Origin of the sequence: Poseidonocella sedimentorum (genome assembly GCF_900116005.1) — a bacterium.
Classification (GTDB): domain Bacteria; phylum Pseudomonadota; class Alphaproteobacteria; order Rhodobacterales; family Rhodobacteraceae; genus Poseidonocella; species Poseidonocella sedimentorum.
This window is the reverse complement of the sequence record NZ_FOYI01000009.1, coordinates 56861-112976: the sequence shown is the minus strand read 5'-3', so window position 1 is coordinate 112976 and position 56116 is coordinate 56861. Positions and strand designations below refer to the sequence as shown.

Below are 56116 nucleotides of genomic sequence, written 5' to 3'. Positions count from 1 at the left end.
CGAGCGCAACCTGCTGGTGTCGGCCAATGAAACCGACCTCGTCGAAGATGGCGGCGTGCGCGCGCATGTCATGATCTACGCGTATCAGGAGGCCCCGGCGGCCTACCCGACCCTCACCTCCGAAGGCGCAGATAGCCTCATCGGCTGGGGCGCGATTTCCGGCATGGTCGCGGGCGACGGCGAGACGATCTACGCGGTCAACGACAGCTTCTATGGCTACCAGCCGACGATCTTCACCATCGACGCAAGCGCCATGCCCGCGCGGATCACCACCGCGACGCCGATCACCCGCGCCGGCCGTCCGGCACAGAAGATCGACCTCGAAGGCATCACCACCGATGGCGAGGGCGGGTTCTGGCTGGCCTCCGAAGGGCGCACCGACCGGATGATCCCGCACGGGATCTATCACGTGGACGCCGCCGGCGAGATCGATGCCGAAATCCCTCTGCCGGCCGAGCTTCTCGCGGTGGAACGCCGCTTCGGCTTCGAGGGCATCACCAAGCTGGGCGATACGCTCTGGATGGCGGTGCAGCGCGAATGGGCGGACGATCCGGCCGATCACGTGAAGCTCGTGGCCTACAATCTCGAGACCGAGGAATGGGGCGCGGTGCTTTATCCCAAGGCCAAACCGGACGCGGGCTGGGTCGGGCTGTCGGAGATCGTGGCCCATGACGCGCATGTCTACGTCATCGAGCGCGACAACCAGATCGGCGCCAAGGCGGTGACCAAGAAGATCTATGCGATCCCGGCCGCCGACATGACCCCGGCCCCGCTGGGCGGCGAGCTTCCGGTGGTGCGCAAGGAGGAGGTCCGCGATCTGATCCCCGATCTGGCCTCCTTCGGCGGCTACATCGTCGACAAGATCGAAGGGCTCGCGATCCTCGAAAGCGGCGAGGCCTTTGCCTCCACCGACAATGACGGGGTCGATGACAGCTCGGGCGAGACGTTCTTCTGGTCGCTCGGCACGCTGCCGACACCGGCCTTTGCGACGATCGAAGCGGCCAACAGAGGGAACTGAGCGCTTTTCAGCTCCCGGGATCAGGCCCGATACAGAACAAGCCGCCCCCTCGCAGGGGCGGCTTTTTTGCGGCGGTCAGCCCGCGGGACGATGCCGGGCGGGCTGCCGCGGGCCTCAGTTGACGGTGTCGCTCTCGACCACATCCTGCGAGATCGCGCCCGCGTCGCCGCGAGCAATCTCAATGCGGCGCGGCTTCAGCGCTTCGGGCACTTCACGCACCAGATCGATGTGCAGCATGCCGTCGGCATGGGTCGCGCCGGTGACGCGCACATGGTCCGCCAGGGTAAAGCGGCGTTCGAAGGCACGGGTCGCGATGCCGCGGTGCAGGTAGGTGCCGCTGTCGGCATCCTCGGGTTTGCGGCCGCTGATCACGAGCGCGTTTTCCTTGGCCTCGATGCTGAGGTCCTCGGAAGAGAAGCCCGCCACGGCGAGAGAGATGCGATAGGCATCCTCGGCGGTTTTCTCGATGTTGTAAGGGGGATAGCTTTGCTGGCCGACGTCACTGGCCAAGGCCCGATCCATCAAGTCGGCGATCTGGTCGAAGCCGACGGTGGCACGGTAAAGCGGTGCAAGATCGAATGAACGCATGGGTCATCCTCCATTGAGCGATAACAGGGTATGGCCCTCCCTCCGGGACGGGCCGGTTCTTGACTTGCCAGGGCCCGCCATGCGGCGCCCGGACACCGCGGATGTGGGAAATCCCGGACGCGGTTTCAAGACCCGCGCGGAGATTCCGCGGCTGACAGGGGCCGGACGAGCGGCTATGCCGGGAGCATGACGCTTCTGGACCAGATCAGCCTCTTCGCCCCGCCGGATTTCGCCGCCTTCGCGCTGCTGCTCATCGCCGGGGTGCTGACCGGCTGGGTGATCGAGCATCCGCCGGCCTCGCGGCCCTCGGTCTCGCTCCTGATGGCCGACGTGCGTCGGGGCTGGATGCGGCAGATGGCGCTGCGCGACAACCGGATCTTCGATGCCCAGCTGATCGGCAACCTGCGGCAAGGGACGGCGTTTTTCGCCTCTGCCTCGCTCATCACCATCGGCGGTGTGCTGGCCACCTTGGGCAACACCGACCAACTCATCGGCGTGGCCGAGGACCTCACCGCGATCAGCGCGCCGGCCATCGTTTGGGAGCTCAAGCTGCTGGTAACGCTTATGTTTTTGGCGAATGCCTTCCTCAAATTCGTCTGGTCGCATCGGCTCTTCGGCTATTGCGCGGCGCTGATGGGGGCGGTCCCGAACGATGTCGGCACAAGCGATGCGCTGGCCCGCGCGGCGCAGGCGGCCGAGATCAACATCACCGCGACGCGAGGGTTCAACCGCGGATTGCGCGCGCTCTATTTCGCGCTGGCCTCCGTGGCCTGGCTGCTGAGCGCCTGGGCACTGGTCGTGGCGACGGTGCTGACAATGGCGATGATCTGGCGGCGGGAATTCGCGTCGGCCTCGCGGCTCGTGCTGCTTGAGGGCGCGGGCGAGGACACGGCGCTGTGACCTGACAATCCGCCCACGCGCCGCTAAGCTCGGGCACATGCGTTTTGCCCCCTGCCTTCTGGTCCTCGCCTCCGGCGCGCTGGCCGATCCCCCTGCGATCCTCGATGCGCGCGCCGCGCAGGGCGGCGATGGGCACTGGCGGTTTGACGTGACGCTGGCCCACCCCGACAGCGGCTGGGATCACTACGCGGATGGCTGGGAGGTGCTCGGGCCGGAGGGCGCGCGGCTTGGGTTTCGCGGGTTGCTGCATCCGCATGTCACCGAGCAGCCCTTCACCCGCAGTCTCGCCGGCGTCTCGATACCGGAGGGCCTGACCGAAGTGCGCCTGCGCGCGCGCTGTTCTGTCGATGGCTGGTCGGCGGAGACGGTCACGGTCCCATTGCCCTAGCGCCGCCCCTCCCGGAGCCAGGCGGCGATGATGAACCCCGAGGCCAGCAGGAGCATCGCCCAGGCCGGGAACAGCGGGTGTTGCGTGACGTCGGCGGTCACGTAGGCCTCGCGCGGGGTGAGCCCGATCCAGCCGCGCCCCGCCGCCGGTCGGCCCGGCCGCACGTCCCGCAGGGCCGGCACGCCGTCCTCGACCCGGCGCACCCCGCCCGAGGCGCTGTCGATCAGCGGTTGCAGGATCGCACCCGTGGCGATGGTCGCCTCGAACTCGCGCGGCGCGGCGGGGCCAAGGCCGATGACCGCCTCATGCGCGCCCTCCGTGATGCGGTAGAGCCCGATCTGCGGCCCGTCATAGAGCGCCTCGAACCGTCCCGGCCCGACCTCCTCCAGCGGGATCTCGATCTCCTCGCCCGACGGGCTCGTCACCGTGGCGACGCCAACGTCGTCGCCGAGACTGCGCCGGATGATGCGCATCTGCTGGCCGGTGGCTTCGGCCCAGAGCGCCTCTTCCTCAAGCTCGGGCTCCTTCATCATCCAGTGCGACAGGCGGCGCAGAAGCTCCAGTTGCGGCCCGCCCCCCTCGAATCCGCGGTTCCAGAGCCAGGCATGATCGGAGGCGAGCAGCGCCACGCGCCCCTCACCCACGCGGTTGAGGATCAGGAGCGGCCGGTCCTCGGCCCCGGTCATGACCACATCGCCCGCCTCGGACACGACCTCCACATGCCGGAACCAACGGCCCCACTGGGGCGGATCGGCACGGCTCAGCCCCTCGGTCACCGGGTGTCGCTGTCCGGTCTCGGAGATGCGCGGCAGGAAGGGCGCCTCGATCACCCGCGCGGTCGGCGCGCCGGGCAGAATGCGGGCCAGCGGCGAGCGGTAGAGGCTGTCGGCGGAGGCGAAATCCGGCCCCGCCGCGACAAGCACCGCGCCGCCGTTTTCGACATAGGCCGAGACGTTGTCGAGGTAGATCGCGGGCAGGATTCCGCGCCGCTGGTAGCGGTCGAAGATGATGAGGTCGAAGTCGTCGATCTTGTCGAGGAAGAGTTCGCGCGTCGGGAAGGCGATCAGCGACAGCTCATCGACCGGCACGCCGTCCTGTTTCTCGGGCGGGCGCAGGATGGTGAAATGCACGAGGTCGACGGAGCTGTCGGATTTCAGGAGGTTACGCCATGTGCGCTCGCCCGGATGCGGCTCGCCCGAGACCAGCAACACGCGCAGCCGGTCGCGCACACCGTTGATCTGGATCACCGCCTCGTTGTTGCGGTCCGTCAACTCGCCCTCCGCCGCCGGGACGCGGAAATGCAGCACGTTGCGCCCGCCGTGCTCAAGCACGATCGGGACCTCAAAGCGCCGCCCGATGGTGATCTCGTAGCGCAGGGGAGCCGCGCCATCGACGCTGATTTCCAGCGGCGCGGTGGCGGCGCCGGCGGGGCTCGCACCGCTGTCCTCGATCATGAGCGAGAGCGTGACGGGCTCGCCGAGTATCGCAAAGGCGGGAGCGTTTTCGACCATGAGCCGCCGGTCCCAATCACTGCTCTCGCCGGTCTCGATGAGGTGCAACGGGGCGGGCAGCGCAGGCGCGGCGGCGAGATCGTGGACATGCCCGTCGGAGACGAGGATCATCCCCGCCACACGGGCCAGCGGCTCCTGCGCCAGCGCCTCGGCAAGCGCGGTCATCGCCTGGGTTCCCGCATCGCCCGCGCCGTCGCCGATCTCGATCCGGCGCAGCTCGGTGTTGGGCCGCGCTTCGATCCGCGCGGCGAGGGCCTCGGCGGCCCCAGTGGTCTGGTCCTCTCGGGTGCCGAGTGTCTGGCTCGCGCTGCGGTCCACCGCCAGCAGGACGATATCGCTCAGCGCCTCACGGTCCTCGGTCTGAAGCGAGGGGTTGAGGAGCGCGGCCAGAAGCGCCGCCCCCGCCAGCCCGCGCAGCCACCAGCCCGCCAGCCCACGCCAGAGCGCGAGCGCGGTGATCACGACCGCGAGCGCCGCCACGGCCCAGATCAGCGGCCAGCCGAGAAGCGGATCGAGGAGGATCTGCCGCGTCATTGGCCGAGCCTGTCGAGCAGCGCGGGCACATGGACCTGGTCGGATTTGTAGTTGCCGGTGAGCACATGCATCACGAGGTTCACCCCGAAGCGCAGCGCGATCTCCCGCTGGCGCTCGCCGGCATAGCCGCGCCCGACCGGGTAGAGCGGCGTGCCGCGCTCGTCCATCGCCCAGGCCGCCGCCCAATCATTGCCGCCGATCACCACCGGGGTCACGTTGTCGTTGAGGTTGCGAAACGGCATGCCCTCGATCTGTTCGGCATCGGGCGGCGCGGCCTCGACCCAGACGGCGCGCCCGTTGTGGCGCCCCGGGAAATCCTGAAGCAGGTAGAAGGCGCGGGTCAGGACGTGATCCTCCGGCAGCGGTTCCAGCGGCGGCAGGTCGAGCGGAGCGGCGATCTGCTGCAGCCGCCGGGCCTCGGGGCTCGCCCCGCCGTAGCCGGCCACATCCGCATCGCGCGTGTCGAACAGGATCATGCCGCCGGTGCGCAAGTAGGCGTTGAGCCGGGCATAGGCAAGGTCTGAGGGCAGCGGCTGATCGGCGGTCACCGGCCAGTAGAGGAAGGGGAAAAAGGCCAACTCGTCGCGTTCCAGATCGACGCCCATCGGGGCGGCGGGTTCGATCGAGGTGCGGAAGAAGAGCGTCTGGGAGAGGCCGAAAAGCCCGGCCTCGGCGGTGCGGTCCACGGCCGCGTCGCCGGTCAGCACATGGGCGAGCACGACCTCGGACGTCGCGGCGATGGCGAAATCGTCGGAGGCGCTTGCCCCGGCCTCCTGCGCCCGGCCCTCGACGGGGAAGGAGAGCGCGGCGAAGACGGCGAGCCCGGCGCTCAGCCGCCGGCCCGGCAGGCGCCCCGAGAGCGCCAGAGAGGCCACCGCGTCCGCCCCGAGCAGGGCCATCGCGAGCGCGAGAAGCCAGCCCTTGAGCGGCTGCTCCTGCGCCACATCGAGCCCCTCGACCGGGACATCGGCGGGCCAGACGGCGGGGGCCAGCGCGGTGTCCTCGCGCATCACGTTGAGCGCGATCCGCCGCTCCGCGCCCTCGTAGAGGCCGGGCGGCAGCGCGGGGCCCAGCGGGTCTTCCACAAGCGCGGCGCCGTCGATCCCGGGCATTGTGCCCGCATCCAGCAATCGCCCGGCCCCGTCGAGCACCTGCACCGGTTTCCAGACCGTGCCCGCGAGGTCCTCCGCCGTCGGGCGGCTCGCGCGGGCCGAGACCGACAGCCGCTCCAACATCTCCACGAAGAGGCCAGAAAGCGGCAGGTTGGACCATTCGGCATTGGCCGTCACATGGAAGAGCACGACGCGCCCCTGCCCCAGCGGTTTCGCGGTCACCAGCGGGGTGCCGTCGGTGAGCTGGGCGATGACACGCTCGGCAAGGGTTGGATCCGGCTGGGCCATGACTTGCGAGCTGACGGTGACGTCCTCGGGAATGGTCAGGCCGAAAAACGGGCTCTCGTCCGGGAAGGGCGCCAGCGCCTTGGGCGCGCCCCAACTCATCGCGCCGCCGACCGTCCGCCCGCCCGCGCGCAGCCGCACCGGCATCAGCGGATCTTCCACCTCGCGGCTGAGCTCGCTCGCCGCAAGGCGCGGGCCGGCAAATCGCAGGAGCAGCCCCCCCGCTTCGACCCATTCCGCCACCGCATCAGCCTCGGCGGGCGCGAGCGTCGCCACATCGGCCAGAACGATTACGTCCGGGTTGGCGGGCAAGATGTCCAGCAAGGCCCCATCAAGAAGCTCCGCGCTCGGCTCCAGCGCCTGGCGCAGGTAGTGGAGCGGGGCGAGCAGTTCGAGCCCCTCGCGGTTTTCGCGCCCAGCGATGAGCGCCACCTCGCGGCGCTGCAGGCTGTCATCGGCCAGCGCGACACGCCCTGCCGAGCGCCCGCCCATCAGCTCGAACCGCGTCAGCCGGGCCCGCAGCTCGGCGGGCAGAGCGAGCGTCAGCTCCGCCTCTGTGGCGCCGTCCTCGAAGGTCAGGACGCCCTCGGCGAGCACCCGTTCGATCCCGGCCGGATCGCGCCCGAAGGCGGCAACCGGGGCCTCCTCGCCCCCCCGCGCCAGGCTGCGCCGCGCGCGCAGCACCAGCGCACCGTCCTCGAACCGCGCGGGCAGGAGGCCATGGACCGGTGCCCCGGTCTCGATCACACGCAGAGCGCCCGCGGATTGAAACGCCGCGCGAAGCGCGTCCTGCCCCGCATAGGCGCGCCCGTCGGAAAGCCAGATCGTCTCATGCGCGTCGAGCTCGTCCAGAGCCTCAAGCGCGGCATCAACCTGCGCCGACTCCACCGACCATGGCTCGGGGATCATCCCCGGCACGCGCGGCAGAACCGCATCGGCGGCCTGAAACTGTACCGGTTCCGGCGCGCTCAGCCGCAAAAGCGCCACGGGCCGCCCCGCGCGCCCGGCCTCCAGTACCAGATCGCGCACCCGCTCGCGCCGTTGCGCGGCCTGCGGCGCGCCGGCCCAGCTAGCATCGCTTGCGATCAGCAGCGGCCCGCTGCGCCCGCTTTGGGTTTCGGGATTGAGCACCGGCCCGGCCAGCCCGACGATCACCGCCGCCACCGCCAGCATCCGCAGCAACAGAAGCCACCACGGCGTTCGGTCCGTGACCGTGTCCTCATCCTCCAGCCCCAGAAGCAGCGCGACGCCGGGAAAGAGCCGCCGCATCGGCGCGGGCGGCACCGCACGCAGCAAGATCCACAGGACCGGCAAGGCGATCAGCGCCAGCAGCAGTCCGGGGGCGAGGAAGCCGAGAGGGCCGAGCGTCAGCATCAGCGCGCCCCGTCAAACGCATGCCAGAGCCAGAGCAGCGCCGCCTGCGCGCTCTCGCCTGTGTGATGCGCGCTGTAGCGCCAGCCGGTGAGCCGCGCGAGCGCCTCCAGCGCATCCTTGCGCTCGGCCAACCGCTCCAGGTAGCGCGCCTTGAGATCGCGGGCCTTGAGGGTCTCGTGGCTCAAACTGCCGCCGACGCTTTGGAACAGGGTCCGCCCGGTGAAGGGGAAGGCCTCCTCGGCCGGATCGAGGATCTGGAGCAGGATGCCGCGCACGCCCCGGTCGGCGGCCTTGTGAAGCGCCGCCTCTACGGCCGCGAAATCGCCCATGAAATCGGAGATGAAAAGCGCCCGCGCATGAGGCAGCATCGCCCGCGTTTCGGGCACGCCGTAATCCGCCTCCCCTTCCCGCAAGAAGGCCTCCGCCAGCCGCAGCACCTGCGCCTCGCCCCGCCGGGGGGGCAGCCCGGTCCCGGCCAGCCCGACCCGCTCGCCGCCCCGCACCAGCAGGATCGAGACCGCCAGCGCCAGAAGCTGCGCCCGGTCGGCCTTGGTCGTGAGCTTGTCGGAGGAGGCGAAGCGCATGCTGGCCGCGCCATCGAGCCAGACCGTCACCGATTGCGCGATCTGCCACTCGCGCTCGCGCAGGAAGGTCTCGTCCCCCCGTGCCGAGCGGCGCCAGTCGATGAGCCGCGTCTCATCCCCCGGCCGCACCGGGCGGTATTGCCAGAAGTCATCGCCAAGCCCCGCGCGCCGCCGCCCGTGTTCGCCCAGGAGTACCGTGCCGGCCAGATGCTCAGCCGCCGCCAGAAGCGCGGGCACCCCCGCCGCGGTGGCCTCTGCGCGGCTGCGAAGAGCGGCGGGCTGGCTCACGCGGCGGCCCCAAGGGGCAGAACCGCGCCGAGCACATCGCCGAGCACATCGCCAAGCGTCTCACCCCGCGCCCGCGCGGCGAAACTCAGCGCCATCCGGTGCGACAGGACCGGCAGCGCCATGTCCCGCACATCCTCGACAGAGGGCGCCAACCGCCCGTCAAGCAGCGCCTTGGCCCGCACCGTCAGCATGAGCGCCTGCGCCGCGCGCGGCCCCGGCCCCCAGGAGACGGCATTGCGCACCGCATCGCGCGCCTCGGGCTCATCCGGCCGGCAGGCCCGCACCAGATCAAGGATCGCATCAACCACGCTCTCGCCCACGGGCATCCGCCGCAACAGCCTCTGCGCGGCGAGCAGCTCTTCGGCCGTGAAGACCGCGCGCGCCGCGGCCTCCTCGACCCCGGTGGTCGCGAGCAGGATGTCGCGCTCCGTCGCGCGATCCGGATAGACCACATCGATCTGCACGAGAAACCGGTCAAGCTGCGCCTCGGGGAGCGGATAGGTACCCTCCTGCTCGATCGGGTTCTGCGTCGCCAGAACGTGAAACGGAACGCCAAGCGCCCGGTCCTGCCCGGCCACGGTCACGATCCGCTCCTGCATCGCCTGCAAAAGCGCCGACTGCGTGCGCGGGCTGGCGCGGTTGATCTCGTCGGCCATCAGCAGCTGACAGAAGACCGGCCCCTCGATGAAGCGAAACGCGCGGCTGCCATCCTCGCCCGTCTCAAGAATTTCCGAGCCGAGAATATCGGCGGGCATCAGATCCGGCGTGAACTGAATCCGGTTGCCATGCAGCCCCATGACCGTGCTGAGGGTATCGACCAGCCGCGTCTTGCCAAGGCCCGGCAACCCGATCAGCAGCCCATGCCCACCGCAAAGCAGCGCCGCGAGCGTGAGCTCCACCACGCGCTCCTGCCCGATGAACCGCCGATCGATCGAGGCGCGCGCCTCCGCGAGCTTTCCCCCCAGGGTTTCAATCTCTTCCACGAGGTCGGCAGATGCGGTCATGACAAATCTCTCCGAGCGGCTATGTTTGGGGAAATGTATCCTGCTTCCGCGCGAAGGCAAAACGCATGTGTGCACAAATCCCCGTGACCCCCTCCGCAGAGGGCATCGCCGCCGCCGCCCGCGCCGCCTCCAAGGCGCGTGGCCTGCCGCCTGTGCACCTGTGGAATCCCCCGTTTTGTGGGGATCTGGACATCCGCATCGCCCGAGACGGCACTTGGTTCTACCTCGGAACGCCCATCGGCCGGCCCGAACTTGTCCGCCTCTTTTCCACCATCCTGCGCCGCGATGACGATGACTATTTCCTCGTCACCCCGGTCGAGAAGGTGGGAATCACCGTCGAGGACGCCCCCTTCGTCGCCGTGGATTTCACCATCGGGGCCGCCCCGGACGGCGCGCAGACGCTCACCTTCCAAACCAACGTCGGGGACGAGACCACCGCCGGGCCGGACGCCCCCATCCGCGTGGCGCGCGATCCCCAGACCGGCGAGCCCTCTCCTTACGTGCACGTCCGCGCGGGCCTGGAGGCGCTGATCGACCGCAAGAGCTTCTACCGTCTGGTGGATATCGGCGAGACCGCGCCCCACGAAGGCGCGGATTGGTTCGGTCTGCACTCGGGCGGAGCGTTCTTCCCGATCTGCCCCGCCGCCGAACTGGCTGTCTGAACAAGATGCGGATCGGCGCCAATCTCACCCTGCTCTTCACCGAATACCCCGAGGCGGACCGCCCCGCCGCCGCCGCCCGCGCGGGCTTTGACGCGGTGGAAATCCTCTTCCCCTACAATCGCCCGCCCCGAACGGTGCTCAAGGACCTGACCCGCGCGGGCCTGCCGCTTCAGCTCATCAACACGCCCGAACCCGACTGGGACAGCGGCGGACGCGGCAACGGCGCAATCCCCGGCGCCGAAGACGACTTCCGCGCCGGCTTCCGCAAAGCCCTCACCTACGCCCGCGCCCTCGGCGCCCCGCTCATCCACGTGCTCGCCGGCCGCAGCGACGATCCCGCCGCCCTCGACACCTTTCTGGCCAACCTGCTCTGGGCCTCCGCAGAAGCCCCCGACAAATTCCTCACGCTCGAACCCCTCAACCCGCAGGATCACCCCGGCTACGCCCTCGACAGCTTCGACAAGGCCTGCGCCCTGCTCGACCGCGCCGCCCGGCCCAACCTCGCCCTGCAATTCGACATCTACCACGCCGCAAGGATGGGCCACGACCCGCTCGCCCTCCTGCGCGATCTCGCCGAACGAACCGCCCACATCCAGTTCTCGGGCCTCCCCGACCGCGGCGCCCCCAAGGACATCGCGGACCTCGCCCGTTTCCTGGACGAGACCGGCTACCCCGGCGTCGCCGCCGCCGAATACCAACCGCCAGGAAATACCGAAGACAGCCTCGCCTGGCTTTCCACCCTGAAATCCCCCTGACTTCTTCTCTTCGGGAAATACTCCGGGGGAGGCCGCCAAAGGCGGACGGGGGCAGCGCCCCCACCTTCACAACCGCGCCAAGAGCACTGGATTGCCCGCCGCAACATCCCATGTTTCATCCCGCACAGCGCATCTGCGAAAAGCCACATTGCCTTCCCGCCGCCTTCGGCGCAGGCTCCACCCAAGCCCGAATGCGGCAGATCGACCCAAGGAGACGACCATGAGTGACCAACCCGAATGGACCCCGCCCAAAGTCTGGACATGGGATGACAAGAACGGCGGCGAGTTCGCCAGCATCAACCGCCCCATCGCCGGTCCGACCCATGACAAGACGCTGCCAGTCGGCCGCCACCCGCTGCAGCTCTATTCCCTCGGCACACCCAACGGCGTGAAGGTCACCGTCATGCTCGAAGAGCTGCTCGCCGCGGGCCATGACGCCGAGTACGACGCCTGGCTCATCCGGATCGGCGACGGCGATCAGTTCGGCTCGGGCTTCGTCGAGATCAACCCCAACTCCAAGATCCCGGCCATGGCCGATCACAGCACCGACCCGATCACGCATATCTTCGAATCCGGCTCGATCCTGCTCTACCTCGCCAACAAGTTCGGCGCCTTCCTGCCCGAGGATCACCACGCCCGGACCGAGACCATGAACTGGCTCTTCTGGCAGATGGGCTCCGCCCCCTATCTCGGCGGCGGTTTCGGCCATTTCTACGCCTATGCGCCCACCAAGATGGAATACCCGATCAATCGTTTCGCCATGGAGGCCAAGCGCCAGATGGATGTGCTGGACCGCCACCTCGCCGAACGCGAGTTCATGGCCGGCGGCGCGCTCACCATCGCCGATATCGCGATCTGGCCGTGGTACGGGCGCATGGTCCTGGGCGAGGCCTATGACGCGGGCGAGTTCCTCGATGTGACCTCCTACAAGAACCTGCTGCGTTGGGCCGAAGCGCTCCGCACCCGCCCCGCCTTCCAGCGCGGCAGCATGGTCAACCGCACGTCCGGCGCGCCCGAAACCCAGCTTCATGAGCGCCACGACGCCTCCGATTTCGAGACCGCCACCGAAGACAAACGCAACGCTGCGGAATAAAACGCGCCTCGCCCGCCCCTCAAGCGCGAATCCCGGTTGACACGGGGGCCCGCGCCGTTAGAAGGCGGGCTTCAGGATTTTTCGTGGACGGGCCCCGGCCGGGCCCGCATCAGGAGACTAACAATGGCGAAGCCGACGACAATCAAGATCCGTCTGAATTCGACCGCGGGCACCGGCCATTTCTATGTGACCAAGAAGAACGCTCGCACGATGACGGAAAAAATGGTGGCCCGTAAGTACGACCCCGTTGCCCGCAAGCACGTGGAGTACAAGGAAGGCAAGATCAAGTAAGCCTCCCTGCGGAGCACAGCGATCTACCCCGAAGGGCCGCCTCATTCAGAGCGCGGCCCTTTTTGCGCGCGGCGCGCCGATCGCCTTGCGCGCTTCCCTGGCCGGAGATTGTCACGGCAAACCGCGCGTGCTATCGCGGGCCCATGCGTCTCCTTCGGTATGGCCTTGTCGTTCTGCTCGCGGTCCTGTTGCTGCCCTGGGGCGCCTATATGACCGAGGTCGCCGCGCCGCATGCGACCGAAAGCGCCACGGCGGCAACACCCGCCGCGCAAGCGACGCTCCAGACCGCCAAGCGCAAGTGCCGCACCGCCACGCTCCCCGGCGCCCCCTGTGGGCCAGATATCGCGGAGAGCGCGCGCCTGATCCCGCCGAGCCCGCCGGAGATGACCGCGCTCCGCGCAACCTGCGATCCATGGCCCGGCAGAAGCTTGCAACACGAGCCGCCCCCCGCACCGCCCCGGCTGGCCTGACCGAACCGCGCCCCGCGCTTTTCCGTCACCAGAACCGGACCTATCCAATGCTGACACGCCGAAAATTCGCCGCCCTCGGGGCGGTGGCGGGCCTTGCCGCCTGCACGACACCCGAGCTCGCCCCCGTCGCCCGCAGCGCGGCGGCCGCGCCCCCGCAACACCCGCCGCTCCCGGCCTTCTATGCCGCGATCACCGATGAGCCCTACCCGATCCCGGCCGTGCCCCCCGGCGCGCTCGATCCCGCGCTCTGGCGCCAGTGGGTCGCCAACCCTTGGGGCGATCACCCCCACGGCACGATCATCGTCGACCCCGACAGCGCCCTGCTGTTCTTCATCGACAGCCCCGACCGCGCCCTGCGCTACGGTGTCAGTGTCGGGGCCGCGGGGTTCGACTGGGAGGGCACGGCCCGGCTCCAGTTCCGCCGCGCCTGGCCGCGATGGACCGTGCCGGAGAGCATGATCGCGCGCAAACCCGAGCTGGAGCCCCATTCCGTCGCCCATGGCGGCATGGATCCCGGCCCCGGCAATCCGATGGGCGCGCGGGCGCTCTACCTGTTCCAGAACGGCATCGACACGCTCTACCGCATCCACGGCGACGCCTCTCCGCGGGAGCTCGGCCACGCGGTCTCGTCGGGCTGCATCCGGATGCTCAATCAGGACGTCATCGACCTGCATGACAGAGCGGTGCACGGCGCCTCGGTGATTGTCCTGCGCTCGGTGAAACCCAAGGGCGTCGCGGGCGTCTACTAGTGCACTCTCCCATTGCGCGGCGGTCCCTGCCCCAGGGCCGCCGCGCCACTCTGCCGCCAATCTCGCAGCCCTGCACGAATTCCTGCGCCCCTCGCGTGAAGGTGCATTCACACGGGCCACAAGCCGGGCTATAGCCCCGGGATCATGAGCCAGAACCCGCCCAACCTCCGCCCCGACCTCGCCCCGCGTGCGCGCCTCGGCGATGCCCCCCGTGCCGGCCAGCCGACCATCGGCATGGTCTCGCTCGGCTGCCCCAAGGCCTTGGTGGACAGCGAACGGATCCTGACGCGGCTGCGCGCCGAGGGCTACGGGATTTCGCCCGATTATTCCGGGGCCGATGCGGTGATCGTGAACACCTGCGGCTTCCTCGACAGCGCCAAGGCCGAGAGCCTCGACGCGATCGGCGAGGCGCTGACCGAGAACGGCAAGGTGATCGTGACGGGCTGTCTCGGCGCCGAGCCCGAGTACATCACCGGCGCGCATCCCAAGGTGCTCGCGGTGACCGGCCCGCACCAATACGAGCAAGTGCTCGATGCCGTCCACGGCGCGGTGCCGCCCGACCCCGATCCCTTCATCGACCTGCTGCCCTCAGCCGGCGTCAAGCTCACCCCGAGACACTTCAGTTATCTAAAGATTTCAGAAGGTTGCAACCACAAGTGCAAGTTCTGCATCATCCCAGACATGCGCGGCAAACTCGCCTCCCGACCCGCGCGCGCGGTGCTGCGCGAGGCGGAAAAACTGGTGGAAAACGGCGTGCGCGAGCTGCTGGTCATCAGTCAGGACACCTCCGCCTACGGCACCGATTGGAAGGACCGCGAGGCCAAGTTCCCGATCCTCGATCTGGCCCGAGATCTGGGCAGTCTGGGCGCCTGGGTCCGGATGCACTACGTCTACCCCTACCCCCATGTGCGCGAGTTGATCCCGCTCATGGCCGAAGGGCGCGTGCTGCCCTATCTCGACATTCCCTTCCAGCACGCCCACCCCGACACGCTTCGGCGCATGGCCCGCCCCGCCGCCGGATCAAGGACGCTGGACGAGATTGCCGCCTGGCGCGCTGCCTGCCCCGACATCACCCTGCGCTCGACCTTTATCGTCGGCTACCCGGGCGAGACCGAGGCCGAATTCCAGACCCTTCTCGATTGGCTCGACGAGGCCCAGCTCGACCGCGTTGGGTGTTTCAAATACGAAAACGTCGCCGGCGCCCGGAGCAACGCCCTGCCCGATCACGTGGCCGAAGAGGTCAAGCAGGACCGCTGGGAGCGCTTCATGGAAAAGGCGCAGGCGATCAGCGAGGCCAAACTCGCCGCCAAGGTGGGCCAGCGCATGGACGTGATCGTCGACGAAATCGACGCGGACGGCATCGCCACCTGCCGCACCAAGGCGGATGCCCCGGAAATCGACGGCAACCTCTTCATCGACGACGGCACGGATGCCCTCGCCGTGGGCGATATCGTCCGCGTCGAGGTGGACGAGGCGAGCGACTACGACCTCTGGGGGCAGTTGGCATGAAAGCGCGCCGGCTCCTGTTTCACATCGGGATGCCGAAAACCGGCACGACCACACTTTAGAAATTCTTTGCGGCCTCTCGTGCGCAGTTCGCCAAGGCCGGGATTCTCTATCCGGACCTCGGGATATTCCCCAGCCACAAGACGCTGGTGCCCATGTTGACGCCGGGAAAACCCGCCCCGTTCCGCACAATCTTCAAACTGGGCGATACAGAAGAAGAGCAACTCCGCACCTCGCTTGCCGCCTGGAACACCCTGCTCAACCAGATCGAAGCCACCTGGCCGCATACGATCATCCTCTCCGCCGAGCTGTTCCAACGTCCGTGGCGACCGGAAACCGCTGATCACATCGTCGAAACGCTGACGAGCATCGCAGATACCATCACCGTTGTGTCCTATCTGCGCGCGCCTGACGCGCGTTTCCGCGCAGCGCTCCAGCAACACGTCAGATTTCGCCCCGGTGTCAAAAAGGTTGATGGCCTCTCCTACAAACCATCGCTTTTGCCTTTCATGGGCCGAGATGGCGTCAAGGTTTGCGCGCATGTCTTCGAGCGCCAATCCCTAGTGGAGGGGTATATCGTCGCCGATTTCTGCCAAAGGCACCTTCCGGAGATTGGCCCAAGCGATCTCATCCGCCTGCCCGCCGACGCCAATGAGTCCATTTCACCCGAAGCGATGTCCCTGCTGCAGTCGCTCAACGAAGGCGATTTGAGGATCTTGAACGGGACCCCGAGCAAAATCATGCGTGTGATCCAAGAGGCCGACTACTCCACTCCGGGCTTCACCCGCCCTGCTCTTCGTCCCGGCATTGCCACGGCCGTTCATTCGGACTGTTCGGACCTCGACTGGCTCAAGGCAACATTCGGCATTACCTTCACGCCGCCGCGCGACGAAAACGCACCAAGGATCGATCTGGAAGATCTTGTTCGGGTCGAAGATTTTTGTAGCGTCGATCCGGTACGCCGACGCAAACTCTGGCGAACCGCCCGCTGGATCGCATTTCGCAAGTATAGCTGGCTTGGGAAAAGGTTGCCCGCGGCACCATCCCGTCGCACGCAGGGCGCGCGCCAGTCGCGATGAGGTCAGACCGGGGGGTGCGGCGCCCCCGGCAAACAGGCGCGCCTCGGCAACAGTACTATCCGATGAAATGCTGAATCCGGGGGCGCAATCGCGCGCCACCCGGGTCCTGCTGCCCCACGCGGAGACCGCGCGCTCAGAGTGCGATCCGGAAGAGCGCGAAGCCGCTGTCGCTCATGCCTGCCGCCGTGACCTCCATCCCCTCAAGCGTTTCCGCATATTGCGCCCCCGCGGGCCCGGTCTCGAACAGCACGCTCGTCCCGTCCATCGGCGCAAAGGACCAGTTGGCATCCGCCGCGGGCGAGATGGTCCCTTGCTCCACGATGTAGCGCACGATCACGTCGCGGTTGGTGTCCGGCGCCTCGAAGATCGTGGTCGAGCCGTCCGCCCCGGGGAAGCTCCCGCCACCGCTCGCACGGTAGTTGTTGGTCGCCAAGACAAATTCCTGCTCCGGATTGATCGGCGCACCCTCGAAGGTCAGATCCACGATCCGGGTCGCCCCGTCGTTCACCACGTTGCCCTCCCGGTCGAACTTCGACGGCTGGCTCAGGTCGATCCGGTAGCGCACCCCGTCGATCACATCGAAATTGTAGGACGGAAATTCCGGGTTCAGCAGCAGCGCATCCTGCGCCCCCGGTTCGACCTGATTGAACATGCCCGCCGACCGCTCCAGCCAGTCCTTCACCTGCGCGCCCGTGACCTTCACCGCGCGCACCGTGTTGGGATAGAGATAGAGATCGGCCACGTTCTTGATCGCAACATCGCCCACCGGCACATCCGTGTAATACTCCGGCCCGCCCCGGCCGCCCGCCTTGAACGGCGCCGCCGCCGAGAGGATCGGCAGGGCCTCGTACTCCGTGCCCGCCATCATCTGCTCAATGTACCACCGCTGCGCATTCGAGACGATCTGAACCGACGGATCATCCGCCACCAGCGCAAAATAGGAATGCAACGGCGCATCAGTCTTGCCCACCGCCCGGCGCACATAGGCCAGCGTCTCGTCATGCTCGGTCTGCGCCGCGGCCAGAACCGGCGTAAAATCCTCCACCAGCGGCGTGATCGAACGGTCCTCTTCGCGCCGCGAGATGGGCCGCGCCTCGGCCGTGTGGCTCACCACGCGCCAGCCGCTCCCGTCACGCTCCAGAAGCAGGTCCACCAGCCCCATATGGCTCCCCCAGAAGCCGCCCATGACCCCGGGCTTGCCACCAATCGTCCCCGCCGCCGGATTGACACCCTCCCATCCGTCATAGGTCGAGGAGGGGAAGACCAAATGGCTGTGCCCGGTCAGGATCGCGTCGATCCCGTCCACCGCCGCCAGCGGCACGGCGGCGTTCTCCATGCCCTCTTCCTCGCCGACCGCGCCGATCCCGGAATGGCTGAGCGCGACGATGATATCCGCCCCCTGCTCCTTCATCTGCGGCACATAGGCCCGCGCGGCCGCCACGATGTCGCGCACGCCGACATTGCCCTCAAGATGCTTGCGGTCCCAGTTCATGATCTGCGGCGGAACGAACCCGATAAGCCCGATCCGGATCGGCGCCGTACTCCCATCGCCCAGCGTGATCTCCCGATCGAGAATGACATAGGGCGGCAAAAGCGTCTTGTCCTCACGCACCCCCGCGCCCAGCTCGGTCGCCACATTCGCGCAGACCACAGGGAACCCGGCGCCCGCCACCGACTTCATCAGGAAATCGAGCCCATAGTTGAACTCATGGTTTCCAAGGGTCGAGGCATCGAACCCAAGCGCATTCATCGCCGCGATGACGGGATGCATGTCGCCCTCCTTCATGCCCCGCTCATAGGCGATGTAATCGCCCATCGGATTGCCCTGCAGGAAATCCCCGTTGTCGAGCAACAGCGCATTGGCCGATTCCGCCCGAACCCCCTCGATGATCGAGGCCGTCCGCGAGAGGCCAACCGTATCCACCGGCCGGTCCGAATAGTAATCATAGGGGAACACATGCACATGGAGATCCGTCGTCTCCATCAGCCGCAAATGGGCCTGCTGCCCACTGGCCCGGACCGCGAAGGGATGCATGGCGATCATCCCGGCTGTGGTGGCAAGAAAGGTTCGGCGGCTCAAAGGCAGGGGCATGACAGATCTCCATTCATCTCAAAACCAGAGCTTACCCCCCCTTATAGCAGGCACAATACGACACCGGTGCAAAACCCACAGTCCCAGACCAGAATCTCCAAGCCGGCCCGCTCCGGAAACAACCGCCCGCCCTCTTCTTCTCTTGCAAAATACTCCGGGGGAGGCCGCCAGAAGCGGCCGGGGGCAGCGCCCCCGCTACCGTTTCCGCTTCTTGGGCGGCATGAGGTCCGTGATCGTCCCCTCAAACATCTCCGCCGCGAAATTCACCGTCTCCGACAGCGTCGGGTGCGGGTGAATGGTGTGCCCGAGATCGATCGCATCCGCCCCCATCTCGATGGCGAGCGCAACCTCGGAAATCAGATCACCCGCATTGGTCCCGACAATCGCCGCCCCGATCACCCGATCGTCCTCGGGATCAAACAACAGTTTGGTCAACCCCTCGCTGCGCCCGTTCGACAGGGATCGGCCCGACGCGGCCCAGGGGAAGACCCCCTTCTCATAGGCCACGCCCTTGGCCTTGGCCTCGGTCTCCGTCAATCCAACCCAGGCCACCTCGGGATCGGTATAGGCCACCGACGGGATAACCTTGGCGTCAAACGCCCGCTTCTCACCCGCCGCAACTTCTGCCGCAACCTTGCCCTCATGCACCGCCTTGTGCGCCAGCATCGGCTGCCCGACCACGTCGCCGATGGCGAAGATATGCGAAACGCCCGTCCGCTGCTGATGATCCACCGCGATGAACCCGCGCTCATCCACGGCCACACCGGCCTTCTCGGCCTCAATGAGTTTGCCATTGGGCCGCCGCCCGACCGCAACCAGAACCTTGTCGTAGACCGCACTCGAGGTTTCACCCTTGTCATCCTCGAAGGTGACCTTCAGCCCGTTCTTCTGAGCCTTCACCTCGATGACCTTGGTCTTGAGCAGGATGTCCTTGTAGCGCTTCTGGATCCGCGCCATCAGCGGCTTGACGATATCCTTGTCCGCCCCGGGGATGATCTGATCCATCAGCTCGACCACCGTGACCTCGGACCCAAGCGCGTCATAGACCGTCGCCATCTCCAGCCCGATGATCCCGCCACCCAGCACCAGAAGCTTGCCCGGCACATCGGCAAGCTCAAGCGCCCCGGTACTGTCAATCACCCGCGGATCATCATGCGGAATGAACGGCAGCGCCACCGGCTCGGACCCGGCCGCGATGATGCACTGGTCAAACGACACCGTCGTCATCCCCTCATCGCCGGTGACCTCTATCATGTTTGGCCCGGAAAACCGCCCGTACCCCTGAACGACCTTGACCTTGCGCGCCTTGGACAGCCCCTGCAACCCGCCGGTCAGCTGGCTCACGACCCCGTCCTTGAACCCGCGCAGCGCATCAATATCGATCTCGGGCTTGCCGAAACTGACCCCATGCGCGCCCATCTCCTCGGCCTCGGAAATGACCTTGGCAACATGCAACAGCGCCTTGGAGGGAATGCAGCCGACATTGAGACAGACCCCGCCGAGCACCGGGTAGCGCTCGATCATGACCACCTGCTTGCCGAGATCCGCCGCGCGAAACGCCGCCGTGTAGCCGCCCGGACCAGAACCCAGCACGACCACCTCCGCGTGCACATCGCCCTTGCCCGAAGCAGAGCCCGTCGCCGCCACGGGCGCTGGAGCAGCCTTGGGCTGCGACGCCTCCGACGGGGGCTCGCTGCCCCCCGAGGAGGCCCCCTCCGCCGCTTCGAACACCATGATCACCGTGCCTTGCGAGACCTTGTCGCCCTCGGAGACGCGGATTTCCGTGACCTTGCCCGCCGCCGGGCTCGGCACTTCCATGGTCGCCTTGTCGCTCTCGATTTCGATGAGCGGGTCTTCCGCCGCCACCTCGTCGCCGACCGCGACAAGAACGCTCACAACCGGCACATCGCTGAAATCGCCGATATCGGGTACCTTGATCTCCATCACACGCACCCCCTCAGAGCATCAGCCGGCGCACATCGCCGAGCAGGTGTTTGAGCGTCGCACAGAACCGCGCGGCCAGCGCCCCGTCGATCGCGCGGTGGTCATAGGAGAGCGACATCGGCAGCATGTTGCGCGGCACGAAGTCCTCACCGTTCCAGACCGGCGCCATCTTCGAGCGTGTAAGCCCGAGAATCGCCACTTCCGGCGCGTTGACGATCGGCGTGAACGAGGTCCCGCCGATGCCGCCGAGCGAGGAGATGGTGAAGCTCGCGCCCTGCATGTCCGCGCTCTTGAGCTCGCCCGCCCGCGCCTTGGCCGACAGATCGCCCAGCTCCTTCGAGACCTCGACGATCCCCTTGCGGTCCGCGTCCTTGATCACCGGAACCACGAGGCCGTTCGGCGTATCGGCGGCAAAACCGATGTTGTAGTAGCTCTTCTTGATGAGCTTGTCGCCGTCGGGGTGGATCGAGGAGTTGACCTCCCAGTGCTGCTTGAGCGCCGAGACGCTCGCCTTGATGATGAAGGACAGGAGCGTCACGCGATAGCCCTCATCCTTTGCCATCGTGTCGAGCTCCTTGCGATACTTGTCGAGCTCGGTGATGTCGGCCTCTTCGTTGTGGGTGACATGCGGGATATTGAGCCAGTACCGGTGCAGCGCGGGACCGGAGATCCGCTTGATCCGGCTCATCTCCACATCTTCGATCTCGCCGAACTTGGAGAAATCCACCGCCGGGATCGGCGGGATGCCCATACCGCCCTGCGCCGCCGCAGCGCCGCTCGCGGGGGACGCGGATTTGAGCGCCGCGGTCACATCCTCGCGCAGGATGCGCCCCTTGCGCCCGGTGCCGTTCACCTTCGTGAGATCCACATCCACCTGTCGCGCGAATGCGCGCACCGAGGGCGAAGCGTGGACCTTGCCGAAGCCCGCATCGGTGACCGCGGGGGCCGGCGCGGGCGCCGCTTTGGGCGCCTCGGCCGGTTTCGGCGCTTCGGCCGGGGCCGCTTTGGGCGACGCGCTCGGCTCGGAGCTGGCGGCCGCCGCTGCGGGCTCGACCATGAGGATCACGGTGCCCTGCGAGACCTTGTCGCCCTCGCCCACCATGATGTCGACCACCTTGCCCGCCGCCGGGCTCGGCACTTCCATCGTCGCCTTGTCGCTTTCGATCTCGATCAGCGGGTCTTCCTCGGCGATCTCGTCGCCCACGCTGACCAACACGGTCACCACCGGTACATCGGTGAAATCGCCGATATCGGGAACTTTGACTTCGCTTGCCATGTCTCTTTCTCTCCCTGAACTCAGCCGCTCACACGAGGCGCGGGTTGGGCTTTTCGCCGTCGATGTCATATTTCTTGAGGGCCGACTTGAGGTCTTTCTCAGTCACCGCCCCCGCTCGATACAGATCCACCATCGCCGCCGCGGCGATGTGGTTGGCATCCACTTCGAAGAACCGGCGCAGGTTGACCCGGCTGTCCGAGCGCCCGAACCCGTCGGTGCCGAGCACGGTGTACTCGCCCGGAACGCAGCGCCGGATCTGGTCGGCGAAGTTCTTCATGTAGTCGGTCGCCGCGATGAACGGGCCCTTGGAGCCGGTCAGCTGCTGGCGCACGAAGGAGACCCTGGGCTCCGCGAGCGGGTTGAGCCGATTCCAGCGCGCCGTGTCCTGACAATCGCGGGCCAGCTCGTTGAAGGACGTACAGGACCAGATGTCCGAAGTGACGCCGAAATCGGCCTTGAGCATGTCCGCCGCCATGATCGCCTGCACGAGGATCGTGCCCGAGCCGAGCAGGTTGACGTGTTTCTTGCCGGGCCGCGCGGTTTTGCGAAGCCGGTACATGCCCTTGATGATCCCCTCCTCGGCGCCCATCGGCATCTCGGGGTGGCGATAATTCTCGTTCATCAGGGTAAGGTAGAAGAACACGTCCTCCTGATCGACGAACATGCGCTGGAGCCCGTGCTGGACGATGACGGCCACTTCGTAAGAGAAGGTCGGATCGTAGCTGATGCAGTTCGGGATGGTGCCCGAGAGGATGTGCGAATGGCCGTCCTCGTGCTGAAGCCCCTCGCCGTTGAGTGTGGTGCGCCCCGCCGTGCCGCCGAGCATGAAGCCCCGCGCCCGGCTGTCGCCCGCCGCCCATGCCAGATCGCCGATCCGCTGGAAGCCGAACATCGAGTAGTAGATGTAGAACGGGATCATCGGCACGCCGTGGGTCGAATAGCTGGTCGCCGCCGCGATCCAGTCGGCCATGGCGCCGGCCTCGTTGATGCCTTCCTGAAGCACCTGGCCGGTCTCGGACTCCTTGTAATACATCATCTGGTCGGCATCTTCGGGCGTGTAGTTCTGGCCCAGCGGGTTGTAGATCCCCACCGACCGGAACAGCCCTTCCATGCCGAACGTCCGGCTCTCGTCCGGCACGATCGGCACCACGTTCTTGCCAATCTGCTTGTCGCGCAAAAGCGTCGTCAGGATCCGCACGAACGCCATCGTGGTGGAGATTTCGCGCTCGCCCGTGCTCTCAAGCTGGGCCTTGAACTTGTCGAGGCCGGGCACGTCGAGCTTGGGCGCGCCTCTCCAGTCGCGTTTGGGGAACTCGCCGCCGAGCGCCTTGCGCCGGTCCGCGAGGTAGGCCTTCTGCGCGTTGTTGAGCGACACGAAGGGCGCCTTGGGCAGGTCCTCGTCCGAGACCGGGATCTGGAACCGGTCGCGCATCGCGCGCAGCTGGTCGAGCTGCATCTTCTTTTGCTGGTGGGTGGTGTTCTGGCCCTCGCCGGCGGTGCCCATGCCGTAGCCCTTGACCGTCTTGATCAGCAGGCAGGTCGGCTGGCCCTTGTTGTCGGCGGCGCGCTTGAAGGCAGTGTAGACCTTGCGCGTATCGTGGCCGCCGCGGCGCAGGTTCCAGATCTCATCGTCCGACCAGTCCTCGACCAGCGCGGCCGTCTCGGGGTACTTGCCGAAGAAGTTCTTGCGGATATAGGCGCCGTCCTTGGAGCGGAAGGTCTGGTAGTCGCCGTCGACCGTCTCTTCCATGAGCTTGCGCAGCATGCCCGAGGTGTCGCGCTCCAGAAGGTCATCCCAGCCGCGGCCCCAGAGCAGCTTGATCACATCCCAGCCCGAGCCGCGGAAATCGCCCTCGAGTTCCTGGACGATCTTGCCGTTGCCGCGCACCGGGCCGTCGAGCCGTTGCAGGTTGCAGTTGATCACGAAGATCAGGTTGTCGAGCTTCTCGCGCGCGGCCAGCGTGATCGCGCCGCGGCTTTCGGGCTCGTCCATCTCGCCGTCGCCGAGGAAACACCAGATCTTGCGGTCGCCCATGTCGATGTGGCCGCGGTTGTGCAGGTATTTCATGAACCGCGCCTGATAGATCGCCATCAGCGGCCCCAGCCCCATCGAAACCGTGGGGAACTGCCAGTAGTCGGGCATGAGCCACGGGTGCGGGTAAGACGAAAGCCCCCCGCCATCGACCTCGGAGCGGAAAGCCTCCAGCTGGGCCTCGCTGATCCGGCCCTCCATGAAGGAGCGGGCGTAGATGCCGGGCACCACATGGCCCTGGAAGAACACAAGATCGCCGCCGTGCATCGCCGAGCGCGAGCGCCAGAAGTGGTTCAGCCCCACGTCATAGAGGCTGGCCGCGGAGGCGAAGCTCGCGATATGCCCGCCGTATTCGCTGCTGACCTTGTTGCGGCGTACGACCGTGGCCATGGCGTTCCAGCGCGTGATCGCGCGGATGCGGCCTTCCATGTCGTAATCGCCGGGATACTCCAGCTCGTCATCCGGCGAGATGGTGTTGATGTATGGCGTCGTCGCCGAGAACGGCAGCTGGGCCCCCGCGGCGCGGGCCTGCTGTACCGCCCGATCCAGCAGGTAATGCGCGCGGTTGGCACCATCGCGCAGGATGACATCCTCGATCGCATCCTGCCATTCCTGGCTTTCTACCGGATCGATGTCCTCGGGCAAGTCTGTCATGTAGTCTCTCCCTCCGTCGCCGGAACTCCGGCAGTCGTTCAATGGCAGTCGTTCAATGCTCAACAACCGGCGCTCCCCGCGCCGGGGCATCCTGTCCGGTGCACGATCGCGCACCGCCCAGAAGGTTAACAAGCCAAATAACACGCGGTTTTGCTGCGGGAAATGCTTGGCGGCGCATAGCGTCAGCGCGCAGAACGCATAGCTCACCCGATACCGACGCAGCCCACCGCAACTCGCTTAACGCTAAACAATACTTTGCGCGGAGGCCACCAGCCTCCCGCAAACGGGCCGGGTCATTGGCGGCCATCGGCCAGATCGACCAGCGGCGCCGCGCCTTCCTCGGCCAGTACCCGGTCAAGCCCCACCTCGAGCTTGCGCCGGATCCGCTCGGCTTCCGCCTCTTCAGGATCGAAGGAGAGCGCGCGCATCCACTGGAATCGCGCTTCCATCTTACGGCCCACCGCCCAGTAGACATCGCCCAGATGGTCGTTGACGATCGGATCGACCGGCATCAGCTCCGCCGCGCGCTCCATGTGACCCACGGCCTCGTCATAACGGCCCAGCCGGTAGAGCCCCCAGCCAAGACTGTCGACGATATAGCCGTTGTCGGGCCGCGCGGCGACGGCGGTTGCGATCATCTCCATCGCCTCGGAAAGGTTCAGCCCCTTCTCGACCAGCGAGTAGCCGAGATAATTGAGCACCTGCGGATGATCGGGGTTGAGCTCAAGCGCGGTGCGGAAATCGGCTTCGGCCGCGTCCCATTGATCGAGCCGCTCATGGGCGATTCCGCGCGCATAATAGATGAACCACGCCTCCGAGCCCGCCTCGGGCATGGCCGCGAGCGCGCGATCATAGGCCGAAACTGCGGCGGCAAAATCCTCGGCCTGCCGGTGAATGTCGCCCAGCCCCACATGCGCCTGCGCCTGCGACGGATCATCGGCGGCGAGCCGCTCCAGCACCTCGATCGCCGCATCCCTGCGCCCATCGCGGCGCAGCGCATCGGCGCGGCCAAGCTCGGCGGCCACGTAGACAGAGCTGTCATTCGGGATCTTGCGGAATTCGGCGACGGTCAGATCGAGACGGCCGAGCTCCTCGAAAATGTCGGCCATCAGCAAGATGGCATCGGTATGCGCCGGGTTCAGCACCTCGGCGGCGCGCGCATAGAGCAGGGTGTAGACGCTGCTGGCCTCGCCTTCGAGCGCGGCGGCGACGGAGTAGAACACCTCTCCCGCCCCTTGGCGCGGGTTTTGCACCAGCGAGAACGGGATGGCCTCGCCGGCGGCGAGCCGATCGACGATCTGTTGAAGCTCTTCGTCAAGCTGGCCGGGGAAGGTCGTCACGATCATTTCCAGCGCGTCGTCGAAGCGCCCCAGCTGGCTCAGCACCTGAACGCAGCCGACAACGCCCCGGCGGGTCTTGCGGATCCCGCTCGTGTCGACGCCGAAAAACACCGCCTCGGCGCCCTCGTAATCTCCCACCGAGGCCAGCGCGAGCGCCTTGTGATAGAGGCCGAACCCCTCCATCCCGCGCTCTGCGATGACCCCGTCGAAGCTGCGCAGCGCCGCGTCCATCGATCCGGCCCCGAGATGGGCCCAGCCCTGCAACAGCCCGTCGACCAGCGGGCCGACCCCGTGGCCATCGGTGATGGCCGCATCGACCTCGTCCCATTTGCCCGCCGCGCTGTCGGCGGCAAGCTGCACCAGATGGGAAATCTGGCTCTCGATTCCGGCCGCTTCCATGCGCCGCGCGATGGCGAGCGCCTGCTCATCCCTCCCGAGCGCCGAATAGGCCACGACCGCACCCTGCATCAGCGCCGGATTGCCCGGATCGGCCGACATGGCCCGCGCGTAGTAGCGCGCCGCCTGGTCGAAATCCCCGTCTAACTCGGCACTGCGCGCGGCGAGATAGGCCCCCGCAAGGCCGCGGGCCTCTGCCCCTGCACCCGGCAGGACCAGCGCCGAGGAGGCGAGCACTGCGGCCACCGTAAGGTTGCGGAAAAACGAACGGCCCGAAGAGATAACGAACAAACCTGTGCCCCCATCTGAGAAGTGGTCGTAGGGGGAGCCTAGCGGCTGGCTCGCACGATGACAATCAGCGCATAATTACAATCGGACCTTGTGTCCCGGGGCCCTGACTCGCGGCGCTTCTGCCCAAACCCGCGCCGGGCACGGACGCCCGCTGCGCGATGCACGCAAATCTTAATGTAAGTTTCGTGACAGCCCGCGGCGGAGCCTCTATGTGAAGGGCAGACTTCCCCACGGACGATTCGGATAGCCGATGAGCGAACTGCACAAGTTGCCACCCGCCAATCCAACAGACGACGATGACATGCGCGAAAGCGGCGTCTTCTACAGAGACGAGATGGACGCCGACACGGTGCGCGATGAATGCGGCGTCTTCGGCATCTCGGGGGTGAAGGACGCCGCGAATTTCGTCGCGCTTGGCCTGCACGCGCTCCAGCATCGCGGCCAGGAAGCGGGCGGGATCGTGGTCCATGATGCCATCGCCGGGTTCAACTCGGCCCGCCGCTTCGGCTATGTGCGCGACAATTTCACCAAGCAATCGCTGATGGAAACCCTGCCCGGCCCGCTTGCCATCGGACATGTGCGCTATTCCACCGCCGGCTCCAAGGGTCAGACCGCGATCCGCGATGTGCAGCCCTTCTTCGGCGAGTTTTCCATGGGCGGCGCCGCGATTGCCCACAACGGCAACATCACCAACGCCAACATGCTCCGGCGCGATCTGATCCAGCGCGGCGCGATCTTCCAGAGCTCGTCAGACACCGAATGCATCATCCATCTGATGGCCCGTTCCATGGGCCGGACAATCCCGGACCGGATGAAAGAGGCGCTGCGCCAGGTCGAGGGCGCGTTCTCCATCGTCGCGATGACCCGCTCCAAGCTCATCGGCGTGCGCGATCCGCTGGGCATCCGGCCGTTGATGCTGGGCCGGCTCGAGGGGGGCTATGTGCTCGCCTCCGAGACCTGCGCGCTTGACATCATCGGCGCCGAGTTCATGCGCGAAATCGAGCCCGGCGAGATGGTGGTCATCTCCGATGACGGCGAGGTGTCGTCCTATCGCCCCTTCGAGCCGGTCCGGCCCCAGCCCTGTATCTTCGAATACGTCTATTTCAGCCGCCCCGATTCCGTGCTCGGCGGCAAATCCGTCTACGAGGTGCGCCGCGAGATCGGCCGGGAACTGGCGCGCGAAGCGCCGGTGGAAGCGGACATGGTCTGCCCCGTGCCGGACGGCGGCACCCCGGGCGCCATCGGCTACAGCCAGCAATCGGGCATCCCCTTCGAGATGGGCATCGTCCGCAACCAGTACATGGGCCGGACCTTCATCGAGCCCACCGAGCAGATCCGCAACATGGGCGTGCGGCTCAAGCTCAACGTCAACCGTGCACTGGTGCAGGGCAAGAAGATCATCCTCGTGGATGATTCCATCGTCCGCGGCACCACCTCGCGCAAGCTCAAGGACATGATCCTGGAGGCCGGCGCGGCGGAAGTTCATTACCGCATCGCCAGCCCGCCGACGCTCTGGCCCTGTTTCTTCGGCGTGGACCTGCCACGGCGGGAGGATCTTCTGGCGGCGCGGATGTCCGAGGACGAGATGCGCGATTACCTCGGCGTGCATTCGCTGAAGTTCATCTCCATCGACGGGCTCTACCGCGCGCTCGGCATCCCCGAGGGGCGCGATCCCAAGGCCCCGGCCTATTACGACGCGGTGTTCACGGGCGACTACCCGATCACGCCGGTCGACATGCTTGAACAGGGTTTCAAGATGAAGGCCGCCGAGTAAGGCGCTGATCTAGATCGAAAATCATCGGGCAGGCTACCCGCCGCGCTGAGCTTCCTCACGGATGATGCGCGCGATCAGCGCGCAATCGTCGAGGCTGAAGGTCAGCGGCAGGCGCATGTCGATCAGCGTCGCGAGCACCCGGTCCGTCCGTGGCAGGCTCTGCCCCTCGATGTAGCGCCAGTGGCTGTGGCGCGAGGTGAACCCCTGCGGCTCTTCGGCGCCGAACCATTTGAGTTCCACCCCGCGCGCGAGGCAGCCCGCGAGGAAAGACCGGACCTTCTCCGCCGAAAAACCGGGCAGGCGAAACTGGATCGAGGAGCCGACGAAGGCTTCCGCCTGCGGTCGCGGGATCAGGGCGATCTGATCCACCCCGCGCAGCCCCGCCTCCACCGCGCGATAGCGCTCATTCCACGCCGCGCAATCCTCCGCCAGCCGCGCCAGTTGCGGCCGCAGGATCGCCGCGCGCAGGGCATCCATCCGCCCCGACACGTTGGGCATCTCATAGCGCAGCGCGTCAAACGCCTTGGGCGGCGGCGCGGCCGTGTGGCGCGCGTAAAGCATGTAGGAGCCCGAGAGCAGCACCATCCGCGCGGCGAGATCGGCATCATCGGTGAGGAGCAACCCGCCCTCGCCGGAGTTGATATGCTTGTAGGTCTGGGTCGAGTAGCAGCCGATCGCGCCGTGCCGCCCGGACCAGACGCCGCCCCACCGCGCGCCCATCGTATGGGCGCAATCCTCGACCACGCGGATATCCGCCGCCGCCGCGATCTCCATCAACCGGTCCATATCGGCGATATGCCCGCGCATATGGCTCAGGAGCAGCACGTCGCCGGCCCGCGCCTTGGCCGCGAGCGCGTCAAGATCGATGGTCAGCGCCTCGGTCACCTCGACCAGAACCGGCGCCGCCCCCACCGCGGCAATCGCGCCGGGCACCGGGGCGAGGGTGAAGGCGTTGGTGAGCACTCGGTCCCCCGGCCCAACCCCCAGGGCCCGCAACGCGGCCCCCATCGCATAGCCGCCGGAGGCCACCGCGAGGCAGTAGCGCGCGCCGCTCATCGCCGCGAAGTCCTCCTCCAGCCGCGCGACCTCGCCGACATCGCCCTCGGCCAGGTTGTAGCGGTGCAGCCGCCCGCTTCGCAGGACCGCGACGGCGGCCGCGATGGCCTCCTCGGGGATCGGCTGCTGCTGGGTGAAACTGCCGGTGAAGCGCGGCTCATGGGCGGCCAGCTCGGCCCGCCCGCCGCTCATGGCGCCACCTGCTCGGCAAAGAGCCGCACAACGATGTCCGGCAAGGCGGCATAGTCGTGCAGAAGCGCGTCGGGCTTGAGCGCCGACACCGCCTCGCCCTCTGGCCCGAAGGTGACCAGTACCACGGGCACGCCGAGCGCCCGGGCCGTATCCCGATCGGTGATCGTATCGCCAATGAGACAGGCGCGCTCGGCACGCCCGCCGAGCCGCGCGACGGTCTCGGCCAGCGGCTGGGGGTGGGGTTTGCGCACCGGCAGCGTGTCGGCCCCGATCAGCGCGCCGAACTCTCCGCGCACCCCGAGCCGCTCCAGCAGCGTCTGCGCCAGCCCCTCGGGCTTGTTGGTGCAGATGCCCACCGCCATGCCCGCCGCGCGCAGTGCCGCGACCGCCTCCATCGCGCCGGGGTAGAGCACGGTGTGCACATCGATCGCCGCGCCATAGGCGGAAATGAACCGAGGGAAATATTGCGTAACGACGTCCTCATCAAGCCGGCCCGCGCGCCGCAGCCCCTCGGTCAGCATCGCGCGTCCGCCGCGAAACGCCACCGCGCGATCCGCCGCCACGCCCGCATCGAGCTGATCGCCAAGCCCCATGGAGCGAAAACAGTGGTTGGCCGCCGCCAGAAGATCGCCGCTCGTGTCGGCCAATGTGCCGTCGAGATCGAACACAACCGTGCCGTTGCCCATGCCCACGTGCCTTGCCTCCTGTCACATACCGCAACCTTGTTTGATGCAGGCGGCGCTTGCGCGCAAGCCACCAGCCGGTATTACCGGGCCAAAGAGCAGTCAACAGTCGAGGCACGGTATGGCCACAGCCCTCATCATTCTGGCCGCGGGCATGGGCACGCGGATGCAGTCGGACCTGCCCAAGGTCCTGCACGAGGTGGCCCAGGCGCCGCTTCTCGCCCATGCGATTCAGGCCGGTGCGGCACTGGAGCCCGAGCGCGTTGTCATCGTCGCCGGGCACGGGGCCGAGGCGGTCAGCGCGGTGGCGCAGGAGTGGGATCCGCGCGCGCAGGTGGTCGTTCAGGACGAGCAGCTCGGCACCGGCCACGCGGTCCTTCAGGCGCGTGCGGCGCTGGACGGCTTTGACGGCACCGCCATCGTCCTTTACGGCGACACCCCCTTCATCCGGTCCGAGAGCCTCGCCCGGATGCAGGAGGCGCTGACCAGCCACGCGGTCGCCGTGCTCGGCTTCGAGGCGGCGGACCCGGCCCGCTACGGACGGCTGGTGACCGAGGGCGACGCGCTCTTGCGGATCGTGGAATTCAAGGACGCGAGCGCGGCGGAGCGCGCCATCACCTTTTGCAATTCCGGTGTCGTGGCCGCCCGGGCCGATCTGCTGTTTTCGCTTCTGGACGAGGTCGGCAACGACAACGCGGCGGGCGAGTATTACCTCACAGACGTCGTCGCGTTGGCCCGTGCGCGGGGCCTTGAGGCCGCGGCCGTGCGCTGCGATGAGGCCGAGACGCTCGGCGTCAACACCCGCGCGCAACTGGCCGAAGCCGAAGCCGCGTTTCAAGCCCGCGCCCGCGCCGAGCACATGGACAACGGCGTGACCCTCATCGCCCCCGAAACCGTCTTCTTCGCCCATGACACCGTGATCGGCCGCGATACGGTGATCGAGCCCAACGTGGTCTTCGGCCCGGACGTCACCATCGAAAACGGCGTGCACCTCCGCGCCTTTTCCCATCTCGAAGGCGCCCATGTCTCGCGCGGCGCGGTGGTCGGACCCTATGCCCGGCTGCGCCCCGGCGCGGAACTGGCCGAGGATGTGAAGATCGGCAATTTCGTCGAGATCAAGAACGCCCTTATCGACGAGGGCGCCAAGGTCAATCACCTCTCCTACGTCGGCGATGCCCATGTGGGCGCGGCGGCCAACCTCGGGGCCGGTACCATCACCTGCAACTACGACGGCGTCATGAAGCACCGCACCGAGATCGGCGCGGGGGCCTTCATCGGCTCCAACACCATGCTCGTCGCCCCGGTGCGCGTGGGCGCGGAGGCCATGACCGGCTCCGGCTCGGTGATCACAGAGGACGTGGAGGACGGCGCGCTGGCCCTCGCCCGCGCCAAACAGGTCACCAAACCCGGCTTCGCTCGGCGGCTCCGGGACATGCTCAAGGCGCGCAAGGCCGCCCAATCCAAGGGAGACGCGTGATGTGCGGGATCGTCGGTATACTGGGCACCCACGAGGTCGCTCCGTCCCTCGTCGAGGCGCTGCGGCGGCTGGAGTATCGCGGCTATGACAGCGCCGGGATCGCCACGCTGAACGACGGCCATCTCGATCGGCGGCGCGCGGTCGGCAAGCTCGTCAACCTCTCCGACCTGCTGGTCCATGACCCCCTGCCCGGCAAGGCCGGGATCGGCCACACCCGCTGGGCCACCCATGGCGCGCCGACCGTGACCAATGCCCACCCGCACAAGGCCGGGCCCGTCGCGGTCGTCCACAACGGGATCATCGAGAATTTCCGCGCCCTGCGCGAGGAGCTGGCCGCCCATGGCCTCCGGCCCGAGAGCGAGACCGACACCGAGACCGTCGCGCTGCTGACCCAGCACCACATGGCGCAAGGACTCTCGCCCGTCGCGGCGGCGGATCGGACGCTCGCGCGGCTCGAAGGCGCCTTCGCGCTGGTGTTTCTCTTCGACGGGGAAGAGGACCTGCTCGTCGCGGCGCGCAAGGGCAGCCCGCTGGCCATCGGCCATGGCAAGGGCGAGATGTACGTCGGCTCGGACGCGATCGCGCTTGCCTCGCTCACCGGCCAGATCACCTATCTCGAAGAAGGCGACCGCGCCGTGCTCACCCGCAGTTCCCTGACCATTCAGGACGCGGCCGGCGCGCCCGCTCTGCGCGAGATGCGCGAGGTCCGCCTCGATGCCGCGCGGATCGACAAGGGCGGCCACAAGCATTTCATGGCCAAGGAAATCGCCGAGCAGCCAACCGTCATCGCCCAGACGATGCAGACCTACCTCGGCGCGGATGGCCGCTCGATCGTGCTGCCGGGCGACGGGGTCGATTTTTCGCAGATCTCGCGGCTGAGCCTCGTGGCCTGCGGCACCGCGTTCTTTGCCTGCATGACGGCGAAATACTGGTTCGAGCGGATCGCGGGCCTGCCGGTCGACATCGATATCGCCTCGGAATTCCGCTATCGCGAGCCGCCGATCACACCCGGGACCGTCGCGCTGTTCGTCAGCCAGTCGGGCGAGACCGCCGACACGCTCGCCGCCCTGCGCTACTGCGCGGGCCGCGCCGACCGGATCCTCTCGGTGGTCAACGTGCCCGAAAGCTCCATCGCGCGGGAAAGCGCGCTTTCCCTGCCGACCCACGCGGGCCCGGAGATCGGCGTCGCCTCAACCAAGGCCTTCACCTGCCAGTTGACCGTCCTGCTCCTGCTTGCGCTCAAGGCGGGGCATGATCGGGGGCATCTGAGCGATGACGCGCTCGCCGAAAAACTCTCCTCGCTGCGCGCATTGCCGAGCCTCGTCAACACCGCGCTCGGCGCGTCCGATGCGTTGAAAGCCGTGGCCGAGGATTTGGCGCAAGCCGAGGATGTGCTCTTTTTGGGCCGCGGAGCGATGTACCCGCTCGCCCATGAAGGCGCTCTTAAACTGAAAGAAATCAGCTATATACACGCCGAAGCTTATGCATCGGGTGAACTCAAGCATGGGCCCATCGCGTTGATCGACGCGCATCTTCCCGTGATCGTCCTGGCCCCGCACGACCGGCTGTTCGACAAGACCGTCTCCAACATGCAGGAAGTCATGGCGCGGGGCGGCAAGGTGGTGCTGCTGACCGACAGCCGGGGCCATGCAGCCGCCAAAGAAGGGCTCTGGCACCACGCGATCTTCCCGCAGGTTTCCGAGGAGCTCGCGCCGATCCTCTACGCGATCCCGGCCCAACTTCTCGCCTATCACACCGCCGTCGCCAAGGGCACGGATGTGGACCAACCGCGCAACCTCGCGAAATCGGTCACGGTCGAATAAGGCGGCGGGCGGCGGCCTGGACCCCGCCCGCCTGACCCCACATGTTCAGGCCTCACATGTTCGGATAATTCGGCCCGTCGCCGCCCTGCGGCGGGACCCAGGTGATGTTCTGCGCCGGATCCTTGATGTCGCAGGTCTTGCAGTGCACGCAGTTCTGGAAGTTGATGACGAAGCGCGCCGGTTTGCCGGCCTCCTCGACAATCTCGTAGACCCCCGCCGGGCAATACCGCTGCGCCGGCTCAGCATAATGCGGCAGGTTCTCCATCACCGGCACGGACGGGTCCTCCAGCCGCAGATGGCAAGGCTGGCTCTCCTCGTGGTTGGTCATCGAGAAGCTGACGTTGGTCAGCCGGTCGAAGGAGAGCTTGCCATCGGGCTTGGGGTAATCGATGGGCGCGTGGGCGTATTTCTTCTCGGTCGCCTGCGCGTCGGTCTTGCCGTGCTTCAACGTGCCGAAGAGCGAGACCTTGAAGATCGACTGGATCCACATGTCCAAACCGCCGAGCGAGAGACCGCCAAGCAACCCGAAGCGGCCGTTGAACGGCGCCACGTTGCGCACGGGCTTGAGATCCTGCCCCACGGGGCCGGCGCGCAGTGCCGCGTCATAGGCCTCCAGCGTATCGCCCGAGCGCCCCGCCTTGATCGCCTCGACCGCCGCTTCCGCCGCCTCGATGCCCGAGTGCATCGCGTTGTGGTTGCCCTTGACCCGCGGCAGGTTCACCAGCCCTGCCGAACAGCCCAGAAGCGCGCCGCCGGGGAAGGCCACTTTCGGGATCGACTGGAACCCGCCCTTGGTCACCGCCCGCGCGCCATAGGCGATCCGCTTGCCGCCTTCGAGCAGCTTGGCCACGTGCCGGTGATGCTTGAAGCGCTGGAATTCCATGTAGGGGAAGAGATAGGGGTTCTTGTAGTTCAGATCGACGATCAGCCCGACGTAAACCTGATTGTTATCAAGGTGATAAATGAAGGACCCGCCGGTATTGGCCACCCCGAGCGGCCAGCCCATCGTGTGGGTCACCTCGCCCTCGTTGTGGTTCTCGGGCTTGACCTCCCAGATCTCTTTCATCCCGAGGCCGAATTTCGGCACATCGCACTCCGCATCGAGCCCGAATTTCGCGATCACCTCCTTGGAGAGCGAGCCGCGCACCCCTTCGGAGAGGAAGACGAACTTGCCGTGAAGCTCCATGCCGGGCTCATAGGCCGGGCCGGGCGTGCCGTCGGGCTCCCGGCCGAACTCCCCGGCCACCACGCCCTTGAGCGCGCCATCCTCGCCGTAGACCAGCTCCGAGCAGGACATGCCGGGGAAGATCTCCACGCCAAGCGCTTCGGCCTGCTCCGCCATCCAGCGGCAGACATTGCCCATGGAGACGATGTAGTTGCCGTGGTTGTTCATCAGCGGCGGCATGAGCCAGTTGGGCAGCCGAATGCGCCCACCGTGGCCGAGGATGTAGAAGTTGTCTTCCTTGACCGGCACGGTGATCGGGGCGCCCTTGTCCTTCCAGTCGGGGATCAGCCGATCGAGCCCGGCCGGATCGAGCACCGCGCCCGAGAGGATATGCGCGCCAACCTCGGAGCCCTTTTCGAGCACGACGACCTCCAGATCGGGGTCGAGCTGTTTGAGGCGGATCGCCGCCGAGAGCCCTGCAGGGCCGGCCCCGACGATGACCACGTCATATTCCATCGCTTCGCGTTCGATCTCACTCATGCCCGTACTCCCACGCGTCGGTTCGCTTGCTGCTGCCTAGCTTGCGGTTGCCGCGCGCGTCAATTGTGACTGTGCGTTTCGGCCCCTGCTGGGCGGAGGTATAATTCGCCCCCGACCCCTCTTGCAATCGCGGGGCGCTTCGGGGCAGGTTTTATCACTGATCTCAACCGCGGCCGCTCAAATGTGCCGCGGGCGCAAGGACGGAACACACCATGGAAAAGATCCCGATGACCCGCGCGGGCCACACCGCGCTCGAAGAAGAATTGAAGAAACTCAAGTCTGTAGAGCGGCCTGCGATCATCAAGGCGATCTCGGAGGCGCGTGAGCATGGCGACCTTTCGGAAAATGCCGAGTATCATTCGGCGCGCGAAAAGCAGTCGTTCATCGAGGGCCGGATCAAGGAGCTTGAGGGAATCATTTCCCTCGCGGAGGTGATCGATCCGAAGGCGCTCTCGGGGACGATCAAGTTCGGCGCCACGGTGACCATCGTCGATGAGGACACCGACGAGGAAAAGACGTGGCAGATCGTGGGCGAGCACGAGGCCGACATCGACCGCGGGTTGCTCAACATCCGCTCGCCCATCGCGCGCGCGCTCATCGGCAAGGATGAGGGCGACAGCGTCGAGGTGCGCACGCCGGGCGGTGAAAAATCCTACGAAGTGCTGTCGATCAGCTACGTCTGATCCGGCTTGGCGCCAGGGATCAGTGGGGCCAGAGATTTTCGGGGAGAGCCGATGACGATGCAACTTGAGCCCGACGGGTCAGATCGCAGCGCGTCTCTCGCCGGGTTTGGCGCAGGCGGGCTGTGGGCCTTGGGCGTGGGCGTCTGGGCGGTGGCTGCGCGGCCCGGGGTCCTTGTGGCGCTGCTCGTCCTGCTGGGGCCCGCCCTGGCCATCTGGGGCTTTGTCGCCCTCGCGCAGCGCTTGCTGCGGCTTCAGGTCGAGGTTCGCGCCCTGCGCGGCGAGCTCGAAGCCCTGCACCGCGCGAGCGAGGAAGAGGCCCGGATCGCCTCGGCGCTGGAAGGCTTCGCCGCCACCCAGCGGAAGGTCGAGACCACGTTGGCGATGCTTGCGGCCGCGCCGCGCCGGGATGATCATGCCTATGGGCTCGTCTCCTCCGGCGCGGAGGTCGCGCATGTGCCCGCCCCCCGCCCCGCCGAGCCTGACGGCCCGCAGGCCAGCCTGCCGCTGACCCATGTCCAGCCGGGCGCGCCGCTCTCGACGGCCGATTACATCCGCGCGCTGAACTTCCCCCAGACGGCCGACGATCAGGACGGCTTCGCCGCGCTCCGGCGGGCGATGCGCGATCGCGAGGCCCGGCATCTGGTTCAGGCGGCGCAGGACGTGCTCACCCTGCTCAGTCAGGACGGCATCTACATGGATGATTTCGAGACCAGCCGCGCCTCGCGGCCGGATCTCTGGCGCCGTTTTGCCGGGGGCGAGCGCGGGGCCGAGATCACCGCGCTTGCCGGGCTGGGCGATGCTGAGATGCTCGACAAGATCGCCCGCCGGATGCGCAGCGACACGATCTTTCGCGACACGGTGCATCATTTCCTGCGCCGGTTTGACCGGGCGCTGACCCGGCTCGCGGGCATCGCGAGCGATGCCGAGATCGCGGCCCTTGCCGAGACGCGCACCGCGCGCGCCTTTATGCTGTTGGGCCGTGTTGCGGGAAGTTTCGACTAGCCGCGCGCGTCAGAGCCCGAAGCCGCTGAAGGGCAGGAACCGCACCGCATCGCCGGGGCGGATATGGCGCGCGCCGTCCTCGATCTCGACCAGACCCTCGGCCCAGGAGAGCGAGCTGATCCGGCCCGAGCCTTCGCTGGGAAACACCTCGGCCCGCCCGCCGCGCAGCCGCGCGCGCAGGAATTCGCGCCGCCCCGGTTTCTTGCGTTTTTCGAACGCCGCGGGGACCTCGACCCCGAGTGGCTCCATCCAGTCGCCGCCCGCCAGCCGCTCCATCGCGGGGCGCGCGAAGATGAGCGTGCAGACCATCGCCGCCACCGGGTTGCCGGGCAGGCCGAACACCGGCGCGCCGCCCCAGACCCCGAGCGCCAGCGGGCGCCCCGGCTTGAGCGCGATGCGCCAGCTCTGCATCGCGCCACGCTCGCGCAACAGGGCCGAGACGTGATCCTCATCCCCCGCCGAGGCGCCGCCCGAGGTCAGGATCAGATCCGCCTCCGCCGCGCCGCGATCAAGCGCCGCGGCGATGCGGGCGCGATCGTCCGGCTGGCGGCCGAGATCGAGCGGGACAAAGCCGAAACGACGGATCATCGACAGGAGCATCGGGCGGTTGGCATCGAAAATCTGGCCCCGCTCCGCGGTCTCGCCGGCCTCCACCAGCTCGTCGCCTGTGGAGATGACCGCGACGCGCAGCGGACGGCGCGCCTGCACCTCCACCACACCGGCCGAGGCGAGATAGGCCAGATCCGCCGGGGTCAGCCGGCGGCCCGCGCCGAGAAGCTCAGCGCCAGAGATCACATCCTCCCCCGCCTTGCGGGTGTTCGCGCCGCGCCGCAGGGGGCCGCGAAAGGCAATGTGGCTCGCGCTCGCCGCGACGTCTTCTTCCAGCACCACCGTATCGACCCCGTCGGGGATCGCCGCACCGGTCAGGATGCGGATCGCGTGGCCGTCCGGCACGCGGCCCGCGAAGGGCACCCCCGCCGCCGACCGGCCCTCGACAAGCGGCAGCGTCGCGGTCTCGCCGTCCTCCAGTGGCCCGGCGAATCCGTAGCCATCGACCGCGCTATTGGCGTCGGGCGGGTTGGCGCGGCGGGCAACGGCAGGCGCGGCCAGAAACCGCCCCGCCGCCTCGGCCAGCGCGCAAGTCTCGACCGCCGTCACCGGATGGAGCCGCGCGCGCAGCATCCCGAGCGCCTCATCCACCGGCGTCCAGTCCACTCCGGGCGGCAGTGCGAAACAATCGTTGCGCAGCGGCGGCGGAACCGGGGGCGCCCCGCTCACAGCCCCACCTCCGCGAGGATGAAATCGGCGATCGCCACGGTATCGTCGAGGTCAAAGACCGGCCGGTCGCTCTGGAGCGGCACATCGGCGGCGATTGCCGTGATGTTGGCATCCCCCGGCGCGATCAGCGGGTTGCCCGTCTCGGCGCGAAAGGCCTCGATCTTGGGGTGGCTGTCGCGCTTGTAGCCCTCGACCAGCACCAGATCGACCGGCGCGAGCTTGGTCAGCAATTCCGCCAGCGGCGGCTCATTGCCGCCCCGCAATTCATGCATGAGCGCGAACCGGTTGCCCGATGAGAGCAGCACCTCGGTCGCCCCGGCGACGCGGTGGCGATGGCTGTCCTTGCCGGGGTGGTCGACGTCGAAGGAATGATGGGCGTGTTTGACCGTCGAGACGGAAAAGCCCCGCCCGGTGATCTCGGTCACGAGCCGCTCCATCAGCCCGGTTTTGCCGGCGTTTTTCCAGCCTGTCACGCCATAGAGCCTCATGCGGACGATCCGATGAGGGCGCGGGCGCGGGCGAGGTCCTCGCCGGTGTTGACGTTGAAGAAAGGATCGACGGCGCCGGTTTCGAACAGGGCTTCGCGGCCCCCGTGTGTTTCCGTCCAGAGCACGACCTTGCGCAGCCCGCCGCGAAGCGCCGCCCGCAGATCATCGCGCAGCGCCACGGGCCAGAGGCCGAAGGTGGGATGGCGGTGCTGCCGCCCCCCCTCTTGCGTCGCGGCGAGCGCCAGCGGATGGGCCATGCCCTCGGCGGCAAGCAAAAGACGCGGGACGAGATCCTCGGGGAAAAACGGCGTGTCGGCCGCGGCGGTCACGATCGTCTCAGCCCCGCGCTCCGCAGCCCAGTCGAGCCCGGCCAGAACCCCCGCGAGCGGGCCGGCGAAACCCTCGATACTGTCCGGCAGGACGGAAAGACCGGTCTGGGCAAAGCGCGCCGGATCCCCGTTGGCATTGAGCGCGAGTTCGGCCACCTGCGGTGCGAGCCGGCCGATCACATGGCCCAGAATGGACGAACCGCCCAGCGGCAGCAGCCCCTTGTCGCCCCCGCCCATGCGCGTGGCGCGCCCGCCCGCGAGGATCACGCCGAGAGGTTGCTTCACGCCGCGCCCCCCTTGCGGCCCGCGCGCCGGGGCTCTTCGGCAACCCCGCTCACATCCGCGTCGCGCACCAGCCGATCCTCGCCCGAGAGACAGACAAACCGCTGGCCTCGCAACCGGCCGATCAGGGTCAGGCCGACCTGCTGCGCGATCTCGACGCCCCAGGCGGTGAACCCCGAGCGCGAGGCGAGCACGGGGATGCCCATGAGCGCGGTCTTGATGACCATCTCGGAGGTCAGGCGCCCGGTGGTGTAGAGGATCTTGTCCTCCGCCCGGGCCCCTTCGGAGACCATCCAGCCGGCGATCTTGTCCACCGCGTTGTGGCGGCCGACGTCTTCCATATAGACCAGCGGGCGGTCCTTCTGGCAAAGGACGGTGCCGTGAATCGCGCCGGCGTCGAGATAGAGGGAAGGCGTGCGGTTGATCTTGTGCGAGAGCGCATAGAGCCAGCTCGTGCGGAGCTCGGCAGTGGGCAGGACGGTCTCCTCCAGCCCTTCCATCATGTCGCCGAACACGGTCCCGACGGCGCAGCCGGATGTCCGCGTCTTCTTCTGAAGTTTCTCTTCGTAATTCGTCTCTTGCGCGGTGCGCACCACCACGGTTTCCAGCTCCTCGTCATACTCGACGCCGGTCACCTCCTCGCCATTTTTCAGCATCCCCTGATTGCGCAGGAAACCGAGCGCGAGGTATTCGGGGTAATCCCCGATGGTCATGGCCGTCACGATCTCGCGCGCGTTGAGAAAGATCGTCAGCGGGCGCTCCTCGACCACGCGGATCTCGATCTCCGCCCCGGTCTGGTCATGGCCCTTGACCGCGCGGGTGAGCCGCGGCGCAGCGGGATCGGGCGCGATCAGAAAGCCGCTGCTCTCGCCGTCATCATGGGTTTGGGTGGGCAATTGCATCCCCTCGTCGAACGCTCTAAGCCGGATCCGGCAGCACAAAACGTAGAGAGCCCCGATGGCAAGGTCCACCACCAAATCCCGCTTTTGGCAGGGGGTGCGCGACGGCGCGCCGTTCCTCCTCGTTGTCGGCCCTTTCGCAATGCTCTTCGGGGTCGTGGCGACGGAAGCCGGACTCAACCTCTTCGAAACAATGGCGTTCTCGATCGTGGTGATCGCCGGCGCGGCGCAGTTCACCGCGCTGCAACTGCTGTCGGAAAACGCGCTGGCGGTGATCGCGCTGATCTCGGCGCTGGCGGTCAACCTGCGGATGGCGATGTACTCGGCCTCGATCACGCCCTACCTCGGCGCGCTGCCGCTGTGGAAACGCGCGATCGTCGCCTATTTCCTGGTGGACCAGACCTATGCGGTCAGCGTCGCCAAGTTCGAGCGCGAGACCGACATGACCCCGCGCGAGCGCTATGCCTATTTCATCGGGGTGATGTCCCCGGTCTGCCCGCTGTGGTACGTCTTCACGCTGGTCGGCGCGCTCGTGGGCAGCGCGATCCCCGACTGGCTGGCGCTCGATTTCGCCGTGCCCATCACCTTCCTCGCCCTGATCGCGCCGATGCTGCGGACGGGCGCGCATGTTGCCGCGGCGGTGGTGGCGATCGCTCTGGCGCTCGGGTTTGCCTGGCTGCCCTATAACCTCGGGCTGCTGGTGGCGGCGCTGGCGGGGATGATGACGGGGGCGCAGGTGGAACTGATCGCATCGCGCCGGGAGGATCCGGCATGAGCATCGACCGGCTGGACCTCTGGATTGTCATTCTCGCGCTCGGCGCGGGGAGCTTCCTTCTGCGCTTTACGTTTCTGGGGCTGGTGGGCGACCGTCAGATGCCGGACTGGGTGCTGCGCCATTTGCGCTATACCGCCGTTGCGGTCCTGCCCGCGCTGGTCGCGCCGATGGTGATCTGGCCGTCAGCGACGGGCGGGAGCCTCGATCCCGCGCGCCTCTCGGCGGCGGTGGTGACGCTGCTGTCGGGGTATCTGACCAAGAAACCGCTGCTCGCGATCCTGCTCGGCGCCGCCACGCTCTACCTCGGGCTCTACCTCGCCGGCTGACCGGTCATTGCAGCACCTCGACATGGTCGAGCGATTTCACGTCGGGGTCGTCATCGCGAATAAACTCTTCGCGCACCCCGGGCAATTTGCCGAAATCGCGGCGCAGATTGTCGGGGAACCAGGTCGTGCGGATCGACTCGAACCCGGGCAGCTTGCTCAGGAGGCGCGCCGTCATGGTGGTGCACTGCGCCTGCCGGACCGGGCCGTTCGCCCGGGCCAGCGACAGCGCCAGTTCGGCCGTGGCCGCCGGGACCTCCAGCCGCTGCACCGTCACGTCATAGGTCTCGCGCGCGTGGAAATCGAGAAAGCCCGCCTCGGCCGCCGGGGTGACGCCGAAGAGCACGTCATGACGTTCGGGAACGCGAGGGTGGGAAAAGGAGCCGGCGGGATCGAAGATCACCCGCTCCGAGCCGCTGATCATGAGCGCGGTATGCGCCCCGTTGCCCGAACTGCGGTTGAGCACGGTGATGAGCGCGAGCTCCGGCGGCCCCGAATGGCGGTAGCGGTAGCGGTCCACCACCTCGTCCGGTGCCCATTTGTTATCGGCCGCGCAACCGGCCAGACACAGCCCCAGAAGCACAAGGGCACCAAGCCGACGCCAGACCATGCGCATCACCTCTTGAGGAACTTCGGGCTCGGGGGGGGCGTCAGCTGTTGTAGATCGCCAGCAGGATCACCACGCCGATGCTGATCGCGGCTGTCCATGCGGAAAAGCGCAGAAAGCCCTCGAAGGTCTTTTCCTGCGTTTCGATGTTCATGCTTCCGTGCTTGTGTTCGGCCATCTGCCTCGTCCTCATCTCGATGTCCGGGGCAGGTCTACGCGATTCACACGCGCCTGTCATCCCGCTTCGCACCCTCTTGCGTCTCTGCGACGAGAGGCCTCAGACCGCGCGAAAAAGCCAGGCCCCGTCGGCCCGGCGCGTGCGGGTGACGCGGCCCGTGGCATGGAGGTGATTCATGTGGCCAACCGCCTCGACCAGGGCGAGCCCGTATTCCCCCGTCCCGATGGGGCGCTTGAAGAGAACCGGGAAACAGTCCGCCGCGGTTTTCGGCTCATCCAGCGCGGCGAGCAGCCGTTCCAGCGCGCTGTGGTGATTGTCGATGAGCTGGCGAAACCGGACCGGCAGGCCGGTGAAGGGGCGCCCGTGGCCGCAAAGGCCGATCTGGTCCCCCCGGGCGAACTGGCGCAGCCGCTCGCAAGAGGCCAGCCAATCGCCCACCGGATCGGCGTCCGGCTCGGTGGCATAGACCCCCAAATTGGACGAGATCGACGGCAGGACCTGATCACCGGTGATCACGAGGGCGTCGTCGCGACTCCAGAGCGTGGCGTGTTCGGGGCTGTGCCCGTCGCCGGTCCGGATCGCCCAGTCGCGCCCCGCGAGCCGCAGCCGATCCCCGTCTTTCAGCCGGCGAAACCCGAGCGGCATCGGGTGGACCGCATCGGAGAAGTTGAGCGGGCGTTCGGTGAGGCGTCTGGCGTAGGTCTCCGGATCCATCCCCGCGCCGCGCCAGAAGGCGAGCGTCTCCTCGGTGGGGCGTTCCTGGACATCGAGCGTCAGCATCCGGGCCATGAGCCAGCAGGTCCGCGTGGCCAGAAGCTCGGCGCCGTGCTCTTTCTGGAACCAGCCCGCGAGGCCGAGGTGATCGAGGTGGTGATGCGTCGCCAGCACCCGCGCGACGGGCCGACCGGCGAGCGGGCCGGCCAGCAGCCGCCCCCAGATCTCGCGCCCGAGCCTGGTGTCGAGCCCGGTATCGACCACGGTCCAGCCGTCTTCATCCTCCAGAATGTAGACGTTGACATGCTCCAGCGGCTTGGGCAGCGGCAGGCGCGTCCAGAGGACACCCGGCGCGATCTCGACCACCTCCCCCGGCTCGGGCGGGGTGGCGAACGGGTAGCCGATCGGTCCCTTCGCGCCATCCATCAGGCGGCGAGACCCTCGGCATCCACCGCGTAGAGATCGTCGGCCCCCGCGCGCGCATGGGCCAGATGGCCCAGATGTTCGGGCAAGAGCCGCGTGATGTAAAATTTCGCAAGCTGGGCGCGCGGGCTCTCGGGCGCGGCGAGCGCGGCCTTGAGGTGGTAGTAGCCCCCCAGCACGCGGGCAAACCCCATGAGGTAGGGCACGGCGCCGGCGAACCGGTCGTTGAGCGCGCTGCCGAGCAGGGTTTCGGTCGTCTCGCGCAGGGTCTCGCAGGCTTCCCAGACCGGCTCGCCGAGGCCCGGCAACGTGTTGCGCGCCTCTTCCAGCTCGGTCTCGATCTCGTCGAGCAGCGCGAAGATCGCGTCCCCGCCGTCCATCATCTTGCGGCCCACGAGGTCCATCGCCTGAATGCCGTTGGTTCCCTCGTAAATCGCCGTGACCCGCACATCGCGCGAGAATTGCGCCGCGCCGGTCTCTTCGATGAAGCCCATGCCGCCATGCACCTGCACGCCCAGCTCGCTCACGCGGATGCCGGTTTCGGTCCCGAACGCCTTGGCGATCGGCGTCAGGAGCGCGGCCCGCGCGGACCAGTCGTCCGACCCGGTTGCGGTGGACATGTCGATCGCCACGGCACAGGCCAGCGCGATCGCGCGCGCGGCAAAAGTATCGGCGCGCATGGTCATCAGCATCCGGCGCACATCGGCGTGATCGAGGATCGTGCCGGTCCCGCCGTCGATCAGGCTACGGCCCTGCTTTCGCTCGGTGGCATAGGCGAGCGCGGCTTGCGTCGCGGCCTCGGCAATGCCGATCCCCTGCACGCCGACGCCCAGCCGCGCGTTGTTCATCATGGTGAACATCGCCGCCATGCCGCCGCCCTCGGGGCCCACGAGCCAGCCCTTGGCGCCCTCATATTCCATCACCGCGGTGGGCGATGCATGAAGGCCAAGCTTGTGCTCCAGCGAGACCACGCGCAGATCGTTGCGCGCGCCGGGGTTGCCATCCGCATCGGGGATGAATTTCGGCACCATGAAGAGGCTGATCCCCTTCGTCCCCTCGGGTGCGCCGGGCAGGCGCGCGAGCACGAGGTGACAGATGTTGCCGGAAAAGTCGTTGTCGGCCCAGGTGATGTAGATCTTCTGGCCGGTGATGGCGAAACTGCCGTCGCCCAGCGGCTCGGCCTTGGTGCGCAGCGCGCCAACGTCCGATCCCGCCTGCGGCTCGGTGAGGTTCATCGTCCCGCACCATTCGCCGGAAATCAGCTTGGGCAGGTAGAGCGCCTTGAGCTCGTCGGAGGCGTGATGCTCGAGCGCCTCGATCTGGCCCTGACACATGAGCGGGTTGAGCTGCATCGCAAGACAGCCCGCCGCCATCATGTCGTTGACCGCCGTGGTCACGGTCATGGGCAGCCCCATGCCGCCATGCGCGGGATCGGCGGAAATCCCGACCCAGCCGCCATCGGCAATCGCCTTGTAGCCTTCGGCAAATCCCGGAGAGGTGCGCACGACCCCGTTCTCAAGCCGCGCGGGATGCTGGTCGCCGACGCGGTTCAGCGGCGCGATCACCTCTTCGCTCAGACGCCCCGCCTCGCCGAGGATCGCGTCGATCATCTCGGCATCGGCATCCGCGAAGCGCTCGGTTTGCGTCACCCGGTCAAACCCGACAACATGAGAGAAGAGGAACTGGAAATCATCGACGGTCGCTCGATACGGCATGAATGATTCCTTCTTGGTCCAAACTTGGCAATAAGACACAGCGCAGCTATGGCTGGCACTCTAACCCAAGCTCCGACGCCTCCAAAAGTTAAACGCCACGTCACGAGATGCCCATGCCGACCGAACGTCTGCGCGACGATGCGCCCTCACTCGCCCGCGCGGCCCGGATCCTGCGGGCGGGCGGTCTTGTCGCGCTGCCGACAGAGACGGTCTACGGGCTCGCGGCCAATGCGCGCGATGATCGCGCCGTGGCCCGGATCTTCGCGGCAAAGGAGCGCCCCCGGTTCAACCCGCTGATCGTGCATCTGCCCGATGCGGCCGCGGCCCGGGAGCTGGTCCTGTGGAACGACACCGCAGACCGGCTTGCCGCGGCGTTCTGGCCGGGGGCGCTGACGCTGGTTTTGCCGCTGAAAGAGGAGCACGGGCTGTCGCCGCTGGTGACGGCGGGCCTGCCGACGGTGGCCCTGCGCGTGCCGGCCCATCCGCTGGCCCGGGCGGTGCTGCGCGAAAGCGGCCTGCCCCTCGCCGCGCCCTCGGCCAATCCCTCGGGGCGGATCAGCCCGACCACCGCCGCGCATGTGCTCGCCGGGCTGGACGGGCGGATCGACGCGGTGCTCGATGGAGGGCCCTGCGCCGTTGGGGTTGAATCGACCATCCTCGGACTTGCGGAGGGGGGCGGCGCGCGCCCGGCCCTGCTCCGGCCCGGCGGCATCCCCGCCGAGGCGCTGAGCGCCGCGCTCGGCCAGCCGCTCGCCGCCGCGCCCGCCAGCCCCGAGACCGCGCCAAACGCGCCGGGGCAGCTCGCCTCGCATTACGCGCCTGATGCGCCCGTCCGGCTCAACGCAAGCGCGGCCCGCGAGGGCGAGACGCTGCTCGGCTTCGGGCCGGTGGACTGCGCGGTCAACCTCTCGCCCTCGGGGGATCTGGTGGAGGCCGCCGCGCGGCTGTTTGACTGCCTGCACGCGCTCGATGCGATGGGCGCGGGCGCGATCGCCGTCTCGCCGATCCCCGAGACCGGGCTTGGCCGCGCGATCAACGACCGGCTCCGCCGCGCCGCCGCCCCGCGACTCTGAGTACGCGACCTTGCGTATCTGATCAGGCGTGGCCCGCCGTGCCCGAGAGCGCCAGCGCATCGACCCCGAGCGATTTCAGCGCCGCATCCCATTTCGCCGTATCGGGCAGATCGAAGACCAGCTCCCGCTCCGCCGGGCAGGTGAGCCAGCCGTTCTGCGTGATCTCGCTCTCCAGTTGCCCCGGCCCCCAGCCGGCATAGCCAAGCGCCATGATCTGCTGCTTGGGGCCGCGGTCATGGGCGATGTCCTCGAGGATGTCGAGCGTCGCGGTCATGCCGAAGCCCTGGCCCATCTCGAGGGTCGAGATGTTGGAGATGTAGTCGTCGGAATGCAGCACGAAGCCCCGCGCGTGTTCGACCGGGCCGCCGAAATGGACCGGCAGCTTGCGATTGGCGGGCCCCTCGATCTCCAGCTGATCCAGCAACTCGGCAAAGCGCACATCGGCGGGTTTGTTGACGATCAGCCCCATCGCGCCCTCTGGCGAATGCGCACAGAGAAACACCACGGATGACTGGAACCGGGGATCGCTCATGCCCGGCATCGCGATCAGAAGGTGGCCGGTGAGGTCGAGTTCAGATTCGGCGTCCTGCATGGTAGAAACATGGGCCGAGTGCCGGTTTGGCGCAAGTGTTTCGCGTATCGGCAGAATTGCCCACGCCGGTCTCGCCAAAGCGTGACTTGGCAAGGGCGGCCGTTTGAGGCAAGCCGGGGGCCATGATGCGCGCTCTTCTTCCCGGCCTCGCGGCCCTCGCCGCGGCCCTTGCCGCCCCTGCCACGGCGCAGGATCTCTCCGGCGCGGCGCGGCTGGAGCTTTTACCCGGCTGGCGCACGGCGGGCGGGCAGCATCACGCGGCGCTGCTCATCGATCTCGGCCCCGGCTGGAAGACCTACTGGCGCGCGCCGGGCGACGGGGGCATTCCGCCGCTTCTCACGATTGACCGCCCCGAGGGCGCCGTCACCGCGCATTGGCCCACACCGCGCGTCTTCCGGCAGGCCGGGCTGCGCTCGGTGGGCTATACCTCTGACGTCGTCGTGCCGCTCACGCTGGAGGCGGGGGCGGAGGATGTGCAGCTCACGGGGCGTCTCGATCTGGGGATCTGCAAGGATGTCTGCCTGCCGGCGCGGCTGGAGTTCTCCGGGCGTCTGGCGGCGGGCCAGACCCGGCCCGACCCCCGCATCGCGCTTGCCCTCGCCGATCAGCCGCTGAGCGGCGAAGAGGCGGAGCTTGCCGCGCATCACTGCGCGCTACGGCCCAGCGAGACCGGGCTCACGCTCACCGCGACGCTCAGCCTGCCCTCCGCCGGCGCGCCGGAGGAGGCGGTGGTGGAGACCGGGGATCCGGGCGTCTGGGTGTCCGAGCCGATGACCACGCGGGAGGGCCGGACGCTGACCATCACCTCTGAGCTGGAGCGATTCACCGGCGGCGCCTTCGCGCTGGACCGCTCGCGCCTGCGCATCACCGTGCTCGGCGCGAACCACGCGGTCGAGATCACCGGCTGCCCGGCGGGCTGAGCCTCAGGCCGTCCGCTGCGCCATCGCATGGGCCGCGCGGGTGGCCACATAGCTCAGGGCAATGATCACCATCGCGCCAAGCACGAAGACCGCAACCGCCGGCCCCATCCCGCCCGACGCGAGCGCCGCAGGCAGCAGCGCGGCCAGCAGATCCGGCAACGCGCCGCCCTGCAGCAGCGCCCAGCCGAGCGTCACCGCGAACCACAGCGCGAGCCCGGCCGCCGCCCCCGCCGTCGCCAGATGCACCGCCCCCGCCCGCCGCCGCAGCGCGAGACGCAAGGCATCGGTCGCGCGGGCGACGTCCTTCTGCATCGCCATGATCGCGGGCACCAGCACAAGCACAAGCACCATCCCGAAGCCGAGCCCGTAGACCAGCGTGATGACCGTGGGCCGCAGGAACTGCGCCTGGCTGGAGCCCTCGTAGAGCAGCGGCGCGAGGCCGAGAATGGTGGTCAGGGTGGTCAGCAGAACGGGGCGAAGCCGGTCGGCCGCCCCCTCGACGATGGCCGGAAAGAGCCCGCGTTCTTCGGCGTATTCGTCGATCGTCGTGACCAGCACGATGGAATCGTTGATGATGATCCCCGTCATGCCGAGCAGCCCCACGACCGAGAACATCGACAGCGGCACCTCCCAGACGAGGTGGCCATAGACCGCCCCGACGAGGCCGAAGGGGATGATCGACATCACCACGATCGGCCGCGTCCAGGAGGAAAACACCCAGGCGAGCACGAGGTAGATCCCGGTAAGGCAGAGCGTCAGACCGCTGCGCGCATCGCTCAGGAAGCTCGACTCCTGTTCGGCGAGGCCCGACAGGCGCCAGTCGATCTGGTATTCGGCGGCGAGCGCGGGCAGCAGCTCCTCCTCCAGCGCGCGCTGGATCTCGCTGGCGCGGGCCGGGTCGTCCTCGGAGATGTCGCCGGTGACCGAAATCAGCCGCAACCCATTTTCCCGCCGCACGGTGGAAAAGCCCGTCCGGCTCTCGACCCGGACGATATCGGCCAGCGGCACGTAGGAGCCGCTCGCGGTGCGCAGCTGCATCCGGTCGAGGAAATCGGCCGTCAGCTCATCGGCGGGAAGCTCCACGCGGATCTCGGCGCTGCGCGGGCCCACCGGGTACTTCGCCGCTTCGATCCCGCCGAGCCGGTCGCGCAGCACGCGGCCCAGCCCGTCGATGGAGACGCCAAGCGCCTGCCCCTGCGGGGTAAGCTCGAGGATCAGGTCTTCCTTGTCATAGACGAGGTTGTCTTCGAGCGCCGAGACCTCCGGATACCGCGCGAGCGCGTCCTGAAGCGCGAGGCTCGCGTCCTTGAGCCGCTCCGAGGACGCGCCGAAGAGTTGGACATCGAGCGAATCCCCGCCCGGCCCCGACCGCCACCCGCGGAAACTCACCGTCTCCAGCATCGGGTGGCGCGGCACCCGCTCCTGCAGCTCGCCAACGAACTGGAAGCTTGAATAGGGGCGCAGGTCCGCCTCGATCAGCTCGATCGCGATGGAGCCGAGTTGGTCTTCATCCTTGCTGTCGGCCCCGGGCAGAGCGCGGCCCGAATTGCCGCCGATCTCGGAGATCACGTAATCGACCGGGTTGGCGCCGTAGCGGGTCTCGTATTCGGCAGCGAGGGTCTCGACCGTCTGCTGCAGGGCGCGCATCATCTCGAAACTGTCGGCGCGCGTCGCCCCGGGGGCCATGGCGAAGTTGCCCGTTACGCTGCCCTGCTCCGGCGCGTTGAAGAAGCGCCATTCCACATCGCCCCGGATGAAGGAGGCCGCCTGCATCGCCAGCAGGACCACCGCCCCGGCGCAGACCGGGTAACGCAGGCGCAGCACAAGGCCGACGAAGGGGCGGAAGAGCGTCTCGCGCACCCAGCGGAAGCCGTGGTTCACCTGGCGCGAGGGCCAGTCGTACCAGTAGTTCTTGTCGCTGTGCTTGAGCGAATGGGCCATGTGGTTGGGCAGGATGAGAAAGCACTCGATCAGCGAGGCGAGCAGCACGGCGATGACCGTGAGCGGGATCGCCTGGATCAGATCGCCGAAACGCCCGGAAATCGCGGTCAGGCCGAAGAAGGCGATGACGGTGGTGAGGGTCGCGGAAAAGACCGGAAGCGCCATGCGCCGGGCGGCGTTTTCCGCCGCCTCATAGGGCCCCTCGCCCAGCCGACGGCGGCGCGCGTCGGCGTGCTCGCCCACCACGATGGCGTCATCGACCACGATGCCCAGCGTGATGATGAGCGCGAATAGCGAGATCATGTTGATCGTCAGCCCGGCCATGTACATGAAGGCCACGGTCGCCAGCATCGCCACTGGTATCCCCGCCGCGACCCAGAAGGCGATGCGCGCGTTGAGGAACAGGAACAGCAGCAAAACCACAAGCCCGAGCCCCATGAGCCCGTTGGAATAAAGGATATTGAGCCGCGCGGTGATCGCCTCGGCCCGGGTGCGGATGAGGTCGATGCTGACCCCTTCGGGCAAGGTCAGCTCCATCTCCGCCGCCACCTCTTCAACGGTCTTCTGCATGGCGATGGCGTCGCCCTGTTCGTTGCGGTCGACGCGCACCGAGATCGCCGGATTGGCGCCAACGTAATAGGAGCGCGAGCGGTCCACCCCCTCGACCCGGATCGTCGCCACATCGCCGACGGTGAGGCTGGATCCATCGGTGGCCGAGCGCAGGATGATCGCGGCGATTTCCTCGGCGCTGCGTTTCTCGCTCCCGGTGCGGACCCGGGCGCCGCTGCTGCCGACATCGCCCGCGGGCGAGGTGTCGACCTCGGCGGCGATGGCGTCGGCGATCTCGGCCATGGTGATGTCATGGCGGATGAGGTTGACGCTCGGGACCTCGACGATCGTCTGCGGCGCCGCGAGGCCGCGGATGGTGGTGCGGGTCACGCCCTCGGCAAAGAGCCGCACAGTGAATTCATCGGCAAAGCGCCCGAGTTGGTCCACGCCGACGGGGCCGGTGATCACCACGTCGGTGACCCGATCGCGCCAGCCGCCGTAGGAGACGCTGGGTTCTTCGGAATCCTCGGGCAGATTGTTGATCGCATCAACCGCCGTCTGCACATCGTCCGCCGCGCGGGTCATGTCCCAGCCCGGCTCGAACTCCAGCTCGATGGAGGCGCGCCCCTCGCGCGAGACCGACGCGGAGGACGCCACCCCCTCGACCACGAGCAGCGCGGGCTCCAGAAGCTGGACGATCGCGGTGTCGACATCCTCGGCCCCCGCCCCGCTCCAGCGCACGTCCACGTCGATGCTGTCGGCGATCACATCGGGGAAAAACTGCGCCCGCATCCGCGGCCCGGCGAAAAGCCCGGCCAGAACGAGCAGCAAAAGCAGCAGGTTGGCCGCGGTGCGGTGCCGCGCGAAATAGGACAGGATGCCGCCGCCGGGTTTGAAAGCCGCCATGGCCTAACCTCCGATTCGCTCTTCGAGCCGTGCGATGATCTGGGCCGGAACGCGCGGCTGGCGGAGCTGGGCGAGGACGCGCTCCTTGGCCTCCGCCGGCATGCGCTGGTTGCCCTCCACGAGGGAGACAAGCTGCGCGCGGCGCTCATCGGTGAGCTCGACCATCTCGTCTGCAGCGGGACCGGCGCCATTTGCGCTCTGGTCTCCGTCGGCGGGCGCGCCGCCTGCCGGGTTCAGCGGCCGGACCTTGATCCCGGCGCCAAGGATGGGTGTCCGCTCGGCCACGATGCTGCGCCCGGCGATCGCGCTCGCGTCAACCAGCACATCGTCGCCCTGCCGGCGCAGGACCGGCGTGTCGATGACCTCAAGCCGCCCGTCCTCGCCAAGCGCGAGCACGGTCTGGCTCGAATCCACCGCCGTCGCGGGGAGCCGCGCGACGCCATCCAGCGGGGGCTCCTCGATCTCGACCGAGACGAAATCGCCCGGCTTGAGCCCGCGCACCTCATCGAGCTGCACGAAGACGACCCGGCCGGTTTCGCCGCTGGTGACCGAGGCGCTGCCCCGGCTCACGACGCCGCGCGACATGAGCCCCAGCCCGTAGAGATCGAGATAGACCGTCGCCGGCGCGGGGCGCAGCGCACCGCTCTCGTCGAGCAGCCGGCCGTATTGCGCGGTCGAGAGGCGGACGGCGACCTCGAGCCGGTCCGGATCAACCAGCCGCGCGAGCTGCTCGTTGCCGCTCACGATGCCGCCCTCGACGGCGACCACATCGGTCAGGGTGCCGGCGAATTGCGCGGTGACCTGGGTGTCCGCGACGCTGCGAACGGCCTCCTCCAGCGCGATTTCGGCACGGGCCAGCGCGGTGCGGGCCTGATCGATACGCGCCTCGGCATTGGCCAGCGACTGGCGATGCGACAGGACCGACTGAACCGCGGAAGACAGCGCAAGCTCGGCCGTCTCCACCGAGGAGGCCGACCCGACGCCGCGCTCGGCCAGATCTTTCTGCCGGGTCAGCGCGGTCTCGCGCAGCGTGGCCTGGGCCCGGGCGGCTTCGAGCTCATCCTGCGCCAGCTCCAGCGCGCGCTCCGCGTCCCGGGCCTCGAACTCGGCGTCTTGCAGATCGGCCTCGGCGCGCGACCGTTCGGCTTCGGCGTTCTGCGGATCGATCCGCAGCAGCAGCGCGCCGGCGTTCACCTGCCCGCCTTCTTCAAACTCCGGCGCCATCTCGACGACCGTCCCGCCCACGGCGGCGCGAATGTCGAGCGTCCGGCGGCTGCGCACCTCGCCGTAGGTGGTGAGCACGGGGGTGAGGGTTTCGGGCGCGACTGTGACGACGTTGACCGTGTAGACCTGTTCGCGGGCCTGCGGCATCCGCGGCTCACGCGCGAGGTTGTCTTCCACCGCCCGGCGCACGATGTCCCCGGCCCAAACCAGCATTGCCAGCGTCACCGCCACCAAGAACAGCCCTGTCAGACTGTGTCGCAAGAAACGCATCGCCGCGCCGCTCCTCGAAGTTTACTTTTGTCTCAAGCTTCTGCTTAGAGGGGATTATCCCTCCTGGCTAAACACGAAACCGCTACTTGCGGCGCAGGTGTTCGTCCAAGCGTGGCATGATCTCGACAAAATTGCACGGTCTATGTCGATAGTCGAGTTGCGGCTTGAGAATCTCGTCCCAGGCATCGCGGCAGGCGCCGGGGCTGCCCGGCAGCGCGAAGAGATAGGTGCCGCCCGCGACGCCGCCGGTGGCGCGCGATTGCACCGCGCTGGTGCCGATCTTGGCGTGGCTCACCATGGTGAAGACCGTGCCGAAAGCGTCGATCTCCTTCTCATAGACATCGCGGTGGGCCTCGACGGTCACATCGCGGCCGGTCAGCCCGGTGCCGCCAGTGCTGAGGATCACGTCTATGTCCGGATCGGCGATCCAGCTGCGCAGCTGCGCGGCGATATCGGCGCGCTCATCGGGCAGGATCGCGCGCGCCGCGAGCTGGTGGCCCGCTGTTTGCAGCCTGTCGACCAGCGTATCGCCCGAGCGATCCTCGGCGAGGCTGCGGCTGTCGGACACGGTCAGCACCGCGATGCGGACCGGCAGGAAAGGGCGCGTCTCGTCGATCCTGCTCATGGGGTGTTCCCGGTGGCGAGCCGCGCCTGGAGGGCCAGTAAATCTTGCCACGCATCCCGTTTTGCATGCGGGTTGCTCAGTAGATAGGCAGGGGGAAACATCGGCAAGGCGTCGCGGCCATAGGCGGTTGTCCATCCGCCGCGCAGCCGGGCGATTCCCCGCCGGCCAAGCCCGGCCTGACATGAAATATTGCCCATCAGCACCACGACGTCGGGTGCGACGAGCTCCACGTGGCGCTGCATGAAGGGGAGCATCATGGCGATCTCTTCGGGTTTGGGATCGCGGCTCTGCGGCGGGCGCCAGGGGATGACATTGGTGATGTAGAGCGGCGCGCCCTCGGTGCGGCCCATGCCGATGGCGGCGAACATCCGGTCCAGCAACTGGCCCTCGCGGCCGACGAAAGGCAGCCCGCGCGCGTCCTCCTCCCGCCCGGGAGCCTCGCCGATGATCATGACGCGCGCATCCGGGGCACCATCGGCAAAGACGAGGTTGCGCGCGCCCTTCTTCAGATCGCAATGCGGGTAGGCAAGGAGCGCCGCGCGGAGACCATCGAGGTCTCCGGCGGCGCGGGCCGCCTCGCGGGCGGCCTGGACCGGATCGGGACCGGGGGCGCTGACGGGTTGAGGGCGCGCGGCCCGTGCCGCCGCTGAAGGGTCTGCGCCCCGATCGACGGCGTGTTGCGGCGACGGGCTCGAGGTCGGTTTCGCCGGGCGGGGATCCAGCTCGAAGCGGTTGACCGGCGCGTCGGCGATCGCCTCGGTCGCGCCGAGGTCGATCTGCCAGTCGAGCAGAGCCAGCGCCGTGTCCGCGTCCATCGGTGATTCCATGGTCGGAGCGTAGGCCCCTCTGTCCGGGCTGTCCAACACGGGCGCCCTACCTTTCGCCGATGCGCGGCTCTGTGCCAGCCCGCAGCCGCGCGATGTTGTCCGCGTGGCGCCAGAAGACCAGCGCGGCGAGGGCCAGCGCAAGCACGACGCCCGCCCCATAACCGAAGACCAGCGCCCAGAGGACCGAGGCCGCCGTGGCCACCAGCGCCGAGAGCGAGGAGATCCGCGCGATCAGTGCCGTGGCGAGCCAGGTGGCGCAGCAGGCGAGCCCCAAGGGCCAGCTCAGCGCGAGCCAGAGGCCGAGGAAGGTGGCCACGCCCTTGCCGCCGCGAAAGCCGAGCCAGACCGGGAAGCAGTGGCCGAGGAAGGCCGCGAATCCGGCAATCTGCGCCGCATCCTCCGCCGCGACGGCACGGGCGATGAGCACCGCCACCGCCCCCTTGCCGCCATCGAGCAGGAGCGTGGCCGCCGCCGCTGGCTTGTTGCCCGTCCGCAGCACGTTAGTCGCGCCGATGTTGCCCGAGCCGACCTTGCGCAGATCGCCCAGCCCGAAGAGCCGTGCGAGCAGCACGCCGAAGGGGATCGAACCCAGTAGGTAGCCCAGCACCGCGGCGGCGATGAGGACAAGCGGCGGAGAGACAAACTCAGGCATCGGTCATCTCCCCGTGCACAGCGCGCCCCGCAACCCATGTGCCCAAAACGCGCCCCTGCAGCCGCGCGCCGTCAAACGGTGTGTTCTTGGATTTCGACAGCATCGTCCAGCGATCCAGCACGAAGGGCGCATCGGGATCGAACAGGACCAGATCAGCCGGCGCCCCGGCGCCCAGATGCCCGCAGTCGAGCCCGAGCCGCCGCGCCGGATTGAGCGAGAGCGCGCGGAACAGCGTCGGCAGCTCGATCCCATCCGAATGGTGCAGCCGCATCGCCGCGGGCAGCAAGGTCTCCAGCCCCACGGCCCCGCTCGCGGCCATCTCGAACGGCAGGCGTTTGCTCTCCTCGTCCTGCGGCGTGTGCATCGAGGAGATCACGTCAATGAGCCCCGAGCGCAGCGCCTCGACCACCGCCAGCCGGTCAGCCTCCGCGCGCAGCGGCGGCTTGAGCTTGAAGAAGGTGCGGTAGTCGGCCACATCGAATTCATTGAGCGTCAGGTGGTGGATCGAGGTCCCGGCAGTGACGTCGAGCCCGTTCGCCTTGGCGCGCGCCAAGGCGGGCAAGGCGCGCGCGGTCGTGATCTGATCGGCGTGGTAACGCGCCCCGGTCATCTCGATCAGCGCAATGTCCCGGTCGAGCGCCATGCGTTCGGCCATGGGTGAGACGGCGGGCAGCCCGCGCAGCGAGGCGAATTTGCCGGAGGTGGCCGCCGCGCCCGCCGAAAGGCCCGGATCCTGTGGATGGCCGATCACCAACGCCCCGAGGCTGCGCGCATAGGTCAGTGCGCGTGAGAGCACCTTTGTATCGGACACGACCCGGTCGCAATCGGTGAAGGCCACCGCGCCGGCATCGAGCAGAAACCCGATCTCCGTCATCTCGCGCCCCTCGCGCCCCTTGGTCAGCGCCGCCATGCACAGCACGCGGACCGGCGCCTCCTCATTGGCGCGCCGGGTGACGAATTCGAGTGTCTCGGGCGTGTCGATCGCGGGCAAGGTATCGGGGCGCGTGATCATGGTCGTGACCCCGCCCGCCGCGGCCGCGAGGCCCGCCGTCCGGTAGCTTTCCTTGTGGCGCTCGCCCGGCTCGCAGACCTTGACGCCAAGATCGACGATCCCCGGCGCAAGACACTTGCCGCCGCAGTCGATCACCTCGCCCCCGTCCGGCGCGACTTCGCCCTCGATCCGCCGGACGATCCGCCCGTCCTCGACCTCCAGCGCGCCGCGCGCCACGGTGCCGGCCTCCGGGTCTACGAGACGGGCATTGATGAACACGCTGCGCATCATCGCCCCCAAAGCGCCCAGCCGAGCGCCAACAGAAGCACCAGCGCCAGCGCGCCCCAAAAAATCCAGCGCCCGGCGCCAGTGGCCGGCGCGGGCCCGCGCCCGCCCGGGCCGGCCAAATTCCCCTTGGTCGATCCCGCGGGCAACTCCTCAAACCGCACCTCGGGCCGCGTCTCGGAATAGACCCCGACCAGCGTGACCGCGGACGCAGGCGCCAGCGAGACCGGCGCGCCGCCGAAAGCCGGCGACATCACCAGCATCACATGCCCCTCCAGCGCGTTCAGCCGCGCCCGATCCGGCGCCAGGGTCTCCGGCGCAATGCCCTGCCCCTCGGCAAGATACCCCGCAAGCCCAAGCCCCTCGAGATCGGCCACCGCCAGAACCTCGACCCACTTGGGATCCTCGACCGGCGCCCCAAGCGCCGCCTCCAGCCGCGCCGCATCGCCCTTGAGCGCCGCAGCCTCGGCCTCATCCATCGACAGCGAAAACACCCGCACAACGCCCGCCTCCAGCGCCGGGATTTCCAGCCCCTCCGTCATCCCATCGCCTCCCTGCGCAAGCCCTGAGCCAGCAGATCCATCGCCGCCATCCGCACCGCGACCCCCATCTCGACCTGTTCCTGAATGACCGAACGGT

General features: G+C 67.9%; 50 protein-coding genes (2 of these 50 cut by a window edge). 20 read left to right on the top strand and 30 right to left on the bottom strand.

Annotation, left to right across the window (positions count from 1 at the left end; all coding sequences use genetic code 11):
- Positions 1-1018: the end of an esterase-like activity of phytase family protein gene (locus BM353_RS13055; RefSeq protein WP_092081584.1), read on the top strand. Its footprint begins 1190 nt before the window's first position; only the last 1018 of its 2208 coding nucleotides appear in the window; its start codon lies off the left edge, out of view; the stop codon is at positions 1016-1018.
- 114 nt (positions 1019-1132) lie between these two features.
- Here the strand turns inward: BM353_RS13055 and BM353_RS13050 are convergent, their stop codons facing one another.
- Positions 1133-1606, bottom strand: coding sequence for an Hsp20 family protein (locus BM353_RS13050; protein WP_092081582.1), 474 nt, complete (start codon positions 1604-1606; stop codon positions 1133-1135).
- A gap of 186 nt (positions 1607-1792) precedes the next feature.
- On the opposite strand from BM353_RS13050, the gene BM353_RS13045 reads away from it, so the two are divergent.
- Both BM353_RS13045 and BM353_RS13040 read left to right on the top strand, forming a co-directional pair.
- Positions 1793-2506 carry a DUF599 domain-containing protein gene (locus tag BM353_RS13045; RefSeq protein ID WP_092081580.1) on the top strand — a complete coding sequence of 238 codons (714 nt, stop codon included), beginning with the start codon at positions 1793-1795 and terminating at the stop codon, positions 2504-2506.
- Between the two features lie 37 nt (positions 2507-2543).
- The gene (locus tag BM353_RS13040) at positions 2544-2894 is read left to right on the top strand and encodes a hypothetical protein (RefSeq protein ID WP_092081578.1); all 351 of its coding nucleotides are present in this window, start codon (positions 2544-2546) and stop codon (positions 2892-2894) included.
- On the opposite strand, the gene BM353_RS13035 is transcribed toward BM353_RS13040, so the two are convergent.
- From BM353_RS13035 to BM353_RS13020, 4 genes are read right to left on the bottom strand one after another with little or no spacing between them, the layout of a single operon-like run.
- Positions 2891-4939: a hypothetical protein gene (locus tag BM353_RS13035; protein ID WP_092081576.1), complete on the bottom strand. Its 2049-nt coding sequence runs from the start codon at positions 4937-4939 to the stop codon at positions 2891-2893. The two genes, BM353_RS13040 and BM353_RS13035, sit on opposite strands and share 4 nt — an antisense overlap.
- Entirely contained in the window at positions 4936-7710 is a 2775-nt protein-coding gene (locus BM353_RS13030; protein WP_092081574.1) for a DUF4159 domain-containing protein, read from the bottom strand. The genes BM353_RS13035 and BM353_RS13030 overlap by 4 nt, the downstream gene beginning before the upstream one ends.
- Positions 7710-8582 (bottom strand): DUF58 domain-containing protein, encoded by an 873-nt coding sequence (locus tag BM353_RS13025; protein ID WP_092081572.1) that lies wholly within the window; start codon positions 8580-8582, stop codon positions 7710-7712. The genes BM353_RS13030 and BM353_RS13025 overlap by 1 nt, the downstream gene beginning before the upstream one ends.
- On the bottom strand, positions 8579-9586 hold the full coding sequence (locus BM353_RS13020) for an AAA family ATPase (RefSeq protein ID WP_092081570.1): 1008 nt from the start codon (positions 9584-9586) through the stop codon (positions 8579-8581). The genes BM353_RS13025 and BM353_RS13020 overlap by 4 nt, the downstream gene beginning before the upstream one ends.
- Positions 9587-9651: 65 nt before the next feature.
- Between BM353_RS13020 and BM353_RS13015 the strand changes: the two genes are divergently transcribed.
- The 8 genes from BM353_RS13015 (at position 9652) to BM353_RS12980 (ending at position 16191) form a co-directional block, all read left to right on the top strand.
- Positions 9652-10248, top strand: a complete 597-nt coding sequence (locus tag BM353_RS13015; protein ID WP_092081568.1) for a DUF1285 domain-containing protein — start codon at positions 9652-9654, stop codon at positions 10246-10248.
- A 5-nt stretch (positions 10249-10253) separates the two neighbouring features.
- Positions 10254-11003, top strand: a complete 750-nt coding sequence (locus tag BM353_RS13010; RefSeq protein WP_092081566.1) for a hydroxypyruvate isomerase family protein — start codon at positions 10254-10256, stop codon at positions 11001-11003.
- A 220-nt stretch (positions 11004-11223) separates the two neighbouring features.
- On the top strand, positions 11224-12096 hold the full coding sequence (yghU, locus tag BM353_RS13005; RefSeq protein ID WP_092081564.1) for a glutathione-dependent disulfide-bond oxidoreductase: 873 nt from the start codon (positions 11224-11226) through the stop codon (positions 12094-12096).
- Positions 12097-12219: 123 nt separating this feature from the next.
- Positions 12220-12387 carry a 50S ribosomal protein L33 gene (gene rpmG, locus BM353_RS13000; protein WP_092081562.1) on the top strand — a complete coding sequence of 56 codons (168 nt, stop codon included), beginning with the start codon at positions 12220-12222 and terminating at the stop codon, positions 12385-12387.
- Positions 12388-12530: 143 nt separating this feature from the next.
- Positions 12531-12857: a hypothetical protein gene (locus BM353_RS12995; protein ID WP_092081560.1), complete on the top strand. Its 327-nt coding sequence runs from the start codon at positions 12531-12533 to the stop codon at positions 12855-12857.
- 47 nt (positions 12858-12904) lie between these two features.
- Positions 12905-13606, top strand: a complete 702-nt coding sequence (locus BM353_RS12990) for a L,D-transpeptidase (RefSeq protein ID WP_092081558.1) — start codon at positions 12905-12907, stop codon at positions 13604-13606.
- Between the two features lie 144 nt (positions 13607-13750).
- Complete coding sequence (gene rimO / locus BM353_RS12985; RefSeq protein WP_092081556.1) at positions 13751-15115, top strand: 30S ribosomal protein S12 methylthiotransferase RimO; 1365 nt, start codon at positions 13751-13753, stop codon at positions 15113-15115.
- Positions 15116-15267: 152 nt separating this feature from the next.
- A complete protein-coding gene (locus BM353_RS12980; RefSeq protein WP_092081555.1) occupies positions 15268-16191 on the top strand; it encodes a hypothetical protein in 924 nt (307 codons plus the stop codon).
- A 133-nt stretch (positions 16192-16324) separates the two neighbouring features.
- On the opposite strand, the gene BM353_RS12975 is transcribed toward BM353_RS12980, so the two are convergent.
- The 5 genes from BM353_RS12975 to BM353_RS12955 all read right to left on the bottom strand — a co-directional run bounded on the left by BM353_RS12975 (position 16325) and on the right by BM353_RS12955 (position 26216).
- Positions 16325-18283: a bifunctional 2',3'-cyclic-nucleotide 2'-phosphodiesterase/3'-nucleotidase gene (locus BM353_RS12975; RefSeq protein WP_092081553.1), complete on the bottom strand. Its 1959-nt coding sequence runs from the start codon at positions 18281-18283 to the stop codon at positions 16325-16327.
- 195 nt (positions 18284-18478) lie between these two features.
- Entirely contained in the window at positions 18479-20227 is a 1749-nt protein-coding gene (gene lpdA / locus BM353_RS12970) for a dihydrolipoyl dehydrogenase (protein WP_177220551.1), read from the bottom strand.
- A gap of 13 nt (positions 20228-20240) precedes the next feature.
- Positions 20241-21503 carry a dihydrolipoyllysine-residue acetyltransferase gene (aceF, locus tag BM353_RS12965; RefSeq protein WP_245759648.1) on the bottom strand — a complete coding sequence of 421 codons (1263 nt, stop codon included), beginning with the start codon at positions 21501-21503 and terminating at the stop codon, positions 20241-20243.
- A gap of 28 nt (positions 21504-21531) precedes the next feature.
- Entirely contained in the window at positions 21532-24189 is a 2658-nt protein-coding gene (aceE, locus tag BM353_RS12960) for a pyruvate dehydrogenase (acetyl-transferring), homodimeric type (RefSeq protein WP_092081546.1), read from the bottom strand.
- A 293-nt stretch (positions 24190-24482) separates the two neighbouring features.
- Positions 24483-26216 carry a tetratricopeptide repeat protein gene (locus BM353_RS12955; RefSeq protein WP_245759647.1) on the bottom strand — a complete coding sequence of 578 codons (1734 nt, stop codon included), beginning with the start codon at positions 26214-26216 and terminating at the stop codon, positions 24483-24485.
- A gap of 301 nt (positions 26217-26517) precedes the next feature.
- Between BM353_RS12955 and purF the strand changes: the two genes are divergently transcribed.
- Positions 26518-27990, top strand: a complete 1473-nt coding sequence (purF, locus tag BM353_RS12950) for an amidophosphoribosyltransferase (RefSeq protein WP_245759650.1) — start codon at positions 26518-26520, stop codon at positions 27988-27990.
- 33 nt (positions 27991-28023) lie between these two features.
- Here the strand turns inward: purF and BM353_RS12945 are convergent, their stop codons facing one another.
- Together BM353_RS12945 and BM353_RS12940 are read right to left on the bottom strand one after the other, a co-directional pair.
- Entirely contained in the window at positions 28024-29238 is a 1215-nt protein-coding gene (locus BM353_RS12945; protein WP_092081543.1) for a DegT/DnrJ/EryC1/StrS family aminotransferase, read from the bottom strand.
- Positions 29235-29924 carry an HAD-IA family hydrolase gene (locus tag BM353_RS12940; protein WP_092081541.1) on the bottom strand — a complete coding sequence of 230 codons (690 nt, stop codon included), beginning with the start codon at positions 29922-29924 and terminating at the stop codon, positions 29235-29237. Before BM353_RS12940 ends, BM353_RS12945 begins: the two co-directional genes overlap by 4 nt.
- Before the next feature lie 118 nt (positions 29925-30042).
- Here BM353_RS12940 and glmU point away from each other — a divergent pair, with 118 nt between their 5' ends.
- On the top strand, positions 30043-31398 hold the full coding sequence (gene glmU, locus BM353_RS12935; RefSeq protein ID WP_092081539.1) for a bifunctional UDP-N-acetylglucosamine diphosphorylase/glucosamine-1-phosphate N-acetyltransferase GlmU: 1356 nt from the start codon (positions 30043-30045) through the stop codon (positions 31396-31398).
- On the top strand, positions 31398-33221 hold the full coding sequence (glmS, locus tag BM353_RS12930) for a glutamine--fructose-6-phosphate transaminase (isomerizing) (RefSeq protein ID WP_092081538.1): 1824 nt from the start codon (positions 31398-31400) through the stop codon (positions 33219-33221). The genes glmU and glmS overlap by 1 nt, the downstream gene beginning before the upstream one ends.
- A 52-nt stretch (positions 33222-33273) precedes the next feature.
- Here glmS and BM353_RS12925 read toward each other — a convergent pair whose 3' ends face one another.
- The gene (locus tag BM353_RS12925) at positions 33274-34926 is read right to left on the bottom strand and encodes an electron transfer flavoprotein-ubiquinone oxidoreductase (protein WP_092081536.1); all 1653 of its coding nucleotides are present in this window, start codon (positions 34924-34926) and stop codon (positions 33274-33276) included.
- A 212-nt stretch (positions 34927-35138) separates the two neighbouring features.
- Between BM353_RS12925 and greA the strand changes: the two genes are divergently transcribed.
- Both greA and BM353_RS12915 read left to right on the top strand, forming a co-directional pair.
- Positions 35139-35609, top strand: a complete 471-nt coding sequence (greA, locus tag BM353_RS12920) for a transcription elongation factor GreA (protein WP_092081534.1) — start codon at positions 35139-35141, stop codon at positions 35607-35609.
- 51 nt (positions 35610-35660) lie between these two features.
- Positions 35661-36611 carry a hypothetical protein gene (locus BM353_RS12915; RefSeq protein WP_092081532.1) on the top strand — a complete coding sequence of 317 codons (951 nt, stop codon included), beginning with the start codon at positions 35661-35663 and terminating at the stop codon, positions 36609-36611.
- A gap of 9 nt (positions 36612-36620) precedes the next feature.
- Here BM353_RS12915 and BM353_RS12910 read toward each other — a convergent pair whose 3' ends face one another.
- The 4 genes from BM353_RS12910 to fdhD are packed head-to-tail and all read right to left on the bottom strand — an operon-like array spanning position 36621 to position 39890.
- Positions 36621-37889, bottom strand: a complete 1269-nt coding sequence (locus BM353_RS12910; RefSeq protein ID WP_092081530.1) for a molybdopterin-binding protein — start codon at positions 37887-37889, stop codon at positions 36621-36623.
- On the bottom strand, positions 37886-38377 hold the full coding sequence (mobB, locus tag BM353_RS12905) for a molybdopterin-guanine dinucleotide biosynthesis protein B (RefSeq protein ID WP_092081528.1): 492 nt from the start codon (positions 38375-38377) through the stop codon (positions 37886-37888). The genes BM353_RS12910 and mobB overlap by 4 nt, the downstream gene beginning before the upstream one ends.
- Positions 38374-38991: a molybdenum cofactor guanylyltransferase MobA gene (mobA, locus tag BM353_RS12900; RefSeq protein ID WP_092081526.1), complete on the bottom strand. Its 618-nt coding sequence runs from the start codon at positions 38989-38991 to the stop codon at positions 38374-38376. The genes mobB and mobA overlap by 4 nt, the downstream gene beginning before the upstream one ends.
- Positions 38988-39890 carry a formate dehydrogenase accessory sulfurtransferase FdhD gene (fdhD, locus tag BM353_RS12895; RefSeq protein ID WP_092081524.1) on the bottom strand — a complete coding sequence of 301 codons (903 nt, stop codon included), beginning with the start codon at positions 39888-39890 and terminating at the stop codon, positions 38988-38990. The genes mobA and fdhD overlap by 4 nt, the downstream gene beginning before the upstream one ends.
- A 55-nt stretch (positions 39891-39945) precedes the next feature.
- Between fdhD and BM353_RS12890 the strand changes: the two genes are divergently transcribed.
- Both BM353_RS12890 and BM353_RS12885 read left to right on the top strand, forming a co-directional pair.
- Positions 39946-40662 (top strand): AzlC family ABC transporter permease, encoded by a 717-nt coding sequence (locus BM353_RS12890; protein WP_092081522.1) that lies wholly within the window; start codon positions 39946-39948, stop codon positions 40660-40662.
- Positions 40659-40988: an AzlD domain-containing protein gene (locus BM353_RS12885; protein ID WP_092081520.1), complete on the top strand. Its 330-nt coding sequence runs from the start codon at positions 40659-40661 to the stop codon at positions 40986-40988. Before BM353_RS12890 ends, BM353_RS12885 begins: the two co-directional genes overlap by 4 nt.
- Before the next feature lie 4 nt (positions 40989-40992).
- Here the strand turns inward: BM353_RS12885 and BM353_RS12880 are convergent, their stop codons facing one another.
- The 4 genes from BM353_RS12880 to BM353_RS12865 form a co-directional block, all read right to left on the bottom strand.
- Positions 40993-41595, bottom strand: coding sequence for a hypothetical protein (locus tag BM353_RS12880; RefSeq protein ID WP_092081630.1), 603 nt, complete (start codon positions 41593-41595; stop codon positions 40993-40995).
- Between the two features lie 40 nt (positions 41596-41635).
- Positions 41636-41770, bottom strand: a complete 135-nt coding sequence (locus tag BM353_RS12875) for an aa3-type cytochrome c oxidase subunit IV (protein WP_092081518.1) — start codon at positions 41768-41770, stop codon at positions 41636-41638.
- Between the two features lie 99 nt (positions 41771-41869).
- Positions 41870-42910, bottom strand: a complete 1041-nt coding sequence (locus BM353_RS12870) for an MBL fold metallo-hydrolase (protein ID WP_092081516.1) — start codon at positions 42908-42910, stop codon at positions 41870-41872.
- Entirely contained in the window at positions 42910-44622 is a 1713-nt protein-coding gene (locus BM353_RS12865; RefSeq protein WP_092081514.1) for an acyl-CoA dehydrogenase, read from the bottom strand. Before BM353_RS12865 ends, BM353_RS12870 begins: the two co-directional genes overlap by 1 nt.
- 107 nt (positions 44623-44729) lie before the next feature.
- Here BM353_RS12865 and BM353_RS12860 point away from each other — a divergent pair, with 107 nt between their 5' ends.
- Positions 44730-45695, top strand: coding sequence for an L-threonylcarbamoyladenylate synthase (locus BM353_RS12860; protein ID WP_092081512.1), 966 nt, complete (start codon positions 44730-44732; stop codon positions 45693-45695).
- A 22-nt stretch (positions 45696-45717) separates the two neighbouring features.
- Here BM353_RS12860 and BM353_RS12855 read toward each other — a convergent pair whose 3' ends face one another.
- Positions 45718-46287: a YqgE/AlgH family protein gene (locus BM353_RS12855; protein WP_092081510.1), complete on the bottom strand. Its 570-nt coding sequence runs from the start codon at positions 46285-46287 to the stop codon at positions 45718-45720.
- A 122-nt stretch (positions 46288-46409) separates the two neighbouring features.
- On the opposite strand from BM353_RS12855, the gene BM353_RS12850 reads away from it, so the two are divergent.
- Entirely contained in the window at positions 46410-47207 is a 798-nt protein-coding gene (locus tag BM353_RS12850) for a protein-disulfide reductase DsbD domain-containing protein (protein ID WP_245759646.1), read from the top strand.
- A gap of 3 nt (positions 47208-47210) precedes the next feature.
- Here BM353_RS12850 and BM353_RS12845 read toward each other — a convergent pair whose 3' ends face one another.
- The 8 genes from BM353_RS12845 to BM353_RS12810 form a co-directional block, all read right to left on the bottom strand.
- Positions 47211-50603, bottom strand: a complete 3393-nt coding sequence (locus BM353_RS12845; RefSeq protein WP_092081508.1) for an efflux RND transporter permease subunit — start codon at positions 50601-50603, stop codon at positions 47211-47213.
- Between the two features lie 3 nt (positions 50604-50606).
- Complete coding sequence (locus BM353_RS12840) at positions 50607-52097, bottom strand: efflux RND transporter periplasmic adaptor subunit (protein ID WP_092081506.1); 1491 nt, start codon at positions 52095-52097, stop codon at positions 50607-50609.
- Positions 52098-52179: 82 nt separating this feature from the next.
- Positions 52180-52722: a molybdenum cofactor biosynthesis protein B gene (gene moaB, locus BM353_RS12835; protein ID WP_092081504.1), complete on the bottom strand. Its 543-nt coding sequence runs from the start codon at positions 52720-52722 to the stop codon at positions 52180-52182.
- Positions 52719-53549 carry a uracil-DNA glycosylase gene (locus BM353_RS12830; RefSeq protein ID WP_092081502.1) on the bottom strand — a complete coding sequence of 277 codons (831 nt, stop codon included), beginning with the start codon at positions 53547-53549 and terminating at the stop codon, positions 52719-52721. The genes moaB and BM353_RS12830 overlap by 4 nt, the downstream gene beginning before the upstream one ends.
- 46 nt (positions 53550-53595) lie before the next feature.
- On the bottom strand, positions 53596-54201 hold the full coding sequence (gene plsY / locus BM353_RS12825; protein WP_092081500.1) for a glycerol-3-phosphate 1-O-acyltransferase PlsY: 606 nt from the start codon (positions 54199-54201) through the stop codon (positions 53596-53598).
- Positions 54194-55483, bottom strand: coding sequence for a dihydroorotase (pyrC, locus tag BM353_RS12820; protein WP_092081498.1), 1290 nt, complete (start codon positions 55481-55483; stop codon positions 54194-54196). The genes plsY and pyrC overlap by 8 nt, the downstream gene beginning before the upstream one ends.
- Positions 55480-56019: a hypothetical protein gene (locus BM353_RS12815; protein ID WP_092081496.1), complete on the bottom strand. Its 540-nt coding sequence runs from the start codon at positions 56017-56019 to the stop codon at positions 55480-55482. The genes pyrC and BM353_RS12815 overlap by 4 nt, the downstream gene beginning before the upstream one ends.
- A protein-coding gene (locus tag BM353_RS12810) for an aspartate carbamoyltransferase catalytic subunit (protein WP_092081626.1) crosses the window boundary here: on the bottom strand, positions 56016-56116 show its final stretch. It continues 841 nt past the right edge of the window; the window shows 101 of its 942 coding nt (coding positions 842-942); the start codon falls outside the window, past its right edge; it ends in the stop codon at positions 56016-56018. Before BM353_RS12810 ends, BM353_RS12815 begins: the two co-directional genes overlap by 4 nt.

What these genes read in the sequence shown, in the direction of transcription:
- BM353_RS13050 (WP_092081582.1), bottom strand. Translation starts at nt 1,606, where the DNA reads ATGCGTTCATTCGATCTTGCACCGCTTTACCGTGCCACCGTCGGCTTC.
- BM353_RS13045 (WP_092081580.1), top strand. Translation starts at nt 1,793, where the DNA reads ATGACGCTTCTGGACCAGATCAGCCTCTTCGCCCCGCCGGATTTCGCC.
- BM353_RS13040 (WP_092081578.1), top strand. Translation starts at nt 2,544, where the DNA reads ATGCGTTTTGCCCCCTGCCTTCTGGTCCTCGCCTCCGGCGCGCTGGCC.
- BM353_RS13035 (WP_092081576.1), bottom strand. Translation starts at nt 4,939, where the DNA reads ATGACGCGGCAGATCCTCCTCGATCCGCTTCTCGGCTGGCCGCTGATC.
- BM353_RS13030 (WP_092081574.1), bottom strand. Translation starts at nt 7,710, where the DNA reads ATGCTGACGCTCGGCCCTCTCGGCTTCCTCGCCCCCGGACTGCTGCTG.
- BM353_RS13020 (WP_092081570.1), bottom strand. Translation starts at nt 9,586, where the DNA reads ATGACCGCATCTGCCGACCTCGTGGAAGAGATTGAAACCCTGGGGGGA.
- BM353_RS13015 (WP_092081568.1), top strand. Translation starts at nt 9,652, where the DNA reads ATGTGTGCACAAATCCCCGTGACCCCCTCCGCAGAGGGCATCGCCGCC.
- BM353_RS13010 (WP_092081566.1), top strand. Translation starts at nt 10,254, where the DNA reads ATGCGGATCGGCGCCAATCTCACCCTGCTCTTCACCGAATACCCCGAG.
- yghU (WP_092081564.1), top strand. Translation starts at nt 11,224, where the DNA reads ATGAGTGACCAACCCGAATGGACCCCGCCCAAAGTCTGGACATGGGAT.
- rpmG (WP_092081562.1), top strand. Translation starts at nt 12,220, where the DNA reads ATGGCGAAGCCGACGACAATCAAGATCCGTCTGAATTCGACCGCGGGC.
- BM353_RS12995 (WP_092081560.1), top strand. Translation starts at nt 12,531, where the DNA reads ATGCGTCTCCTTCGGTATGGCCTTGTCGTTCTGCTCGCGGTCCTGTTG.
- BM353_RS12990 (WP_092081558.1), top strand. Translation starts at nt 12,905, where the DNA reads ATGCTGACACGCCGAAAATTCGCCGCCCTCGGGGCGGTGGCGGGCCTT.
- rimO (WP_092081556.1), top strand. Translation starts at nt 13,751, where the DNA reads ATGAGCCAGAACCCGCCCAACCTCCGCCCCGACCTCGCCCCGCGTGCG.
- BM353_RS12980 (WP_092081555.1), top strand. Translation starts at nt 15,268, where the DNA reads ATGTTGACGCCGGGAAAACCCGCCCCGTTCCGCACAATCTTCAAACTG.
- BM353_RS12975 (WP_092081553.1), bottom strand. Translation starts at nt 18,283, where the DNA reads ATGCCCCTGCCTTTGAGCCGCCGAACCTTTCTTGCCACCACAGCCGGG.
- lpdA (WP_177220551.1), bottom strand. Translation starts at nt 20,227, where the DNA reads ATGGAGATCAAGGTACCCGATATCGGCGATTTCAGCGATGTGCCGGTT.
- aceF (WP_245759648.1), bottom strand. Translation starts at nt 21,503, where the DNA reads ATGGCAAGCGAAGTCAAAGTTCCCGATATCGGCGATTTCACCGATGTA.
- aceE (WP_092081546.1), bottom strand. Translation starts at nt 24,189, where the DNA reads ATGACAGACTTGCCCGAGGACATCGATCCGGTAGAAAGCCAGGAATGG.
- purF (WP_245759650.1), top strand. Translation starts at nt 26,518, where the DNA reads ATGCGCGAAAGCGGCGTCTTCTACAGAGACGAGATGGACGCCGACACG.
- BM353_RS12945 (WP_092081543.1), bottom strand. Translation starts at nt 29,238, where the DNA reads ATGAGCGGCGGGCGGGCCGAGCTGGCCGCCCATGAGCCGCGCTTCACC.
- BM353_RS12940 (WP_092081541.1), bottom strand. Translation starts at nt 29,924, where the DNA reads ATGGGCAACGGCACGGTTGTGTTCGATCTCGACGGCACATTGGCCGAC.
- glmU (WP_092081539.1), top strand. Translation starts at nt 30,043, where the DNA reads ATGGCCACAGCCCTCATCATTCTGGCCGCGGGCATGGGCACGCGGATG.
- glmS (WP_092081538.1), top strand. Translation starts at nt 31,398, where the DNA reads ATGTGCGGGATCGTCGGTATACTGGGCACCCACGAGGTCGCTCCGTCC.
- BM353_RS12925 (WP_092081536.1), bottom strand. Translation starts at nt 34,926, where the DNA reads ATGAGTGAGATCGAACGCGAAGCGATGGAATATGACGTGGTCATCGTC.
- greA (WP_092081534.1), top strand. Translation starts at nt 35,139, where the DNA reads ATGGAAAAGATCCCGATGACCCGCGCGGGCCACACCGCGCTCGAAGAA.
- BM353_RS12915 (WP_092081532.1), top strand. Translation starts at nt 35,661, where the DNA reads ATGACGATGCAACTTGAGCCCGACGGGTCAGATCGCAGCGCGTCTCTC.
- mobB (WP_092081528.1), bottom strand. Translation starts at nt 38,377, where the DNA reads ATGAGGCTCTATGGCGTGACAGGCTGGAAAAACGCCGGCAAAACCGGG.
- fdhD (WP_092081524.1), bottom strand. Translation starts at nt 39,890, where the DNA reads ATGCAATTGCCCACCCAAACCCATGATGACGGCGAGAGCAGCGGCTTT.
- BM353_RS12890 (WP_092081522.1), top strand. Translation starts at nt 39,946, where the DNA reads ATGGCAAGGTCCACCACCAAATCCCGCTTTTGGCAGGGGGTGCGCGAC.
- BM353_RS12885 (WP_092081520.1), top strand. Translation starts at nt 40,659, where the DNA reads ATGAGCATCGACCGGCTGGACCTCTGGATTGTCATTCTCGCGCTCGGC.
- BM353_RS12880 (WP_092081630.1), bottom strand. Translation starts at nt 41,595, where the DNA reads ATGGTCTGGCGTCGGCTTGGTGCCCTTGTGCTTCTGGGGCTGTGTCTG.
- BM353_RS12875 (WP_092081518.1), bottom strand. Translation starts at nt 41,770, where the DNA reads ATGGCCGAACACAAGCACGGAAGCATGAACATCGAAACGCAGGAAAAG.
- BM353_RS12870 (WP_092081516.1), bottom strand. Translation starts at nt 42,910, where the DNA reads ATGGATGGCGCGAAGGGACCGATCGGCTACCCGTTCGCCACCCCGCCC.
- BM353_RS12865 (WP_092081514.1), bottom strand. Translation starts at nt 44,622, where the DNA reads ATGCCGTATCGAGCGACCGTCGATGATTTCCAGTTCCTCTTCTCTCAT.
- BM353_RS12860 (WP_092081512.1), top strand. Translation starts at nt 44,730, where the DNA reads ATGCCCATGCCGACCGAACGTCTGCGCGACGATGCGCCCTCACTCGCC.
- BM353_RS12855 (WP_092081510.1), bottom strand. Translation starts at nt 46,287, where the DNA reads ATGCAGGACGCCGAATCTGAACTCGACCTCACCGGCCACCTTCTGATC.
- BM353_RS12850 (WP_245759646.1), top strand. Translation starts at nt 46,410, where the DNA reads ATGATGCGCGCTCTTCTTCCCGGCCTCGCGGCCCTCGCCGCGGCCCTT.
- BM353_RS12845 (WP_092081508.1), bottom strand. Translation starts at nt 50,603, where the DNA reads ATGGCGGCTTTCAAACCCGGCGGCGGCATCCTGTCCTATTTCGCGCGG.
- BM353_RS12840 (WP_092081506.1), bottom strand. Translation starts at nt 52,097, where the DNA reads ATGCGTTTCTTGCGACACAGTCTGACAGGGCTGTTCTTGGTGGCGGTG.
- moaB (WP_092081504.1), bottom strand. Translation starts at nt 52,722, where the DNA reads ATGAGCAGGATCGACGAGACGCGCCCTTTCCTGCCGGTCCGCATCGCG.
- BM353_RS12830 (WP_092081502.1), bottom strand. Translation starts at nt 53,549, where the DNA reads ATGGAATCACCGATGGACGCGGACACGGCGCTGGCTCTGCTCGACTGG.
- plsY (WP_092081500.1), bottom strand. Translation starts at nt 54,201, where the DNA reads ATGCCTGAGTTTGTCTCTCCGCCGCTTGTCCTCATCGCCGCCGCGGTG.
- pyrC (WP_092081498.1), bottom strand. Translation starts at nt 55,483, where the DNA reads ATGATGCGCAGCGTGTTCATCAATGCCCGTCTCGTAGACCCGGAGGCC.
- BM353_RS12815 (WP_092081496.1), bottom strand. Translation starts at nt 56,019, where the DNA reads ATGACGGAGGGGCTGGAAATCCCGGCGCTGGAGGCGGGCGTTGTGCGG.